Genomic DNA, 57671 nt, shown 5'->3' with positions numbered 1-57671 from the left:
GACGGCGCCTTCCCGGGCGTGGACTACTACGGCACCCAGACGGTGACGATCGAGGCCGGCATCCGCACGCCGGGCGATCCCGGGGCCGCTGCCGATGCCCTGGCTGAGCTGAAGCGTGCCGCGTCGGACCCCACGACGCGCAAGACCGCAGGGGCGTTGCAGACACTGCGCGTGTTCTGGCCGGGCCACGCCGGGCCCAAGCGTGTGCTGGGAAGGATTCGCGACGTCGAGCCGGTGTCCATGGCACAGGCTGTCTTCGGCTGGATCCCGTTGAACCTGGTCTTCGAAGTGACCGACCCGGTGTGGCACGGAGAACCCGAGCAGCAGGTCATCCTGCCGCTCGCGCTCGACGACGACCAAGGAGGATTCACCGTTCCCGTGACCGCACCGGTCACGACCGGCGTCTCCAATCCTGTGGAGCGTCCCGGCTGGATCGCCAACGCCGGTGACCTGGCCGCCTGGCCCTCCTTGAGGATCAAGGGCCCGGTGGTGAACCCGCGTATCTGGATCACCGAGACCGGGCGGGCCCTGGACCTGTCGCTGACGCTCGGCGACAACGACATCCTCCAGATCGACACGCGCCCCGGAACACGCTGGGTCCTGCGCAACGGCGGCAACGCCGCCACCGCCCTGTCCTCCACCTCCCGCCTCGACCTGTTCCAGATCCCGCCAGGCAGGAGCGAACTGCGGTGGACCGGCGCGGACTACACCAACTCCACCCGCCTCACGGTGTCGTGGCGCGACGCCCACACCGCCCTGTGAAGGAGAGCACTCCCAGATGGCCTTGATACAGCCGCCCATGCTGACGCACGGCGGTACCCACCCCGCGCGTGCCTTCCGGATGATGATCCGCGACCTCGCGTCCGGGAACCAGGGCGTGACCGAAGGAAACGACCTGAAGGTCAGCGCGTGGGCGACGCCTGGTGCCGGCGTCCGCGTCGGCGACGGCTCGGCCGTCGTACGAGGGGCCGCCTGGGGCCAAGGCTCGTACACCCAGTACAACGTGGGCGACGCCTCCGTGCCGATTGCCCCCACCGGTGCTTCGGCCCGGTCCGACTTCGTATGCCTGCGCGTGGAGGATCCCGAGTACGAAGGCAACCGGAACCCGGCCGCCGACGACATCGGCTACTTCCACGTCGTGTCCGGCGTCTCCGCCTCGGCCAAGACAGTCCCGGCCGGAATGACGGCCATCCCGCTCGCCCGGCTCGATCTGCCGGCGAACACGGCCACGGTCACCAGCGCCATGATCACCGACCTGCGGCAGATCGCGAACCCGCGCCGTGAACGCACCCTCCACACCGCCTACCCTGGCTCACTCAGCCGCCTCGTCGCGCAGAACGGCCAGTGGTACAACTGGCCGGCGGCAGCCCGCTGGAAGGTCCCCATCCCGAGCTGGGCGACCGGCGCCAAGCTGGTGGTGACCCTCGCGGGCCTGCGCCTGTCGGAGGCCGACGTCTTCGCCAACATGCAGACCGCCCTGGGCACCGACTACGGGCAGAGCACCGCCATCGACGACGACCAGGGCGCCAACATCCGCCGCAACACCGTCGTCCTCGCCGACACCATCACGCTCTCCACCGCCCTGCGCGGCACCACCCAGGACCTGTACGTGCGCACCCAGCCCTCGAAAGCCGAGTGGGGCAACCTCGGCGTCGACGCGGCGACGTCGCTCATCGCCGATGTGGAGTTCACCGAAGGCCTCCTCTGACACGACACCGGCAGCACCAGACCATGGCGCGGGGGAGAACAAGGAACGCGCCCGATGGCGTCGCCGTCGTACCGCTATCTCACCACCGACGCACTCACCAACAAGGTCCTCGCCTGGGACCTGCCGCTGACCGGCGTCGAGTTCGGACCCGCCCTGTCGGCGACCGGAAGCCTCACCGGCGCTGTCGAACCCCGCCTGGCACATCTCGTCCGCTCCCAGCTCGACCCCGGCAACACCAAGATCTACGCCGAGCGTGACGGCAGGCTGCTGTGGGGCGGCCTGATCTGGCGAGCCGACCCCGAAGGCCAGCAGCTGAACATCGAGGCATCCGGCTGGGGTTCCTACCCCTACCGGCGCTACGACGTCCACGGCCAGCTCAACGCACGCGGCCCCTATACCCATGCGGACCCGTGCGACGTCATCCGCGACGTGTGGGCGTACTGCCAGGAGACGCCGGACGGTCGGCTCGGCATCCAGGTCGACGACACCACCTCGAAGGTCACCGTCGGCACCCCGGCGGACCCCTACCGGATCGACTGGTGGGACACCCCTTCACTCGGTGACGTCGTCGCGGACATGGCCGCCGTCGAAGGCGGCCCCGAGTGGACCGAGGAAGCCGCCTGGCACAACGGCACCCCCCAGGGCCGCATCCGCATCGGCTGGCCCCGCCTCGGCCGCCGCCGCACCGACATCCACTTCGAATCCGGCGTCAACATCGTCAAGGCGGTCCCCGTCGAATACGACGCCGACAACCTCGCCCAGGTCGTCATCGCCCTCGGCGCCGGCGAAGGCCGCAACCGGCGCCGCGCCGTCGACGCCGTACGCGACGGACGGCTGCGCCTGGAACACCTCCTCGAGGTACCGGGGGAGAAGGCGAACGACCGGCTGGCCGCCCGCGCCCGCCAGGAACGCGTCTCCCGCCAGGTCATCGGCGAGGTCACCGAGATCACCGTCCGCGACCACCCCGCGGCGCGCTACGGGGCCTGGCAGACCGGTGACGACGTACGGGTCCGCGTCCATGACCAGTGGACCGACGTCGACGCCTGGTGCCGCATCGTCGGCTGGCAGATCCGGCCCGCCTCCGGCGAGGACCCCGAGCAGGCCGTCCTCCAGCTCCAGCGCGCAGACCGCTTCACCTACGGCGGAGGCACCACATGAGCAGTGACATCGCCCGCTTGGCCGCCCGCGTCGCCGTCCTCGAACGGCAGCTGGCGCGCACGACCCGCACCGCACGCCTGGCGTACTCGTCGATCGAGAACGGGGCGGTCGAAGTCTTCGACGAGGACGGCTCACTGCGCGCGATCGTCGGCCAGCAGCCCGACGGGACAAGCGGCGTCATCGCCGTCAACGGCCCGCCGCCACCGACTCCGGTGGCCCCGGCGGTGGCCCCGGTCCTCGGGGGGATCGCCGTGAGCTGGGCCGGCGCGTTCACCGACGCCGCGGCCGTGCCGCTGGATTGGGCACGCCTGGAGATCCATGGTGCCGCCGTGAACGGCTTCGAACCCACCCCGGCGACGCTACGTGCCACCCTGGAATCCCCCCAGGGCGGCACTGTACTCGTCCCGGCCGATCAGCCGCTGTACGTCGGGCTGGTCGCCCGCTCGACCTCTGGCACCGCCTCCGCGCCGTCCGGGCAGACCGGGCCCGTCGGACCTGCGGCGGTCGTGGCCGACGAGGTCTTGGACGGCATCGTGGACGAACTCGCCCTCGCCGAGGCCGCTGTGACCCGCAACAAGATCGCCGTGGGCGCGGTCGACGCCGACCGCATGGCCATCGGGACCGGCAACCTGCTTCCCGACGCCAGCTTTGAAGGCCCGTACACCGACAGCCTGATCGAAGAGAACGACGACTGGTCCACCGACGGCCCCGGCAACGCCTCGGTCCGCTGCCTGCGGGTGAACGCCGCTGCACCGCAGCAGACGACCCGCAGCCTGCTGGTGATGACCCTGCCCGCCCTGCCGGGCGAGCGGTTCTTCCTCGCGGTCGACTACAAGACGTCCGCCGACTGGACCGGCTCGGCCGCCAAGTTCTACCTGCGCTGGCTCGACGGCACCGGGGCCACCCTCGGCTTCGGTGTGATTCAGACACCCTCCACCCCGGCCACCGGATGGACGCGCATCAGCGGCCAGGTCCGGGCCCCCGCGAACACCGTCAACGCCACCGTGTGGCTGGAGACGTATCAATCCTCCGCAGGCCAGGTCTACTTCGACAACGCGGAGATCCGCACCGTCGTCATCGCCGGCGTCATCCTCGCCGGATCGATCGGCACACCCGAACTCGCCGCTGACTCCATAGTCGCCGAAAAAGTCGTCGCCCAGACCCTCACCGGCCGGGAGATCAAGTTCGCCTCCATCACCGGCGACCACCTGGAGGTGAACTCCGCCCGGCTCGCCCTGCTCACCGCCGGAGTGATCAACGCCAGCATGCTGGACGCCGATGCCATCAACGGCAAGACGATCAAGGGCGCCGTCATCACCGGCGGAGTACTGCGAACTGCCGCGACCGGCCAGCGTGTCGTCATCAGCCCCGGAAACACGAACCCGGAGACTGGATCGATCGAGTTCTACTCCGGCAGCGCCAACGAGGCGGCCCCGGCCGAACTCAGCACCGCCATCGCCTACGGCTCAGATGGCCCCGTCACCTACGAAATCCCCAGCGTCGCACTCAGCGCCCCCAGGGTGAACGGCTCGGCGCAGGAGACGGGCCTGTTCCTCCAAGGGCACGTCCCCGGCTATGCGGGTTCAGTCTTCAACCTGTACGCCAACGAGTTGAGCGGCAACGGAGTGGCGTACATCAACGGCTACGGGGCCGACACCGCTGCTGCGGGTTCCTCCATCGAGCTGCACGTCCGGGACGCCCCGCCCGGCTCGGCCCGGTCAACCGCCAAACTCACCTCCAGCGGATTCGCCCTAGACGGTGACCTCAGCGTCTACGGCAAATCCCAGGGGCGTGGATTTGTTGCACAGAAGACACTATCCGTGAACGTTACATTCTCCAGCACGGAGACGTCCCTCATCACCACCGGCAGTATCACGTTCAAGAATGGCCGTGCTTACCGTGTCACCCTCTGGGGGCTGCACGGTGCGGCCAGCGACAGTTATGCGCTGTACCGAATTCGCAAGAACACCGTTTCCGGAACGATCTACAAGGACCAGATCCGCGTCAACAACCTGCAAGCCTCCACAGCGAACGCAGCCCTTTCCGTCCAGACCATCCTGACCAACACCACGGGCAGCGACGTCACAGCCGCACTGTGCTGGACCGGAACTCAAGGCGGAGTCGCACAGACGTGGACGCTCGCCGCCAGCAGCAGCAACGTCGCCTACCTCCTGGTGGAGGACTGCGGCTCCACCGACGACTACACCGGCCAGGCCATCTTGTGATTGGTCCCAGCATCCTGCATCCCATGAGCAGCGCCGCGCTCGGCTGCGAAGAATAGGCACCAGTGGTGCTTGCACTTCGGTGGCGCGGCGCCGAACCCGACTTGTCAGCCCCGCTTAGGGATTGCCAGCCAAGGCTTCTACCACTCGTTGTCGTTGCCTGCTGCGATCCATAGCACCTGAGAGGCGAGGCGGTTTAGATCATCGCTATGTCTTTCACTCGCGAATTCGTCAGCCGGTTCCAGGTGAGGTAGCTGTCGGCGAATCACTGCTGCGACCTGCTCGGTGGGGAACCACTCGGGTAGTTCGTTAATTTGGCAGGAGGCACCAGAGTATTGCCATGTTTCCCGATCCCGTTGCTCGCTCCATTGTGCTATGCCGTCGAGCATAACCGGTAGTAGTCCCGCATCATGGTCAATCGCGGTTACCAACGTATTTCGCACTGCTGCAATGCTACTGAATTCGGCTGTCATAGAAAGGAGTCGCCGCGTGTGAGCCTTGTTGTCCACCCAAACATCAGGAACTTTCCAAGTCTCGGCTAGCAGCAATCGCATTGCCTCCATGCGTGCTTCTTCCTGCAAGCTGTCCCTTTCGGAACTCTTGGCCGTGAGCATGAGATGCCGGAGAAGAGCAACGGCGCAGCAGAGAGGCCGAAGTTCAGCGGCCTGCTGAATCAGAAAGCGATAGGTTTCATCATCGACGTTGCGGGCTACTCGCGAAGCGTGCCGCGCGGTCGATTCGAGCCCAACCCCCAAAAGTGATTGGATTTCAGGCAAGCCCGATACCAAATGCATTCCATCCACCAGCCGGGTGTACAGCTCGGAATTATAGGGGCGGTGAGTCACCCTTACCCATGGCCCCGTCAGATCGAGGAGTTCGCGGTGTTCCCGGGCAGCACGCTGTTGTTCTGTCTCCTCCGGCTCTGTCATGACCTCTCGTTCGGGAGGCATGGGCGCTTCATCGCCGCGCCATGCGGCACTCAATGCTTGCGAAGCCCGTTGCAATTCGGCGACCGCTTCGGGCCAAACTTCGTCATCCTGGATCGGTGGGTGTCCTGGCCAACGTCCAGCAGCGGCGATTAGCTTCCCAGCTTGGGCCTCAACCCAATTGCACCAGGGTGCTAGCTGCTTAGCGGCAGCAGCGACTGCATGAAGCTCCGCCACCAAATTGGCGGCCAGGGGTTCCAAGGCCGCCACGTTCTCGCTCAGGGCTGCCTCTAGCGCCTCTCGGTATGGCTTGGTCTCCATCATGGAGGGCTCTACCTGTAGGCGCTCGCCGTCGGCGTCATAGACAGGCATTGACCTGGTCGTGCGCTCGCGCAGAGCTTGCCAAGCCTGAGCCGCCTCGCGAGGGACACGCCGCTGCTGGCTTCCGGTGGCCACCATCAGCCCGACACAGCGTGCCGCTGCCACAACTGTTGTCGCACCAGCGGTAGCAACGCCCACCTGATGCGGGTCAAAGGACGCGGCAGATGCCTCCGCCGCTTCCGCGTCGTCCAGCGGCCAAGCCCGTTGGATCTCTGCGTACTCGTCAAGCTGAGCCTGTTTCCACTCCCGCAGCGTCTCCGCTGGAAAGTGCTCGGGGGTGACATCGACTTCGGAAGCATGCTCGACACACAGCAACAGCAAGTTGTCCTCGCTGCGGTTCTCCTCCTCAGGCATTTCCGGCGCCCAGCGCGGCCCACCTTCACTACGTGCATGGATGTGCGCAACACGGCTGTTGAGGATGCGCTCGCCAGTCTCGTTGTTCTGCCGGTACAACGGCCGACTGCACGACGGCTCGCCGCAGCGAAACGCGGTGCCGTACAGCTGTTTCACGGTCCCGTCCGTCGGCTTCAGATGCACGATCGAGGGACGACGCTTAGATCCGCTATCTGCCACCCAAGCATTGTCCCCGACCACGGACCAGAGCGGCTCCAGACGGTCTCCCAGCTGATCCGACACAATCCACGGCGACCTCACTGCAATCCCGGGGTATGCCGCGTCTCATAGACTGATCTTCAGCGGCGCGGGGCTGCCGAAGGGAGCGCGGTGACCTCGCCGCCGGGACAGGACCCCACGCCGTGGGAACTGCTGCGGGCCATGCAACAGATGCGCGACGACCTGCGCGCCGACTTCGCTGCCTTCAGCGCGCGGCTCGCCGAGATGGTGACGAAGATCCAGTACGACGCCGACCGGCGGACTGACGAGGTACGGATCAAAGCTGTCGAGGACGACGTCGCTCAGTTGCGGCGCGAGCGTGAGACGGAGCGCCAAGAGGCACGCGGCGTACGGCGGTTGGCTCTTACCGCCCTCGTGGCCCCGGTCGTGGTGGGAGTGATCGTCGCGATCGTGACCGGCAAGCTCGGACTGTAGGCTCGGAACAGCAGGCGCGGGGGAGAACAAGGAACGCGCCATGCCTGATCTCTGGCTGCCTGGAGTTGAGCGGCACCCGCTCAGCGACACCGCACCCACCGACACGCAGTACGACCCACGCGTCATCTGGCACATCACGTGGGACAAGAACGCCACGGCGGCCAAGCCCGCCGATCTCGTGGCATTCGACAGGCTCGTGCAGTACTTCACCGGCGGCGGCAAGGGCGTCGCGCCGCATCTGCTTTGGGATCCCTTCACGGGCAGGACCGCCCAGTTCTACCCGGCGAACAGCCGGTCCAAGTCGGTCGTCGACACGGCCGGCGGCACCCGGACCAACCGCACTGGGAAGGTGTGTCTCCAAGTCGAGACGGTGTTCTTCCCGTACTGCCGCGTGAACGGGACGTCGTACGCGACCGTGCGGGACACCCCGGCCAAGGGACTCGACAAGATCCTGGCCTGGGCGCGGAGTTGGGGGGTGCCGGACGCCTGGCCGATGGGTGCCCCGACCTGGAAGGCGAACCGCAGCGAGCACACCTGGGAGACGGAGGGCGGGCACTACGGCCACGGCCAGACGCCCGAGAACACGCACACGGATCCGGGCCCGATGCCGAAGTGGCCGACCACCATGTCGACGACGCCCAAGCCGGGCCCGCCGGCGTTCCCCGGCCGAAGCGCCTTCGGACCCGGCAAGTCGAACACTTCGATTCTCCTGCTGGGCCAGCAGCTCGTGCGCAAGGGCCACGGCAAGCACTACCGCGTCGGCCCGTCCCGCGGCTGGGGTGAGGCGGACCGCCTCAACGTCGTCGACTTCCAGCACGCCCAGAAGTGGACCGGATCCGACGCCGACGGCTACCCCGGGCCGGAGACCTGGCGCCGACTCTTCGCCTGATCCCGCTGACCAGCCCAAGGAGCACACGTCCCAATGAACCTCTACGCCTCGCTGCTGCGCACGGGAGTTCCGGCTGCGGTCGGCTGGCTCGTCGCGGTGGCCTTCCGCCACGGACTCGATCTCGACGCCACGGCCGTCACGGGAGTCCTGACCCCGGTCGCCACCTTCTCCTACTACGGCGTCTTCCGGCTCGCCGAGGAGCATCTGTCGCCTCGGTTCGGCTGGCTGCTCGGCTACGCCCGTCCGCCGAAGTACGAGAATACGACGCTCACTTTGCCGCGTACCTGACCCACGATCAGATGTGGTGACGTCGAGCGGCCGAGAGTCCAGCATGGAAATGGAAGAAGACCCCCGTCTCTCGACGGGGGTCTTCGACCTCTTGGAGAACTCCACCCTATCGCCTCTTCGGCGAGGTCGGACTCTGCTTCCCCGTTGGTTACAATCTATATGCAGACGTGACGTGAGCTGGAGGCGATGGAGTGGCAGAGGACAAGGCGCCGGCGGGAAGGAAGCCGTATCTGGCCGGCGGAGCTGAGTTCGCCTCGCTGTACGACGTGAAGCGGCTCCAGGTCAGCCAGTGGATCAGCAGGGACCACACCCTCGACTACCGCTACGCCAAGATCATCAGCGGATCGCCGTACTGGCTCCTCCAGTTCGTGAAGGGCTTCGGAGAGACGACCCCGCGCCCGAAGCACCTCAATCAGACGGAGCTTGAGCGGCTGACCAAGGAGCAGGACCCGGGCTACTGGGTGAGGGAGGTTGAGCAACTCCCCCCGCTGGTGGGGCAGGCCGAGTTGGTGACTCTGTTCCGGCTTCCGTCCGGCGCGCTCCTGCGGAAGGCCATCAGTACGGGCCGGTTCCGGCCCGCCGACTACAACCTGTCCGGATCACCGATCTGGCTCCTGGAGCCGGTCGTTGCAGACGCACCCGCGCTACAGGCGGGTGCGCGTGGAGTGGACTGGGTGGCCGATGAGGAAGTCTTGGCGGCTCTGCGTGACGGCAGCTATGACGGGCCCGGATCCAGGATCGTGCCGCGAGGCAAGGCGGCGAACAAGACCGCCGAATAGTCGCAGGTCAGAGGCTTTCGGGCCTTGATCTAACCCCTGTATGCATATAGAATGGAAGCGTGTTCAAAGGGGTGCGTTCCATTCGTTGAAGGGGGGGTTGTGCAGCGATCCAGGGGGCCACCGGAGGGTGGCCGGCGGTGTTGTCGATCGACAATCCTCCCGTCCAGAGATAGATTCCAACACTCCAAAGTGTTTGGTCTATCTCTGAGAGGGGAGCCTTGCTGATCGAACAGCCGCCGTTGTTCGGCACCATCCAGCCCGTTCGCCACCCCGCCGATGTCGGCAGCCTGACCATCCAGCAGCGATTCGAGGCGTTCCACTCGCTCAACCCCTGGGTTCTCAGGGCGCTGATCCGGATGACCGCCGACTGTGCGGAGAAGGGGTTCGGCCGCATCGGCATCGGGATGCTCTTCGAGCTCCTGCGCTACCAGTACGGCGCGGCGACCCGAGGCGACGAGTTCGCGCTGAACAACGACTACCGCTCCCGGTACGTACGGCTCCTGCTGGCCGAACACCCGGAGTGGGCAGCCCTCTTCGAAGTCCGGGCCCTGCGCACGGACTGACCACGACCTCTTGGAGCCAGATCGTGAATGCACCAGCGGGCACCGCAATGCCGCCCGCAGTCCAACTCAAAACACGCAAGCCGACAGGGATCGTCCCATGGCCCCTCCTCCTCATTGAGGGCGAGGAGGGCGCCGGCAAAACCTACTCAGCCGCGCAGTTCTCCAGCAGCGACCGCATCGGCCAGATGTATTGGATCGACCTCGACGAGGGATCGGCCGACGAGTACGCGGCCATCGAGGGCGCCAACTATCTGATCATCGAGCACGACGGCACCTACCGAGACATTCTCGAACAGGTTGAGGCCGTGCATGCCGAGGCAAGGCGCGCGGCGGCAGCCGGAGAGCCCCCGGTCGTCCTGACCATCGACTCGGGATCCGCCCTCTGGCGGATGCTCACCAACTGGACCTACGAACGCGGTCGCCGGACGCGCAAGAACCGCGCCCTGCTCCAGGAGGACCCAGACGCCGCGTTCGACATCGGCCGGAATCTGTGGAACGACGCCACGGAGCGGTGGAACAGGATCATCTACCTGCTGCGCACACTGCCCGGCATCGCCATCGTGCTGGCCCGGGGCAAGCAGGTCAGCGCCACGGACGACAACGGCCAGCCGATCCAGAACAAAAGCGAGTGGAAGGTCTCGGCTCAGAAAGATCTCGGCTTCGACTCGTCGTGCTGGGTGCGCATGAAACGCAACACCGACCCGCAGGTCATCAAGGTCCGATCGCTGCGGATGCGCGTCGAGCGGAACAAACCGCTGCCGCTGCGGGACTTCAGCATCGAGGACCTGGTCTTCAACAAGCTGGGCTGCTCCGTCGAGTCCCAGCCGCGCATCATGCCCGTGCTGGTCGGCGATCTCGTACAGCCCTGGCTCGCCCGTATCGCCGGCCTGACGGACAAGAAGCTCCTTGAGGCGCTGTGGCGGGCCGTCCCAGACCCGGTGAACCGCCTGAGCCACGACGAGATCCTCACCATCCGGGCCGCCGCCGAGCAGCGTGCCGCCGAACTCGACAGCCCTCGGCGGGAGATGGGGGAGGGCCCACTGTCCGACGCCGACAAGCTCCGTGCCGCCGCCCAGCGCAAGGCCGATGAGCAGGACGCGGACGCCGAGCAGTGACCGCCCACGCTGACCTCTTGGAGAACTCCCCTATGTCCGTAGCCACCGTTGACGGCATCGCACCTTCCATCTGGGATGCCGCACACGACGTGGACGCCCGCCGCCCCCGCTCTCGTCAGACCCAGCTCGGCGCGTCCGACACCGTGTGCGGCCGACGCGCCGCCTACATCCTGCACGGCACCACACCGACCGATCACCCCGACAAGCGTGCGGCGATCCTCGGAACGTTCATTCACCACGGGCTGCTTGAGTCCGCGCGCACGGAGTACAGATGGCTGGTGGAACGCAGCGTCCAGGACAACCTGATCCGGGGGCATGTCGACGTTGTACAGCTCGACGCGGCGACTGCCGCTCGCCTGCCCGCTCGTCACAGGCCAGCGATACCCGCCGACGTCCTCACCGTGGAGGACGTGAAGACCAAATCCACGTACCTGTGGGACCGTGTTCTTCGCTACGGCGCTACGGCCGCCGAGCTACGGCAGGTCCAGCTGTACGCAGGTGCGCTGTTCGAGGTCGGGTTCGAGGACGTTCCTGGTCAGCGGTACCTGTCCCGCCTGGGGCCACTGAACATCGGCCGTATTCGGTTCCGGTTCATCAACCGGGACTCCGGCGCGGAGCACGTCCAGGAGATCGACTTCGACCCGCAGCGTGCGGCGGAGGCGCAGTGGTGGGTGGAACGTGTGCGTGAGACCGGCAATCCCGAAGAGATGCCCCGCGACTTCAACGGCCCCGGTCTGGACGCCATCTGCGACTACTGCCCGTTCCGCTCCCTGTGCTGGCCCGGGACAGCTCCGGGCGTGCCCGAGCAGGCCGCGCTCATCCGCAACGACGCCGACCGTGAACAGGCGCTCATCGACTACGTGAAGGGTCACGAACTCGCCAGCGAGGGCGACAGGACCAAGAAGTTCGCCCGCAAGAAGCTCGACCAATCCCCAGAGGGGATCTACGGCCCCAACAAGCTGTCCTGGCGCGGAGGCAACGACGAGGAGAAGGACGACGTGGAGGCGATGGTCGACCTGCATGAGGTCGCCGGAATCCCGGTCCCGATGACGCCGGACGTCAACCGCATGGTCAAGAACCTCAAGGACGCAGGACTGGCGATCCCCCGGCGGAAGACCGGCAAGAAGACGCCCGCGGTCATCAACATCGCGCCGGCCTGACCCGACTCCGATGAGTCTCAGCCCCGCCCGGGAGCGACCGGGCGGGGCACCCCGTCCTGCCGCCGTGCCTGTACCGCCCAAGGGGAACCGTGTCCATCCAACTGATGATCGCTGCGGCCTACTTGCCGCCCGACGTGCTTAGCCAGAGCCAGAAACTCGCCCTCATGAAGATCGCGGACAGCGCCGACGACGAGACGCGACTTGCGCGCCCCGGCCTTACCCGCCTCGCGGCCTGGGTCGGCGTGACCGACAAACGCGCCATCACCATCGTCACGGAGCTGATAGCCAAAGGGCTTGTCGAGCGCGTGGAGGTCGGCAAGGCGGGACGGTCGGCGGTCTACCGGATCTTCCCCCTCGGGGTACCGCCCACGCCGACCACGCCGGAGCTCAAGGAGCGACTGGAGGCGCGCAAGGCTGCTCCGAAGAACCCCAACAAAGCCCGCCCCGGAGTCACGCGGTCGGTCCCCGCAAAGCCTGCGATGACCTATCAGGACGTCGATGACCGCGAGGCCGCTCGCCGAGAGAAGGCCGAATCGTCGCAGGTCGAGGCTGGGTTCCACGCGGGGAACCCAGACGAGGAAGCAGGGTTCCACGGAGGGAACCCAGATGGGGAGGACGGCAGGGTTCCACCGGTGGAACCCGATGAGTTTCACGGGGGGAACCCACTGGGTTCCAGTGGTGGAACCCCTTCCTTTCCTGGTTCTTCCTCTGTCCTTCCTTCCCCCCCTACCCCCACGGCTGACGCCGCAGGGGAGTTCGCATCCGCTCCACCAGACGGCTCCGCCGCCGAGCGCGGGGAGCCGCCGAGGGGCTGCACGAAGCACCGAGGGCGCCCTGCTGCCTCCTGCCGTGGCTGCGGCACGAACCCGCGCGCAGGACGCCGGAGGGAGCAGGAGGAGGCCAAGGAGGAGGAACAGCGGGTACACGGGCGCTTCTGGGACGACTGGTACGAGGAAGCGGCCAGACGCCGACAGCGGGTCGAGGAGCACCCGGAAGCGGCCGATGAGGCGCGCAAGGCCGCGCGTGCGGCCGTACGAGCACAGAAGGAACGCAGCCAGCGGAAAACTTAGACCCCTGAAAGAAAAATTCGCCGGAAATATGGACATCCTCGACAATGCATATAGAATAGAACCAGAAGGAGGGGGAAGCCCCCTCTTGATCGGAAGGACGACATGGACTACCTGCCCACACTTCGCCACTGCCACAAGGGTGCGATCGTGCTCGACGGCGGCGCCGCCGCCCGCGAGCAGATCCACAGCCTCGCCGACCTCTACCGCCAGGACCCCGAGGGTGTCGGCGACCTGCTCATCCGGATCGCCGACCTGAAGGACCTGGTCGACTGCGAGCGGCACCTCGGCGGGCTGGGGTGCGCCAAGCCAGTGCGGGACGAGGTCGTCGGTGAACTCCTCGACGACATTGGCGGCGCCGAGATCCACCTCGACCACCGCGACAACCACAGGGCGCTCATGCAGGCCCGCGAACTCGCCCACCAGGCGCAGGGCATCGCCGACGTCGCCGGTCATCGCGTCGACGAGCTGGAGGCCCTGACTGCGCGAGCGCGACAGGTGCGAGAAGGGCGGCGCGCGGCGCCCCTGCTGGTGTTCGTCACCCGCCCGTGGTGAGTGCGGCCGGCGTCAATTTGCCTTGAGATAGATCCCAACTCTGTACTGTTGGCTGGCACACGACCTCTTGGAGAAGGAACTGTGAGCAACGACCTGGCGCCGCTGGCCCCGATGCCCGTGCACAACAACACCGAAGACCCGCTCTGGCTGGACCTGTGGAGCGCGTACGAGCCGGTCATCACCGCGCTGCGCCGCATCCCGCTCGTGACCAACGTCGAGTCCGGGAACGCGTTCGCCATCACCGCCGAGCTCACCGACGGCTCGCATCTGTGGATCTCCTCGGTCGAGGACCTGCCCATGGACCCGGCCGCGCTGGAGGGCTTCCACGTCAAGCGCCGCCACGATGACAACCCGAACATCGACGAGGTGCTCTACGACTCCACGGAGAGCGGAGAGCAGGCGCAACACGGCAACAACACCGTCCCGCTCATCCAGGCCATCACGGCCTTCGTCACCGAGCGGCGCCTCGCGCCACGCGTCAGCGACCTGATCTCAGTCCGGCTCCGAGGCGTGACGGCGCAGCGCCTGCCGGTGTCAAAGCTCCTCCACGGCCCTCTCACCGACAGTGGCACGGCCCTCATTGAGTACGCCAACGTCGTGCGCGCCATGGCGGCGAAGGGCTGGACGTGCGTCCACGCGCAAGGCGGTACGGACTGGCCGCTCACGGTGTGGGAGCTGAACGACGAGGTCGGCATCCTCTACCTCGCGTCCACCGGGCAGGTGATCGTCTGATGGCGGACACCGAAGCGGTCCCGCCGAATCCGGCGGAGGAGACCAGCAAGCGCCGCTGCGCCTGCGTCATCGCCCACCCGCAGGACGAGGCCGAACGAGCCCGAGCCCAGGCCGCGTTGGACAACGGACTCGCGACCAACCACGCCCACGGGGTCTTCGTCGCGTGCATGCAGCTCCTTCAACCCTGCCCGGCTCGCTACGAGGTGGTGGCGCGGTGACCGAACTGCACGCGCTGTACGCACTGCTCGTGCTCGCCCTCGGTGTCGGTGCCGGCCTCACCGTGATCGTCATCGCAGAGCTCCGCTGGGAGGCCCGCAGCCGGGACCCGCGCCGCACGACCTACGGCGAAGTCCACCGCCGCCACGCCGCCCACCGCTGAACGCGCTGCCCGGCCCGACTCCGGGCCGGGCAGCCGCAGACCTCTTGGAGAACAACCCCGTGGGAAACGACGTCTACATCCAGACCCCTGACGGCACGAGAGCCGAAGGGGACGAGAACTACTTCCGGTTCGCCTTCACCGCACTGCCGCGCACCCTCGACGCGATGAAGAACTTCGGGATGCTCGTCGAGCTGCCCGTCCCGTCATACCCGGCGCTGTCCGCCTACGGGCTGGCGGGCGTGGACCTCCAGCCCGGCACCAAGTACGACGAGAGCACGACGAACCGCGTCGCCGAATTTCGGACCGCCTACAAGGCCGTCAAGGACGCCTCCGAGACAGTGCCGACCGGCATACCCAGGTACAAGATCGACTCGAACGACGGCTTCCTCGTGACGGTCGCCGAGATCACCGCCGCCCTCGCCACCTATGACGCCCACCCGGGCGTGGCCATCGCAGAGATGCCCGTGGGTGACCCGACATGGGGGATCTGGATCGCCTTCCTGCGCCACGCGCAGGCGCACGGCGGTCTCCGCACTCACTGATCTCGGCCGTTGCCCGGCCCCGCCATAGGGGCCGGGCGCGCAGGACCTCTTGGAGAACAACTACCCACATGGCCACCTGGATTGACCTTTTGTGTGGCGCGGGCGGCAGCAGCACTGGACTTGTCGAAGCCGGGCACGAGCTGTTGCTCGGCATCAACCACTGGCGGCTGGCGATCGAGACGCACGCCGCCAACCACCCCAACTGTGAACACGCCGTCATGACGCTCAGCGACGGCTTCCCCATGCGCATGCTGCCCAAGGCCGACGCACTGTGGGCATCCGTCATCTGCACCGAGATCAGCCCCGCGGGTGGCAGGACTCGGGAGACTAACCAACTTGATCTCCTCGACCTGCTCGAAGAGGAACGCGACGAGTGGGAGTCCCTGACCAAGGACGCCTTCGAGGCGACCCGGGTAACCGCCTGGTGCGTGGTACGAGCAGCTGAAGCGAAGCGGTTCAAGGCCATCGTCGTCGAGAACGTCGTCGAATTCGGCCTGGACTGGATCCTGTTCGCGACCTGGCTCCAAGCCATGGAGCTGCTCGGATACCAGTACCAGATCGTGTGCGTCAGCAGCGCCCACGTCGGCGACGACGTCAACCTGCGCGCCCCGCAGTGGCGTGACCGGATGTACGTGGTCTTCACCCTCAAGACCATGCGCAAGCCCGACCTGGAGCCCAGGCCGCTCGCTCCCTGCGTCGACTGCGGTGAGGACGTGCACGCCGTCCAGTCGTGGACCAAGACCGATGGCCTGCGTATCGGGAAGTACCGGCGCGACTACATCTACCGCTGCCCCAACACCCGTTGCCGCCACGCCATGGTCGAGCCGTACGTACGCCCGGCCAGCGACATCATCGACTTCAGCGACCTCGGGAAGCGGATCGGCGACCGCAAGAAGCCGCTCGCCGATACCACCATGGACCGCATCCGCGCAGGCCGCCTCAAGTTCCCCTGGCGCCCGTACTCGATCTCGCTCACCCACGGCAAGGATGGCGGGGACAGGGCGTACGCCGTCGAGGACCGGCCGATGCCTGTCCGGACGGTGAAGCAGGGCGATGCCCTTCTGGTGCCGACCGGCGGCTCGTGGAACACCGATGCCGTCCCTCTGGACGTGCCGATGCGGACTCGCACCACCCGCGAGAGCGAAGCCCTGCTGACGATGGACCCGTTCATCATCGAGTACCGCAACCACGCCACCGCCAGCCCCGCGAGCGACCCGCTCAGCGTCGTCACCGCCCAGGGCAACCACCACGGCCTTGTCACGCACGCCGGCACTGTGCCCGACCGTGCGCGGAACACCCTCGTCGTGCCGTACCGCAAGGCCGCGGTGAAGACGGCCGCCGAACCCGTCCACACCCTCTCCACCCGCGACTCAGCCGCTCTGGTGCAAAACGCCCCGGACATCAACGACTGCTACTTCCGGATGCTCAAGCCCCGCGAACAGCTCGAAGGGCAGCGGTTTCCTAAGAAGTACGTCGTCTACGGCAACCAGGCAGAGCAGACCGCGCAGGCAGGCAACGCGGTCTCGGTGAATGTCGCTCGGTGGATAGGCCAGCGATTGGAGCCCGTCCTGTGACCGGATCACGAACCCTGATCGGCACCCATGTCACCTCCCACGCCCCGTGCTTCGGCGACGAGGACTTCGCCGTTGCCGACGACAGATGGAAGAACGGCATCGAACTGGTCGCCATCTGCGAACCCGTCCTCTACGTCTGCGGAGGCTGCCCCTTCCGGGCCGCCTGCATCCGGCAAGTCGTCCCAGCCAAAAGCCTGTTCACCGGCATCTGCGGCGGCCGGATCTGGCTCAACGGCGTGATCATCCACGAGCTGCCGGACGCCGACCCCAACGAGCTGCCAGTCCCGGTCATCCGCAAATCGTGCGGCACGGCCGCCGGATCGCGTGCTCACCGCCGGGCTGTAGAGCAGCAGTGCCCCCGGTGCCTGCCCTACTACCGCCCCGGACCGAACCCACTGGACGCGGAGGTGCAGGCCGCGCAGCAGCTCGAACTCCCCGACGCACCCTGACCAACCGAGAGGAAACGCAGTGAAGCACCTGACCGCAATATGCACCGGCACGCCGGACGGCTACCGGATTCGAGTTCTGGACGAGGACCACGGCGTCTACTTGGCGCACCTCTTCTTCGACTGGGACAGCTTCCGCCCGGCCAGCGCCGGTCACCGGCTGATTGAGCACGGCTACATGATCCGACCCGACGCCCGAACCCCGGACACGGTGAACGGCTGGAGAGGGGTACCGGGCCAGCCCGCAACCTGGTCTGTGCCGGTCATGCCGACGAACGAGGGCGCCCCGGAGACGCCCCCGACGGTCGCTGAACGACTCGCCGAGGCGGTCTCCCACTGGACGGAGGGGCGCCATGACCAGGCCCAGGAAATCCTGGCGGACCTCGCGCGGAACGGTACGCCCTCGCTGATGTACGGCGTCGCGACTGGACTCGCAGTCATGGCGAAGGCAGCCTTGGCGAAGCTGCAGGGACTCGATGCCGACACGGCGTTCTGGATCATTCTCACTTCCGACGGCAGCCGTCCCGAGGACATCGTCCCGCAGCCACACCTCTTCGCAGCACGCTTCATCACCGCGTTCGCCAACGGGGACACCGCGACCACGCTCGCCCTCTATGGGGCCGCCTTCACCGCGCCAGACCCCGAACTGTTCTCCCACTGCCTGGAGATGCTGCTCGCAGCGACCGGTGAGGCAGTGCGCGCCGCCACTCCGGGGGCCGATCGATGACCAGCTCTGCCAGCTACTCGCCCGACGGACTGCGCCACGACGTTGCCGACCCGGCGACATGGAGCGTCCGGATCTGCGCGGGGCGATGCGGCACGTGCATCTTCCGGCCGGGCAACCTGATGCGCTTGGAAGAGGGGCGCGTGGCAGAGATGGTCGCCAACGCCATCGCCCAGGAGGGACACATCGTCTGCCACGCCACGCTCGGCACCGATGCCCCCGCCATCTGCGCGGGCTTCGCCGCGCACTCGAACGGTCGTACCGCTTCCCTGGCCCTGCGCCTGGCCCGAGCCCGCGTCCTTCACACCGTCTGGGTTCACGTCGACACCAGAAAGGTGGAGTCGTGACCAGCATGCTCGCCCTGCTTGTCCTCCTCGCGTGGGCAGCGGGAGCCGTGATCCTGGCGGACGCCTTCCGGAGACTGCTCGCCCACGACCCGACCCTGCGACTGGTCTGCCAACTCCGGCCGGGCGCCGTCGCCTTGTACCTCGCGTTGGTCATCGTCGCGTGGCCGGCGGCGGTGGCGGCGAAGGCCCTGTCGGATCTCGTCGACCGGGGCCGCACGTGACCCATATCAAGCCCGGACGGATCTTCGTGGCCTGCGACCTGCGGGACAGCATCCGCATACGGATCGAGCAGTACAACCCGGGGGACATGCGCGCCCTGGTCACAGACGCCGCGACTGGCCGCAGGCGCCGCCTCATGCTGATCTCCGCCTTGCACACGTCGGCCTTCACCAACGCCGGCGTGCCGCGTCGGAGCGGATACGCCCCCGCCACAACAGAGTCGGCAACGCCAACAGCAGTTCCCCCGGTCGGCGTTCTGGCCGAGCAGGAACCGGACTGGTTCGAAGGGATGACAGGTCGCCAGTTCAGGGTCGCGCTGCCGCCCCGGCTGACGCTCCTGAACGCCAACCAGCGGCTCCACCACCACAAGCGTGCGGAGATCACCAGGGTGCTGCGGCGCGCGGCCTGGGCCGCCTCGCGCGCAGTGCCACACCTGGAACGGGTCCACATCATCGGCGTCCTACACCCCGAGGACAGACAGAGGAGAGACCCCGCCAACTGGTACCCCAGCTTCAAGGCGTGCATCGACGGGCTTGTGGATCAAGGCGTCCTGGACGACGACGACCACACGCGCGTCGTCGGCCCGGACATGCGCATGGGGCACGTAGTCGAGGGAGCGCGGCTCGTCCTCCACATACGCGACCTCAGCCCTGTGGACATGGCTTCTGACCTGCGGAAATAAAGCCCCTCGGTGATCAAGAAAATTCGCCGAAAATCTTGCCCCCCTCCCGAATGCATATAGAATAGAACTAGAAAGAAGGGGGAGTGGCCCCCTTCTTGAACCGTCAGGAGAGACCGTGACAGACCCCTTCAGCCCCGAGGGCATCCGCCAGCGCCTGAGTGCCGAGCAGATCGGCCCCGCCCAGGCGGACCGGCTGGCCGAGACGATCGCGGGCGCGCTGCGGCGGACCTGCAAGGAGTGGTTCCCCGGCACCGACTACGACGACTGGCGGCAGATGCTCCCCGAACCGCTGCTCGACGTCGTGATCCAACTCCTCACTTGGGATGAGGACGGTCAGATCGTGGCCGCCCACATGCCCACGGCCGCAGCCGCCTGCATCTTCCTGGATCTGCAGAACTCCGCCATCCCTGTCGGCTGACGCCGATTGCGACCCCCGCCCGGCGCCCGGTGACCACTACATCCCGGCCGCCGGGCGGACCTACACCAAGGAGCCACGGTGAGAATTTCAGACCCCTGTCCACCCGCAGATCAGCAAGTGTGCGCGGCTAAACGCCGTTTGGCGCTCGCCCTGCTCCGGCGTATCCGTGTGGAGGCGATCAAGATCGAACCCCGCATCGGGACACTCGTTGCCACCCGCCGAGACCTCGGCTACGACCTGCGGCTCCTGCACGGCACCGGCGGGCGCCTCCTTCTTCGGTATGACCTGCTCCAGCATCCGGACCCCGCCTGGGGCAAGCTCACCGCCGACTTGTCCCTCCTTGCCCAGCTCGCCGATCTAAAGACGCATCCGCCCGGCTACTACTACGTCCACCCGCTGTCCGACCCGCGTGACATCGCCGTTCCCCTTCCTGCCAACCCCCGGGGCCTCCCCCCTCGCACGATTGGACCCCTCAGGTGATCGCCACAACACCCGCCCTGCTGGTCTCCCCGAACGGCGAAGTCGAAGAACTGCTGCTCGACTCGCGGCACGCCGATCAGCTCCACGGGATCGGCTTCTACGTCCAAGCCCCGCATGCGCACCGGCTTGGCCGCCGGGCAGTCGTCCATGCCGGACATGGCGTCGGGTCGGTGAACGACGTTGCCCAGCAGGCGTGGATGAGCATCACCGGAGGAAGCCGACCGCCCCTCCTGCGCGGCCCCGTCGTGATCACCGGTGCGACCAACCACGCCGGCGACCTCACGCCCCTGCCCGAACTCAGCGCCGAGGCGATCCAGCGCGCGGCGGGTCTGCTCTCCGGGGCAACGGCCATCGACTTCAAGGTGAGCGCGGTCCAGCACCGCGGCGGCCGGAAGTATCAGTGCGACGCCTACACGGTCAAGCGGAACAAGAACACCGGCCGATGGGCCTTCGCCGTCCTCGACGGAATCGGCGACAGGCCCCAAGTCCACCGATTCGCCCGACGGTTCGCCTCTCTCATCGCCCGGGAGGCAGCCCGGCACGGCAGCCCGACTCGCGCCCTCGCGGCGGCGCGAGTGCAGGCTCGCAACGAACTGAGGTGGGACTTCGACCCCCGCACAGACCCGAGCGCCGTCGCCGTCATTGCCGTGGCCGATCACCGGTCACCCCTCATCCACGTCGCCTGGTGCGGCGACGCGCGGGCCTACCGACTGGCCCCGATCGGCATATCCCAGCTCGTCACCCACGATCACAACTACGCCCAGGCCCTGCGCAGCCGAGGGCGCACCCCCAGGCCGTACGACCGGAACTTCGTTACCTCCTGCCTGATGAACGGCGACATCGGCACGACCACCATCGAGAGAGATCACACACGCCGACTACTGCTGTGCACCGATGGCGCGTACGCGCCGCTCGAAGAACGAGGTCAAGACGTCGGCGGCATCCTCGACCTAGTCGACGACGCGAAGGACGCGGCCGCCCTGGTCGTCGACGACGCGATAGCCGCCAGTGCGGACGAGTTCGCCGACAACGCCACCGCACTCGTCGTGGACATCGCTCAAGCCTGACCCTCCCCCTTTGTCTGTCCGAGAAGTGGCCGCCCCCAACCAGAATGCATATAGAAAAGAAGCATTCGGGGGCGGCTCGCATACCAACCGGAGGCACCCATGTCCGCCCGCCCCTCAATACCGACGCTCAACACGCCAGAACACCACTTCGGCGCCATGTTCCTGATCCTCATGACCCGCTCGCCGGACGACGAGACGCTGCGCGCTGCCCTGCGACTCGCCGAAAACGCCGCCGTCGCGGCCTGGGCCCTGCGCCCGGAGGAACTGATCACCCTCACCGTCGAGCAGTACCGGCAGCTCCTCGACTACATCGCCGCCTCCGAGGTCTTCGACCTGGCCCTGTTCCTGGGCGGCGACAGGAAGCAGATCCGGACCCTCATGGACTACATCGCCGGAGTGATGGCGGAAGTCCACGCGCGCTACCCCTCCCCGAACCCCCAGCCATGACAAGCCTGTTGGCCCCCGCAATACCCCGAAGGAGAACCGTGACCAGTCCACCCGACCCGCAGTGGTGGGTCATCTACCACGAACCGACCCCCGCCGAGATGGCGATCACCGCTGTCGAGCCCCCTCCCGGCGACGACGCTGCCCACGACAAACGGTGCGCCGAACTGGAGGCATCTGGCCAGTGCGCCTATGTCGTTGCCGCGATTGACCAAGACGCGGCCGCAGAGATCGCCGGCCGGATCTGGGCCGAAGAACTCGTCGCCAACCCGGCACGCCATGCCACCGCAGAGGCGTACCTCGCCGCCAACCGGCGGCCCAACTAACCCCATTGGAGAACGACATGAACCCCGACATGCTGAAAGACCTGTGCGCGAACGTCGTGAGCCGCTTGAGCCTCCGCCCCACCACGGTCGAGGCCGCGCTACTGGTCACCCTTCACCACTTCAGCGGTGAATCCCGCAACCCCGCCGTCGCCCACATCGGACTCACGCCCGATCAGTACGTCCTGCGGTCCCTCTCGACTCCCCGATTCGAGGCCACCCTCGCGAGTGCCGCCCTCAATGCCGAAGGCCGAGAAGCCGACGCCCGCCTGAACTGGGAGGCGTTCGTGCAACGGGAGCAGGAAGCAGCCAGGCTTGCCCACGAGACCATAGCGAACACGGCTCTCCTCGCCGACATCGACGCTATCTACCGCATCGGTCGTCAGCTCGGCCTCTGCGATGAATGCACGGACCAGGTCGTTTCAGGCGTCGTGCTCACCCTGGCTCTCGGATACCCCTACCGCCTCGCTGATCAACAGCACCTCAGCCTCACGGACCTTCTCGCCCAGGTCACCACCGAGGGACTGACCGAGTTGTTGCGGCACGCCGCGCACTCGGCGACGGGGCGCACGGAAGAAGCCGCCGCCACGCTCCGGCGCATGCCGCGCGCAGCGCGCTGACCTCCACCCCGTGGCGGCCCACGGGCCGCCACGATCGAATCGAATCCAGGAGACAGCATGAGCCAACTCGACCTGTTCGCCGACGCTGGCGAGTCCGAAGAACAGCGCGCCCCAGCCGCCCCCGCGGCACCGCCCCGCAGATTCCTCACCGATCTGCCACCAGCGCCCCAACCCGTCACGATCGCCACCCAGTCCCGCCCCGCGCTCGCCGCGGTCAAGCGCACGCTGGGCCACTACCGCCCCTCACAGAGGAACCCGCACGCCCACGCCTTCGACTTGGCGGAAGCCGTCAGCTACGCCTGGCACCAGGCGCACGGGGGGAGCAGCATCGAAATCCCCATCGGTACGGTCGCCGCGCTCGCCCTGTGGCCCCTACGCGGCTTGGACGCATACCTTGCCGCCGACTGGTGGCTCAGTCTCGGCGACACCGAGCTGCTGGCCGCGTTCCGCGAGTGCTGGGCCCGCATGTGGATCATGCGACCCGACCTCATCGACCGGGCTACGCCCCTACACAAGTGGGTCGACGACGAAAAGCCTGCCGCTCGGCGAGCCGCTGCCATACGAGCCGTCGTCGAGGCCGCGCTCACCAACGGGCTCCTGCACCTGACCGCAAGCGATGACCCGGATCTCCGCTCCACCACCGACGTGATCGGAACCCTGCTTGCCGTCATGCGCTCCGAAGGTGCTCACGATGCACTCGCGGAGATCCACACGCCGCCGGAGGTCGCCTACCTGATGGCCAGGATGCTGCTCGACGACATGCCACTTGAGCCGGGCATGAAGTTCGACGAGCCTGCGGGCGGGACCGGTGGCATGTACCGCGCTGCCGTACAGGTCATGCGCGAACGCGGCATCGACCCGCACCAGTTCGGGTGGTCGCTGACGGATATCGACCCCCTTGCGGCGGCGGGCGCGGCCGTCAACGCGATCCTCTGGGACCTCGGCCCGCACGTACTCATCGGGTGCGGCGACACCCTGCACGAAGGCAACGTGCCCGCCAGGGCCGCCCGGGAGGCGCTGGAGTCCCTGGAACGGCGCGATCGACTGCACTCGCAGGCGGTCTTCCTCGCGGCCATCAAGAAGGTCGAAGCTCTGGTACGCGATGTAGCAGCCTGACCTGCGGAAATTATTTTATTCGATCTTGAACTCCCCTCTCGATGCATATAGAATAGAACTAAAAGGAGAGGGGAGTCATGGACGAGCCGCCGTTCACATTCCCGTACTGCCGCAACCACGACGTCCGGTGCCAGGAGCCGGGCTGCGACGCCTGCGCATGCGACCACTGCTTCGACTGCGGGGCCTGCCCCACCGAGGCGTGCGATCACGACGCCTAGCGGTCGGCCGACCACCACGTCCACAACACATCACGACTGGAGCGCAGATGACCTACAAGAAGGGCGACCGTATCGCCCTCGTACACACCACCGACTCGCACACCGGGCTCAAGCCCGGCGACGAAGGCACCGTCCACCGGTTCGACGCCAGCCTCTCCATCCTCTCCGTGGATTGGGACAGCGGCTCTACCCTCTCGATGCTCCTCGACGACGGTGACGAAGTACGCCCCGCATAGCGCCACCGGGCCCGCCCCGGTCGGGGCGGGCCCCGCTTCCCCCCCACAGACCTCTTGGAGAACCACAGATGCTCATCACCGACGCCGCAGTCCGAGAAGCCGCGGCCAACCTCGCTCAACGCCTCGGCGGCGACTGGGCGATCGACACCGCAGCGCCCGCCGACGGCGCAGCCCACCTCGTCTACAGCGACGGACGAGGCGTCAGCTTCCGCCCCATCTTCGGCGGAACCACCGTCCAGCTCTGGATCACCGGCAGCGCCGCACCGCCGCTCCCCGACGGCGTCACCCTGGCCGACCATGCCCTCCGCGAAGCGCAACTCACTGCACGCCTGGCCGAAGGGCACCGCTACAACAAGGCGACCACCCTCGTAACCGAAGCTGACGAAGATCCGGAACTCATCATCCTGCGCACCCTCGAAGACGACCTTCTTCCCGCCTTCGACTACAGACCCCGCTACGTCGGCCACCGGCCCTGGATAGACCTGTTCGACAGCGCACTCTCGCAAGTGATGAATGAAGCCCCGCCGGCCACGGGCACCTCGCTGCGCGACTGCGGCCCCGAAGCCCACATGACGCCGCCCGGCGTCGGCGAAGACGCCGAGCCCACGGCCGACACCGAATCTGACCCTGGCGCCGACAGCGATCCGGCGATCGGGCCCGATCCAACCCCAGCGCCCGACGGTGACCAGCAGACCGACAACCCCGCAGCTGACGAGGTCCAGGAGGAAGACCCGTCACCCGCCGAAGATCCCGCCCCCGAAGTCACACAGCCCCCGAGTTCCGGGCCCGAGACGGATCCCGCCTCGGAGCCGGGGCCCTCCGGCGAGATCAGCGGCGAAGCGGATGCCCAACCGGCAGCCGAGGCCAGCCCCAGCGCAAAACGGCGCCCTCGCAACCGCGCTCCCAAGCGCCGCCCGAAGACCAGCTCAACCTGACCGCGTATGACTCGACGAGGGAGCGCGGCCCGCGCCGCGCTCCCTTTGGAGCGCCATGAGCAAAGACACCTGAGTCATCGTTCGCCAGCGTCACTGACGTCGGCGGGCCGCTCCGCCTGTACGTCGATGAGTAATTATGTTGACGGTTTCCCAATTCGGTTCGGGAGCTGCGGCGCTGTATGTGAATTTTTGCCAGAGCTGGGGGCGTTTTCCCCGCGGATCCGTTCCTGAACCGCAGTGATTGCAGATTTAAATTCGTGGTCGTCGGTTTCCCGTTCCAGTGCCTGGTGCAGGCAAGTAACTAGAATGCTGGACGACTCACTTGGATATCTCACCGGGAGTTCCGCGATCTTGCACAAGAGTGAGGCCAGCATTTTATCCGTCAATGAGGGCATGTCATGGATCAGCTGTCGGAACACATGATTGAGATAAATATCCACGTGACGCGAATCAAGAGCCTCGGTGATGTTCAGACATCTATCATAGAGATCGGGCAGTACTTCGAAATGGTAAACGTCCTGAGTCAGCAGAGCTATGAGCGATTGCGCCGCAGACCGTATCTGCCCTTCGTCGTCGATGTGGTACGCCCGCAGGGAACTGGGCATCTGGCGCAACAATGGATAGGCGACGTGCAACAGCAACTCTGCATCCTGATCGCCGACAAACATGACGCGGCGCACAGTATTCGAGAGCTCGTCGGAGGATCCCTCCTGAAGCCAGTTGTACCCTCCGCCGGACATCCTGCTGTCCTGAAACCCAAGGGCCCAGCTGAGTTCATGATGGATGAAGGGCACTCTGTCAGTGCCGATTCGCAATTCTTCTCGGGGATCTCCCGAGCCGAGCCTGGCAGAGTGCCAGAAACGCTCGATGGAGAGCGTGGACGAGTACAGGTCCCACGAGTTCGCGGAGAGTTGCGACTGCCACATCATCGCTTGCCTGCGCCAGAGGTCGGTAATTCGGTCGCCGGGCAGGAACTCCGACGCGTGTACTTTTTCTGCGGCCAGCACCGCGATCAGCAGAAGGTTGGCGGTGTAAACCGCGTCGCGATATGCCCGGGTCAGCTGAACCGGAGCGTGGTTGAGCGAGGTGCGGTGAGAACTATCCCAGGGCGCCGCCTGGAACAGTGCGGCGAGTTGCTGGGGTAAGGCAGCCGTTGCTGTTGGGGACGTCCAGTGCGACAGCATGCCACGCAGGTTCACCACGATTTGGGTCCGGTCGGTGAGCGGGGCGAACGACAGCGCCGCGTAAAGCTCGCTGTCGTCGGGCAGCTCGCCGCTGCTCCGGCGTGTCAGTGTCAGTCGTCGTAGCGCCCGGTCGACCAGGCGCGCTGCCAGATGCTCGCCGAACGTCGCGTGCATGAACTCATAGCTGCGCAGGCGCTGTTCTGCGACCACGGCTCGCGCTTCGTGCACGAAGAAGAATCGACCGAAGAGCAGCCCGCGGTCTGTGCACGACCCTGGCGTCTCCGTGCCGTTCAGTCCCGCCAGGTCATGGTCTGCTTCCTCACCGGTGACGCTCTGGGCGCCTCGTTGGAAAATCCCCAGGGCGACCACCGACAATCGGTGCAGTTCACGGTCCACGGCGGCACTCTGATCGGCGGCGGGCAGCGAGCCGTCCTTTTCGACCTGGCGCCGGACGAACTCGCGAAGCAGCTGCTCGTACAGCTGGGTGTCCTCGTGGTGATGAACCCCGAGTCGCTGCAGGGCGTTGCCCTCCACGTCGAACAGCGCGAGCATGAGCAGCAACAGCGGTTGTGCCGCGAGTTGCAGCTGCCTGCCCAGCCTCTCGAAGGTGAGCGGGCGCAGAGCATGCCGTTCGAGGTGGATGCGATTCGTCGTGTTCCAGATGGCGAGCCACTGTCGGATCTCGGGCTCGTGGAACGGCTCCAGGCGCAGCACTTGGCTCTCTGGCGGTAGCTCCGCGCGGTCGGCGACCACCGTGCGGCTCGTCACCACCACGATCAACGGGCGGTTCAACTGGGCTTCACGGAGCTGGAATTCCGCCACTGCCCGCAGATAGCCCCACTGCTGGGTGGTGGAAAGTTGTTGCGCTCCCGCTTGGAGCAGTTCATCGAAACCGTCCAACAGGACGACCGGAATCGTGTCGGGTTCGGACTCTGACCAGTCCGGCCAGTTGACCGACCGTCCCGTCATCTGCCGCAACGCATGCTCCAGTTGGGCCTGGACGTCGGCCTCCGCCGGTGTACGCCTCAGCTCGACCCTGAGCGGGCGGAAGTCGCCCGCCAACAGTCGAGCCTCCAGCAACTTAGTGAACAACGACTTTCCGGCGCCGGGGTCACCTAGTACGAGGAGCGGTGTCACGAGAGCCCGAAGGCTGAGTAGGTAAGCGGCGAGGAAACGGTCGATGCCTTCGTGTAACGGCTGCTCGTTCCACCACTTCTCGGAGGCGACATCATGGCTGGCGTCCTGAGCCGGATCTGAGCCTGGGAGCCTGAAGCGCGGGTTCACGTATCCGTCCGCCAGGCTTGGCACTCGTGGTCCGCGTACATCGAGCTGGGCGACCGGGCTGTTCAACAGTCTCCGGCTGGCGGGCGACGGTTCGTGCCGGCCAGAGAATTCGGCCAGTAGCTTTTCCAGGCCTGAGAGCCCTGTACCGCTCCCGGCGGATCCCTCGGGCGCAGACAGTCCGGCCACCAGCGCGAACTCGGGACAGACTGCAGCAAGTGCTGCGGACAACTCGAAGTAGCGCGTCAGGAAATCCTGGTGGCGTGGGGAGAGCGCCGCTTCGGTGGCTGCGAGCAGGGCCGGATCCGCCGGCTGCTGACCCTCGCCTGACCACACGTGGGCCCGTGCCGTGCCCTTCATCAGACTTTCGACCAGCTGACGCGGTGCCGCCCGGTTTCCGAGGTACGCGTGTGATTCGACTAAGGCCGCCGCCGCCAGCACCAGCCGTGCGGCTTGCATCAGCGCGCCGCGCGGAACGCCGTGTTCGACCCGCACCCGCTCCGCGAAGCCTTCCAACAGAGCGTGCAGTACGTTGGGCAGACTCTGCTGACCAGAAACCTCGCCTAGGAGGCCGTGCGCGGTACGCGGCATGCCTGCCCGCCCGGCCGCAAGCAGTTGAACCGCCTCGTCGAGGTTCATGTCGATCGCATGCGACACATCCCTCGCCGCCGTACTGCCAACTGCGGGGGCAAAGGAGGTCAGAGCGGATGACCTGACGACGGCTTCACTCTCGCCGTTCGAGACGGTCGCTTCTCGGCGCGCGGCCGGGCGCCGCGTCTCCACCGTCCGCACCAACTCTGCATGCCGTCCGCGCCACCACTGCACGTCCAGGCGCACGTCCGCTGGTGGCTGGTTGGGACGTCCATGACGCTTCGAGCACAGCTCAACGATCACCTTTACGTCGTCCCAGTCCGGGGCTGTCTTCCGATCGCCGCTGAGCAGCACTGATACGGAGCTCTCGGCCTTGCGGAGCACAGCAGCGATCTCCGTCTGCTGCACCCCACACTCGCGCACCAGAAGCCTGAGCTGGTCACAGAAGTCCGCCACGGGACCTCTTGGTGGTACGGACAACTCGCTCCCCTTCGGGAAAATTCGGCGAACGCCCTCCAAGCGTAGGGGTTGACCTGCGTCTTCCGCCGGGAGTTCGGCTGAGATCGGGAATGGCTCGCAGGCCGTGTCCGGGACCCGAAAGTCATCTCCGGAAGCAGCCGACCGTCGTTCCGGAGGTATTGCCTTGACCATTCAGTCACCCGTTGTGCTGGCTGCCCTCGTCTTCGCCGCGATCTACGCGGGCGTCATCTTGCCCGCCGTGTGGTCACGCAAGCAGACCCGGCGGAGCGCGGCATTGAAGGTACTCGCCCATCTGCTCAGTGCCCTGCGCCGCTGGCGTGGCCGCTAGCTGGATAAACTGAAGAGGAAACGTCTGGCCTGCGAGAACGGTCATTGAGGCTCCGCCCCGAGTTCAGGGGCGGAGCCTCTGCGCGCTGGAAGGGAAATCCGCTGCGGGCGAGTTCGAGGCGCACTCCCGAGCTGGGGCGATCGTCTCGGAAGCTGGTTGGGCTTGTCCTTCCAGGACGCGTTCTGGACGCTGGTTGGACACAAGGATCGGAAAAGACTGACAAGGGCCGGGAAGGACTGAGGTGCCAAACCGCGTCTGACCTGGGAAAACGGCCAAGATGAGCATGGACCGACAAGGGTCGCCATGATCCTCAAAGGACTCATAATCCGTCGGCCGTGGGTTCGAGTCCCACCCGCCCCACCTGCGCAGGCTTCTGACCTGCGGAAACGTTCGTTTTTGGGTGTCGGATCGTCAACTATCGCTCAACGGACTAAATCCGCTGCTCGCGACTTCGCGAGTCGGTGTGGCCTCCTTCTGCTGTTGCTCCCCTGACCTGCATGGATGCACGCCAACGCACCCCGGGCGAACCCGGTTCTGACCGGCTTCGCTGCGACAGTGCGATGGGTTGAGGCCATCTTGAGGCCGCCGGTATCGCGAAAACGTCCGGGAGGGTGTGACCTGTGACCAGCCGTCCGTGTGGGTCTCCGGGTTCGAAGCGGCGATCATCTGGACCTGTGGTCTCGGAAGGAGCGCGTGTGGCGATGGCGGGTAGGTGCGAAGGAACTGCCCCAAGAGGAAACGGCCCCTGGAGTTGTCTCCCGCTCCGTCGCGCGACGCCCCACCAACGGCCCTGGTGCAGGGTCGGCGCCCAAGTGCCCCCGTCACCGTTGAGCATCGCTGCGGAGAACGAGGGCCCCGCCCCGGTGAGTGGTGGTCTGGGGGATCGAGCTGATGTCCAACCCCTGTCGTTGAAGTGAACGATGATCGATTTTGCCCGGATGTGGCTGAATGATCGTGTGGTCTTGGTGATTCCCTGGGACTTCGCTGGAAGCTTCCCTGCCACGCTTCTCGATCATCAAGTGGTCGTGATCGGGCTGGTCAAAAACTCAGGGGTGGGTCGTGGGGGAGTCCGGGGGCAGACGTGTGCGTTCGTCGCGTACGGCATGGATGGCTGCAATCGTTCTGCTGATTCAGTCCATCGCGGCGACCGCCATGTATCCGGCAGCCGCTGACGTTCAGGACGACGGGTCCACCGTTACAACGCCGCTTTCCCCGGAGCAGGCCGCCTCGCAGAAGGCGGCGGCGGAGGGTTCCCCGGTCGAGGTCGTCGACGACCGTACGGAGTACGCGACGACGTATGCCGATCCGGACGGCACCTCGTTCACGCTGGACCAGTCGACTGTGCCGGTACGGGTGCGGCAGGGAGAAGGATCGTGGGTGTCGCCTGATCCGACACTCGAAGTCCGTACGGACGGGACGGTCGGTCCGAAGGCAGCCGTGGTGTCTCTGGCTTTCTCGGACGGAGGCGACGGCTCGGGGCTCGTGGACATCACCAGGGGCGGCAAGTCGTTGCGGTTGGGGTGGCCGGGGCAGTTGCCGAAGCCGACGCTGGACGGAGCGAGCGCGGTCTACGGGGATGTACTTCCCGGCGTGGACCTGCGGATGACGGCGACAACCGAGGGCTTCCGCGAACTGCTGGTTGTGAACACCCCGGAGGCGGCCGGCGACCCGGCGCTGAAAAAGATCGCATTCTCGCTTCAGTCGGACGGGTTGACGGTCGCGCCGACGAGCGGCGGTGGGATGACCGCCGTGGACGACAATGCGCACCCGGTCTTCACGGCTCCACCCGCGCTGATGTGGGACTCCCAGGGCGACGGAACCACCGCGGGTACAACTGCCCAGTTGGAGCGGACGGCTGATGTCGCGCAGGCGGCCGACCCGTCCCCCTCAGCGACCACTGACCCCTCCGCCGGGGCGTCGGCGGACGGTACAACGGGTCCGGGTGACGGCGACGCGTCCGCGGTGCTGCCTGTCCAGGTCGGCACGGATTCGCTGGCGGTGGTACCGGATGCGGGGATGCTGGCGAACAGCGACAGCAGCGCCTACCCCCTCTACATCGACCCCAGCGTCGGCCTGGACCAGACCGCCCACACGTATCTGCGCTCCGACAGCGTCTCCGATTTCAACTGGGGCAACGGCAGTAACAACGAGGGCAAGGGCGTGGGCCACTGCTCCTCGTACGACGGCTACTACTGCGGTCCCGGGTACACGGAGCGGCTGTACTTCCAGTTCTCGCCGAGCGGTCTGGCGGGCAAGAAGGTGCTGTCCGCGACGTTCAGAGCCACCGAGAGTTGGTCGTTCACCTGCGATGCGCGCTGGGTCGACCTGGAGCGCACCAGCAACATCTCGTCGTCCACCACCTGGTCCTCGCGTCCCTCGAACCTGGGGACGATGGCAAGCCGCGACGTCTCGGCCGGCCGCAGCTCCGCCTGCGATCCCTCACAGCCACCGGCTCCGATGGAGTTCAGCGGTTTCAGCCTGACGTCCGCGGTCGGGGATCTCGCGGCGGGGAAGTTCTCCCGGCTGACGCTGTTGCTGAAGGCCAGGGATGAGACGGACACCAGTGCCTGGAAGCGGTTCCGGAACGACGCGGTGTTGTCGGTGACCTATGTCGGGCTGCCTGCGGCACCGACCAAGGCGGGCATCGTCGAGGGCAGCGGGATCAGCTGTGAGACGGATTCCACCGACCCGGACGTCATCGCGGATCCCACGCCGAGCCTGAGTGCGACGGTGTGGACGGCGACAGGCGGCGGCAGCGGGGCGAGTCTGCGGGCGCACTTCTACGTCCAGCAGAGGAGCAGCGACGGCACCTGGTCGGTGGTGACAACCGAGCCGGTACGGCCCACCAGCGGTTACGTCGGCAACGGCGTCGTCCTCACTTACCCCTCGCCGATCACGTTGTCCCAAGTGCCCCTGTACCGGCTTGCGGTGTTCAGCCGCTCGTACTACGACAGCGGCGACAGCTTTCTGGAGTCGCACAGCACGGTGACCACCAAGGGTTGGTGCTACTTCAAGGTGGACACCACCGCCCCGAAGGCACCCACGGTGACGGTCGGGAGCCCGTACTCCGAATGCACGGCCAACGCCTGTGCCGCAGCCGGAGGGCCGGGCGTGGCAGGCCAGTTCGCCTTCTCCCCGGCCTCCGGGGACACCAACACCGCCTACGAGTACAAACTGGCGACCGCGACCGCCTGGTCCCAGCCGATCTCCGGAAACACCGTCACCAAAGGACTCACACCTCAGCTGGCGGGCACCCAGCAGCTTCAGGTGCGGGCGGAGGACAGCGCCGGGCGCTGGGGCGCGAAAACGATCGTGAAGTTCAACGTCGCCGAGGGGAAGACGGCCATCGGCCGCTGGCACTTCGACGACGCGGCACCGGGCTCCGGTGCCACCACGGCCGCGGACACGGCGACGGAGGGCGCCCGCCACTCGGCCACGCTCTACACGACCGGCGCCGGCTGGTCGTCCCTCGCACGCAGGGGTGACGGTGACCGGTCGCTGTGGCTCAACGACACCTCCGACACGACTCGTCAGTCCGGGTACGCGGCCACGGCCGCTCCCGTGATCAACACCCAGTCGTCGTTCACGGTGTCGGCCTGGGCGTATCTCACGGACAGCTCCGACTACCGCGCGGTGCTGTCGGAGACGGGCAGCGACGGCTCCGGGTTCGCGCTGTACTACTCGCCGGGCATCCAACGCTGGGTGTTCCTGTGGAGCTGGTACGAGAACGGCGTACGCAAGTACCTGGGCGCGAACGCCGACGTGGCCGGTGTGCCGCTGAAGGTCTGGACGCATCTGACCGGTGTGTACGACTCCGTACATCACACCATCTCCCTCTACGTCAACGGACGTCTGCAGGGATCACCGGTGGCACTGCCCCTCACCTCGGACGCCACGACGAGCGACGGCACCCTGCAATTCGGCCGGGCCAGTTTCACGCCGGGCAGTTACGTCGACTACTGGCGGGGCCGGGTCGACGAAATGGCCGTCTGGCAGCGGGCCCTGACGGACGACGAGATCGCCACCGAGGACGGTCTGCTCGACTCCAGCGGCGCGGCGAGCGTAGAACTGATGGGCGCCTGGAACCCGGACGGTGCGAGCGGCACCACGCTCGCGGACTCCACATCCGGATACGGCCGCACACTCACGCTGTCCGGCGGGGCCTCGCTCGACGGCGAGGGCATCGTCCTGGACGGCAATGACGGCAGAGCCAGTGCCCCCGGTCCCGTACTGGACGACACGGCCTCGTTCACCGCCACCACCCTGGTCGACGTGGACAGCGATGCCCTGCTGAGCAAGCCCGTCGGCTACACGGCCCAAGTCGTCGGCCAGCGCAGCGCGGACGGCTCCGCCTGGGGCTTCTGGTACCAGCTGACCGGGACCGACCTCGACCCGGACACCGACACGACCGTCCCGGTCGGCAAGTGGTACTTCGGTCGGCTGAACACCGACGGCGGTTTCACCGGCGTGGTCTCCGACGAAGCCGCGGAACTGGGCAGCCCGGTACGGATGACCGGCACGTACGACGCCCCTTCCGGCACGGTCCACTTCTACCTCGGCCCCGACGAGAACGACGCCGACGTCACCCATCCCTACACGGCTGTGACTGGGTCCGGCGACTTCGCGGCCGGTGAGGGATACGTCGGCGGGGCGTGGGGCCACTACCTGCCCGGAAAGATCACCGACATCAGGCTGTGGGCCGGTGCCATGGCCGACCAACAGCAGATCATCGACACCGTCAGCGACTGAGCCCCGGGCGGACGTCTGATAGGGCGACAGGCAGTCCGCGCTACCGGATTTCGCGCCCAATCCCCTTTGCTTCTTCACCTTTTGGCGTCTCCGGGCGGTCCCGGGACGTGTACGCGGCAGAGTCCCACAGCGTGATCGCATGGAGGTCCAGTCATGAGTTCCGGTATGAAAGCCCACTGGATCCGCAGTGCCCTGACCCGTGGTGTGCTCCTGCCCAGGCGGGCACCGGTTGTGGAGCGGGACGTACGTCGTCGGCGGGCACCGGTCGTCGCGGTGGTGTGCATGGCCCTGGCCGCCTCCGCGGGGCTGGCAGTGCCGGCTGCTCATGCCGCTGGTGGCGGCCTGGGCAAGCCGGCCGTACCCAAGCAGCGAGTCGACAAGGTACAGACGAACACGGGCCCTGGCGCGAAGAAGGCCCGAGCGCAGGTCGCGAGAACCAAGGCCGCCAACGCGGCCCAGGCCGAACGAGCACGTGCCCAGCAACACAGCGCCTGGCCCACCGCCGCCACGGCGACCGGGCAGATACCCGGGCAAGGCGCGGCGAAGCTGACGGCGGGAGGATTGCCGGTCACGGTCACACCCGCCCCGGGGACCAACCCCATCGCAGGCCAGGTGCAGGTGCGGGTTCTCGGACAGCAGCAGGCCCGGGCAGCGGGCATCAGGGGTGTGCTGCTGACGGCATCCGCCACGGAGCCCGGCTCCGCCCAAGTGAGCGTTGATTACTCGGCGTTCGCCTCCGCCTACGGCGGCGACTGGTCGGGCCGCCTGCGCCTGGTCCAGCTGCCGGCTTGCGTCCTGACCACTCCGCAGAAGACCTCATGCCGGACAGAGACGCTGCTCGTCTCGCACAACAACTTCGGCGAACAGACGCTCACGGCCAAGGTCGGCCTGGGGGAAGCCGACCGCGATGCCGATACGGAGCGCGCCTCACGCTCGGCGCCGCGCACCTCCCTGATGGCCGCCGACACGGCCGCCTCGGCCACGGTGCTGGCCGCCACTGCCGCAGCCGGAAAGTCGGCGTCCGGCGCCGGCGACTACGCGGCCAGCAAGCTCTCGGCCTCCTCCAGTTGGGAGGCCGGACGTTCCTCGGGCGCGTTCACCTGGTCCTACCCCTTGGCCACCCCGCCGGCTGCCGCCGGCCCGTCGCCCGACCTGTCGCTGTCGTACGACTCCGGAAGTGTGGACGGCAGGACCGCGTCGACGAACAACCAGGGAAGCGTTGTCGGCGAGGGCTTTGACGACGTGGCGTCCTCCTACGTCGAGCGGTCCTACGCCTCCTGTGACGACGACGGCCAGGACGGCAAGTACGACCAGTGCTGGAAGTACGACAACGCCTCCCTGGTGCTGAACGGCAAGTCCACCGAGTTGGTCAAGGACGACACCACCGGTGTCTGGCACCTGAAGGACGACGACGCGTCCACCGTCACCCACTCCACCGGTGCCGACAACGGTGACAACGACGGCGAATACTGGACGGTCATCACCGGCGACGGCACCAAGTACGTCTTCGGTCTCGACAAACTGCCCGGTGCCGACACCCAACGCACCAACTCCGTATGGACGGAACCGGTGTTCGGCGACGACTCCGGCGAACCCGGCTACGACCAGGGATCCACCTTCGCCGGCCGTTCCCTGACCCAGGCGTGGCGCTGGAACCTGGACTACGTGGTGGACCTGCACGGCAACGCGATGTCGTACTGGTACACCGCCGAGACCAACTACTACGCCAAGAACGGCGCCTCCACCGGCACCGCCCAGTACACGAGGGGCGGCTACCTCACCAAGATCCTTTACGGTCAGAACAAGGACACCCTGTTCACCGGCACCGCCTCGGACGAGGTCACCTTCGGCTACGACGAGCGGTGCACCGCGTCCGACTGCTCCTCGCTGACCTCCTCCACCTCCTCCAACTGGCCGGACGTTCCGTTCGACTCCATCTGCGCCTCCGGTGCGGACTGCAACGCCAGTGGCCCGGATTTCTTCACCCGTAAGCGCCTGACCAGCGTCGACACCTACGCCTGGTCGGCCACCTCCAGCACCTATACGGCCGTCGACTCCTGGGCGCTGACCCAGCAGTTCCTGGACCCCGGCGACATAGGCAACAGCACAGACCAGAGCCTCGTTCTCAAGAGCGTCCAGCACGCCGGCAAGAACGGCACCGCCATCTCCCTGGATCCGGTGACGTTCACCTACCAGATGCGAGAAAACCGGGTCGACTCCTCCACCGACAACATCCTGCCGCTGAACCGGCCCCGCATCGCGAGCGTCACCTCCGAGACCGGCGCGATCACCAGCGTGACGCTGTCGGACCCGGAGTGCGTACGAAGCTCGAACATGCCGTCGTCCGAGGATAACGACACGAAGAGCTGTTACCCGGTCTACTGGCACATCAACGGCGCCACGGAAGCGTCCCTCGACTGGTTCAACAAGTACCGGGTCCTGGACGTCATCACCTCCGACCCCACAGGTCTCGGCGAGACGACGGAGAACCACTACAGCTACTCCGGCCCGGCCTGGCACCACGACAACGACCCGCTGACCCCGGCCAACGAACGCACCTGGTCCGACTGGCGCGGCTACCGCACCGTCACGGCCCTCAAGGGCGCATCCACCGAAACCCAGTCCAAGACCGTATCCGTGTACCTGCAAGGCATGGACGGCGACAAGCAGAAGGACGGCACGACCCGCTCGGTCTCCGTCCCAGGCGTCGGCTTCGCCGGCCTGAGCGTGCCCGATCAGACCGACAGCGACCGCTTCTCCGGCTTCACCCGTGAGCAGATCACCTACAACGGTTCCACTCCGGTCACGGTCACGGTCAACGACCCGTGGTCCAGCCGCACCGCGAGTCAGCAGAAGTCGTACGCCAATATCGAGGCCTACTTCATCCGCACCTACAAGACGCAGACCTCGACTTACCTGTCGACCGCCGCTGCCTGGCGCACCCGCAGCATCACCAACAGCTTCGACAGCTACGGCATGCCGACCAGCGTGTACGACGCCGGTGACACGGCTGTCACCGGTGACGAGACCTGCGCTCGCACCTGGTACGCCCGCAATGCCACCCTGGGCATCAACTCCCTGGTATCGCGTACCCGTGCCGTGGGCCGGGCCTGCTCGACCGCCGAGACCGACCTGAGCCTGCCGACCTCGGCCGGCACCCGCCAAGACGTGCTGTCCGACACGGCCACCGTCTACGACGACACCACCGCCACCGCCTGGACCGCCACGCAGACCCCCACCCTGGGCGACGCCAGCTGGACCGGCCGCGCCTCCGCCTACCCGGCCACGGCCACCAGCGGCGAGCGGTACCCCACTTCCTGGCTGACCGTCGCGAAGACCACCTACGACACTCTGGGCCGGCCCCTGACCGTGACCGACGCGGCCGGAAACGTGACTAGTTCCCTCTACACCCCGACCACCACCGGGCCCCTGACCAAGGTCACGATCACCGACCCCAAGAGCCAGAAGAGCTACACCTACCTCGACTACGCCCGCGGCACGACCGTCAAGTCCTATGACGTCAACACCAAGCTGACCGAATCCACGTACGACGCGCTGGGGAGGGCGACGGCCGTCTGGCTGCCCAACCGCTCCCGCTCCGGCGGATACGGCGCCAACTACACCTATGCCTACTCGGTCAGCAACAAGACCCCGTCCTGGTCGTCCACCTCGACGATCCGTGGTGAAGGGGTCTACAACACCACCTACACGATCTACGACTCGCTGCTGCGGCCGCTGCAGACCCAGTCCCCGACCGCGAACGGCGGACGGCTGCTGACCGACACCCGCTACGACAGCCGCGGCCTGGCCTACGAAACGTACGCCGACGTCTTCGACTCCACCGCCACTCCCTCCGGCACCTACGCCCGGGCCGAATACGGCGGCGCACCGAAACAGACCGACACCGTCTTCGACGGCGCCGAACGTCCGACCACCAGCACCCTGTACGTCTACGGCGTCAAAAAATGGTCCACCGCCACCGGCTACACCGGTGACTCCACCGCCACCAGCGCCGTGACCGGCGGATCCGCGGTCCGCACCATCACCGACGTGTTCGGTCGCACCACCGAACGCCGCGAGTACTCCGGCACAGACCCCGCCGACACCGCCTACGGCGCGGGCGTCGGCAGCGCCTACACCTCGACGAAGTACACCTACACCCGCGACAGCAAGCCGGACACCATCACTGGGACCGACGGGGCCCAGTGGTCCTACACCTACGACCTGTTCGCCCGCCAGACCACGGCGACAGACCCGGACGAGGGGAAGACCACCACCTCGTACACCGACCTGGACCAGATCGCCGCCACGACCGACTCCCGCAACACCACCCTGCTCTACGGGTACGACGTACTCGGCCGCACGACGGACGAGTGGCAGACCTCCAAGACCGACGCCGACAAACTCGCCCACTGGGCCTACGACAATCTGGTCAAGGGGCAGTTGGACTCCGCCACCGGCTACGTCGGCGGAGTGGCCGGCACGGCATACACCAGGAAGGTCACCGCCTACGACAGCCTCTACCGGCCGACCACCACCCAGCTCGTCCTGCCGTCCACCGATGCCCTAGTCACGTCGGGTGCCGTCGCGGCCACGCTGACGTCCTCGACGTACTACAACCTCGACGGCACCCAGCAGTACGTCTCCGAACCCGCAGCCGGGGGCATGGCCGCGGAAACCGTCGACACCGGCTACGACGCCGTCGGCTTGCCCACCACCGTCAGCGGCGCCAGCGACTACCTCCTGGGGGCCGGCTACTCGGCCATCGGGCAGACCGACCAGCTCACCCTTGGCACCTCCTCGGCCGACGGCACCAAAAAGGCCTACATCACCAACACCTGGGAGGAAGGCACCGACCGGCTCAAGCAGTCGGCCGTCACGGACCAGACCCACAACTACGAACTGCAGGAGCTGAACTACAGCTACGACGACGCGGGCAACGTCACTTCCATCACCGATCCCACTACCCTCGGCGGCGCAGGCAAGGCCGACGACCAGTGCTTCACCTATGACGGCCACCAACGCCTGACCCAGGCCTGGACCCCGTCCACCGCCGACTGCTCGGCGTCGGGCCGCAGTACCGCGAACCTCGGCGGCGCCGCCCCCTACTGGACCTCGTACACGTACACCGACAGTGGCCTGCGCACCACCGACACCACCCACACGTCAGCAGGTGACACCGCCAGGACCTACTGCTACAGCGCGACCCGGCCTCACGCACTGACCGTCACCACCACGGCCTCCTCGTGCACGGGAGTCACCGCCGCCTACTCCTACGACACGACCGGCAACACGACCGGCCGACCCAACGGCACTGATACGCAGACCCTCACCTGGAATCCCGAGGGCCAGCTAGACACCCTCACGGAGAAGACAGGCTCCGGCATCGCCAAGGGCACCACCAGCCATGTCTATGACGCGGATGGTGGCCTCCTGATCCGCCGCAACGTCGGCGGAGAGACCGTCCTCTACCTGGACGGCGGCACCGAGATCCACCTCGACACCTCGACATCGACCCCCAAGTACTGGGCTCAGCGGTATTACACCGTCGGCGGTTCACCCATAGCTCTGCGCAGCAACAAGTCAGGCACTTCGACACTCACCTGGCTCGCGACTGACCAGCACGGAACCAGCAGTCTCGCCATCGATGCCGCGACGCAGGCCGTCACCAAGCGGTACACCACTGCGTTCGGTGGCCCGCGTGCCGGTGGCACCGGCACCTGGCCCGACGACAAGGCATTCCTCGGTGCCTCCGCAGACTCCGGTACCGGCCTCACCCACCTCGGCGCCCGCGAATATGATCCGTCCACCGGGCGGTTCATCAGCGTCGATCCACTCCTCAACCTGGCCGAGCAGCAGTCCCTCAACGGCTACACCTACAGCAACAACAACCCCGCCACCCTCGCCGATCCGGCCGGTACCGATCCGTGCGGCGGCCTCAAGTGCGGCCACGAAGGGGACAAGTGCAGCGACGCCGCCATCTACTGCTATGCCGCGAAAGCGGACGGCACAGCTGACACCACCGGCGCGGTCCCCTCCGGAGGCGGTACGGCCAGCACGACCAGCACCGGTACCGTCAAGAAGCTGAACAGTCCGAAGCTGCCAACTGCATCCCTCTCTACGGTCGGAGCAGCCGCAGCTGGGGCCTCGCTCTACCGAGAGGCGATGAAGGCAGTCGCGGCCTATCTTGGGAAAAACTCGTGGGCGTACAGCAGATTTACACTTGTTCTCTCACGCGTCTACGTGGATACCGTGGATGGGATAGTGCCGCGTATCATCGGATTCGTCAGCAAGGGAGGCATTGACCAGAAACTTCTGGATATTCTGACGGAGATGGAGGTTACGGTCTATAGGGCCGAATCCGACTCGGGGAAGGGGCACGCTGAAGACTCGGCGCGTGACTTCAAGAATGACACCGTCAGGCAGGTGGAGGACCTCGGTGGCGAGATAACGGAGGTCGACAATGCTTATGTGACTAACCGGGTCTGCTCGGAACACTGTGGGAGAAGTCTTACCGAGTTCATCGGAAAGCCCGGTGTTGAGGTCACTGAGGGAAGCCATGGGTATCTTGAGGGAAGGGTCGTTAACGAGGGAACACTCGAGGAGTTCAGGGACGTCTATGGCGCAGGTCGGGCCATAGATGTTATGACAAAGGCGATGGAAGCAGGATTCATTTCCGAGGGGGTTGGGATGGAAGACGAAGAGAAGTGAAGGAAATGTGCGGACTTGGCATCGAAAGAGGAGGGTTGGATCGTGAATGCTGTTACTGACGACGAGATCATTGCTGCCGTGCGTGCGCAACTTGCCTCAAAGGAGCCGACTGCGCCTGCGTCGCAAGATGCAGTGGACGACGCGGAACGCGTAATCGGGCACCCCCTGCCCTCTCTGCTGCGGCGTCTGTACTTGGAGGTAGCCAATGGCGGGTTCGGCCCACGATCGGGTGTATTGGGAGTGTCTGGGGGGAAGTGGCGTGGAGACTGGGCAGATATCGTGGACGTCTATCAGGCATTCTCCGCCGCTCCTGATAGCGAAGTTCCGGAAGGATTGGTTTGGCTGTTCGACTGGGGAGATGCCATCTGGTCTCTCGTCGATTGTCGCGATTCAGCAGGGCTAATGTTTGGTTGGGACCCCAACGATGGTCTCGAGGGTGCTCTTTTTCCGACTGGGCAGAATCTTGCCGGATGGTTGTCTGATGCACTCGCAGGCAGAGAGAAAGTTCCCACGAGATAGAAGTTCGGTGTGCTCCGTGTGTGAAGGGGAACCGCGATGATGGTGTCACCGGTTGCAGCAGGTTTTTATCTTTGGGGAAGTTGAAGGCACGTAGATGGGTTGGCATCTCGGGCTGGTACCTATCGCTGATCGCGGCGTTCAGGGCCGGTATCCGGTGGATTCCGCCGCGCCGGCACCAGTCCAGCCAGCCTCGCTGAAGTGTCGGCCTTCGCCACCGATGAGCCCCTGCAGCCCGGTCCGCTGTGGTAAACCTTCCGACAGTCGGGAGGCTGGGCCGGACGAGGGCAGCGGGTCGCCCGGAGAAAGGGTGAAGGCCTGTTCCAGCCGTGTTGGGTGCTCGGCGAGCGGGCCGACCGGGAGCAGTACGCGCTGTTGTCGGCGCATCGTGCGCCAGGCCATACAGATCGACGACCTGGTCTCGGTCGCCGGTGGCCGCCGCGCGATCGAAGGCCGCTTCCTGGAGGCGGGCCACCCCGTCCATGACGCCTATGTGGGCAAGCCTCAGCCGGTCGCCGCAGCCCGCAATCCGGTGACCTACTTCGACTCCTCCCACGCGGCCCGGCCCTGCGGCTGCGGGGCGCCGGTTTACGCTCGGCTAGTTCCTTACCGGCCACGACCAGAAAGCCCTGCACGGCCGGGTGGCCAAGACGACGCGCACGCCTGGCTGCAGCGGCATCCTGTCGAAGCGGCCAAACTGGACTCGGTCTGATATCGGTCCTGTTCGCAGCCTGTGAATGCGCGTGGCCGGTGCAAACATTCCCAGAGGCTCCACCGCGGCACTCTGGGGGAGGGCCTCTGCGCGTTGGAAGGGGAATCCGCTGCGCGCCGGTTCGACTCCCGTCCTTCAGCTGGCACGATCGTCCTATACGTCCTCAGCCCGATCCTATCGGGCCTCATTGAGGCCGAGTTGAGGCCGCAAGGACAGGAACAGACTGACAAGGGCTGACTAGCCCCAACATGAATAACTGCGTCTGACCTGCGAAAACATCAAGGATGAGCGTAGATCGGCAAGGACCGCCAAGATCCTCAAAGGACTCATAATCCGTCGGCCGTGGGTTCGAGTCCCACCCGCCCCACCACGTGCTACGCGGGAAGAATCGATCTGACCTGCGGGAGCCGGTGGGCCTCTCCACAGGAGCGGGCCCTTTTTTGGTCTCTGGAGATCGTTCGCCCAGTGGGCGCTCAACCGGAGTGCAGGGCGATCATGGCATCCGAGGCTTCTCGCGCCACCCGGCCAGGAACTCCACCGACTCGCTCGGCTGGATCCACGCCCAGGCCCCTCCCTCGACCCAGGGCTGCGACATGCTGACGCCGTCTGGTCGCACGGAGAGTGCCAGGTGCTCGGGCAGACAGGCATGTTGGTCGAGCCTCAGCAGGTGCGCCCAGCTCTCGCGTCCTTGCTTCCCCCACCCTCACCGGGTGGTCACGGGGTACTGGCCGGGCGGTGCGATGGCACATACGTACATGGAATACGTACTCCTACCGAGGTGTCCCTGACACGCGTGCCGTTTTCTTGCATTCATGACGACACCGAGTGTGAAAGCACAGATGCCGAAGAGTGTCAGGCTGGCGTTGGTGGGGGTGTGGCTCCAGGCCGTGCTGAACCTGGCGGCCGGCTTCCTGTTGGTGGCCGTGGTGAACGACGCGGTGGACCACGGCCGGGATGAAGGGGCCGGGCTGCTCCGGTTCGTGGCGGTGCTGTCGCTGCTGATCGCGGGGGCGCTCCTGCTGTGCGGCGTATTCGCGGGCAAGCGGGTGAACGGGATACGCGTCACGGTCATCGTCGTCGAGGCGCTGGGCGTGCTGATCGGTGTGGTGAGCCTGTTCCAGGGAGGCGGCGTCTCGGTTCTCCCGGGCATCGTCTTCGCCGTCGCCGTGCTGCGGGTCTTCAGCTCCGCGGAGGCCAGGAACTGGTTCGACCGGTGAGGTACGTATCGAGGCGCGTACCCGGGCCCAAACACTCCGTCGTGCCGGTCGTCGCGGCCATCGCCGTGGCCGTTCTGTTCACCGGGGGGTGTTCGAGCGCCCAGGGCACCCCTCTCGCCGGAGATCCGTCCGAGAGCGCCACCGGCGTGTCCGAGTCGCCGAGCCCTTCGCCCACGCCGTCGATCACGCCTCCGTATCCGACCGAGGCCTCCGGCTGCCACGACAACAAGGGGTGGACGACCGAGGAATCCGTGGACTGGGCTGGGCGCTTCATCGACACGCCCAAGGAGAACTACGGGGGCGACAGCCTGAGCGTCGTCAGTCTGCCGGGGTACAACGGCCCGCTCTGCCGGAAGATCACCGTGCAGGTCGAGTTCTGGAAGCTGGTGTACGGAGTCGCGGACGACGCCGACCGCGATCGGCTCGAGGACGGGACACAACCCGCCTACTACTTCGACATCCGCCGGGTGAAACGCGTCGAACTCCATGTGGACGCACGCGTCGAGCAGGAGATCGCCCTGCCCGCGTCCCTCTACGCGACGGACCGCAGTCCCTGCGTGGGCGCCCTCCTCTCGGTCACCGTGGGCAAGCCGCTGACGAGCAGGGAACTGCCCAAGGAGGTCCGCGTCGGCGGCGAACAGGACTTCTCGGGTCGCGCCGTCGTGGACTTCCGGTCGAAGCGGGTCGCCGACTACGAACTGTCCCAGCCCTCGGCACCGCAGGTGTGCAGCCCGGACGGCAAGCCCACCGCCGACCCGGCCGACGTACCCGCACCGGGCTCCCAGCCGACGGACCTCCACCCGCCGGACCTCTGGCCGAGCCCCACCCACTCCTTCGACCTCGACGACATCTTCGCCTCTCCCACGCCCTGATCCCGTTCCGCTTCCGCGGGATCCGGGCGTGCACCGGCCTCTTCACCACATCAACGGGCCCTGCCATCACGTCAGTTCGGCAGGACCGTCCGACCTCACCCTGGGGGAATCACATGCGTACAAACACTGCGGCCACCGGCATCTCCGGCGCCGTCCTCCTCTCGACGCTCGTTCTCCCGGGTGCCGCCCAGGCAGCGGAGCATCCTGGGGCGGAGACCGATCTCAGAGCCCTCGCCTCGCGGAGCGTCCAGCCGAGAGACGCGATAGGCGACACCACGTTCAAGGACGCAGTCGTCAACAACGGCAAGGACATCGTTCTCGGCGTGACGGGCAAGAAGGCCGTTCCCATCACATTCACCGCCTTCGACGAGGAGGGCCTGGCCCTCACTCAGGCGTTCCTGTGGCAGGGCACCGACAGTTCGAGTACGGACACCATCACCGGCGCCCTGGGGACGGACGCCGACCCCGTCTGCACGGAGACGACGGTCCAGGGTGGCTACAGCTACAAATGCAAGGCGGTCTTCACCATCGACCCCGCGGTCGACTTCAAGGACGGCAACGGCACCGCGGGGGCCTGGAAAATCTTCCTGGGTGCCTTCGACCTCTACCTGAACATCAGCATTGACGACGACGTCGCCAGGACCAGCATCAAGCGGGCCGCCGCACTGACCGTCAACGCCTCCCCGGAGCCGGTGAAGAAGGGCAAGAACATCACGGTCACCGGCAAGCTGAATCGAGCCGACTGGACCACGGGGAAGAACTCGGGGTACGCGACCCAGCCGGTGAAGTTGCAGTTCCGCAAGAAGGGCAGCACCACCTACACCACCCTCAAGACGGTCAAGACCAGCAGGACCGGCACCTTGAGCACCACCACCAAGGCCGGCGTCGACGGCTACTACCGCTACGTCTTCGCCGGCACCTTCACCACCGGCTCCGCGACGTCGGCCGCCGACTTCATCGACGTCAAGTAGGCGGATTCCCGGCCGAGACGGCGGTGGCCGGTCAGCAGAAGCTCACCGATCACCGCCGAGGCCGAGGGCATCTGGACCTGGACCTGGAGTCGGCTCAGTCCTGCTCCGCTCGGGTGTCCCCGAAACGGCTTGCGGTGCGGCGGCGGGCCATCAGTGTGGCCAGGGCGGTACGTGAGGAGACCCCGGTCTTGCGGAAGGCGCGGGAGACATGGGTCTCGACGGTACGCCGGCTGACGTAGAGCCGGTCCGCGATGGCCTGGCTGGTGAGCCCCTGCGCCACCAGTTCGGCTATCTCCAGCTCCCGGGCGGTCAGCGTGGCCAGCCGCTGGGCCAGTTCGGTGCGGTCCTGGGAACCGTACGGAGCCTCGGAGTCGGCACCGGGCGGACGGGTGGCGTCGGCGAGGCCGACCAGCATGCCGCTGCCGCCCGCCTCGGCGAGCCGGCGCCCCTTGAGCCAGGCGCGCGTGCCGCCCCGGCCATGGCCCGCCGCCGCTTCCAGCGGGGCGCCGAGCAGCAGGGAGTGGGCCTCCCAGAAGACCGCGCCGCAGCGGGCGCTCTCCGCCGCCGCCTCCGCGAACAGGTCCGCCGCCGCTGCCGTGTCCCCCTGCTCCAGCGGCAGATGAGCGGTGCTGCGCAGCGCGGACGCCCGCTGCATCGGCAGCCCCAGTTGTTCCGCCTCCTTGCGCGCCCGCTCGGCCCAGCCGCGAGCCTCCTCGGGCCTGCCCGTCACCAGTGCGGACGTGACCAGGATCTCCAGGTAGAGCGGCCGCATCGAGGGCTGGATCCGCCGCAGTTCGGGGCCGCCGCCCGCCTGGAGCATCGCGTCCCGGGCGCGGACCGGATCGCCGGCCATGAGCGCGGCCCAGCCGAAGATGCACCAGGCCGTGGAGGCCCACCAGTCGACCCCCGTACCGGCGGCGGCCACCGCCTCCTCGGCGACGGCGAGCGGGCGCGGATCGCCCGGCGGGCAGGCGGCGACGAGCGCCGCGGCCTTGCTCGCCAGTACGAACGCGAGCAACTGGTCGCTGCCGATCCCGCGGGCGATGTCCTCGGCCTGGTCGGCGAGTTCCAGTGCCGAGGAGATCCGGCAGGTCTGGACCCGGACATGGGACAGGCAGAGCAGCAGATGGGGCACGACATAGAGCTGGCCGCTGCGGCGGGCGATGTCGAGGCCGCGCTCCGCGTGCCGTTCCGCGTCCGGGTAGTGCTCCAGGAAAGCCTCCGCCCAGCCGAGCCGGGCCAGGGGTTCGCACAGCGCGGTGAGGTCGTTGTCGGGCAGGGAGTCGACCAGGGCGGCGGCCTGCCGGGCGAAGCCGTGCGCGGTGGTCATGTTGCCCTCGTACGCCTCTCCCAGGGCGGCGACGGCGAGGACGCCCGCCTCCCCGATCTCGTCCCCCGTGGACCGGGCCGCCGCGAGCGCCATGTCGACCTCGGTGCGCACCTGGGCGTACGAGGTGTCGCTGTCCTGGGGCGCGGCCGAGCCCAGCTCCAGGCCGAGCCGGACGATGTCGGCCGGGGTGTGGCCGCGGGCCAGCTCGCGGCGCAACAGGGCGACCGCCTCGGTGCAGCGCCCCAGATGACGCTCCACCAGCGCGCACAGGACGACCGCGCGCACTCTGAGGCGGCCTTGGCGGCCCTGGTTCTCGTCGGCGGTCGGGCCACCGGGTGACCGGCGCGGGGTGGCGATCAGCTCCTGGAGCAGGTCGCGGCTCTCGCGCAGGCCACCGCACGCGGCCAGCGCGCGGGCCCGCCGCAGGACCAACTCGCGCCGCCTGGAAGCGTGTTCGGGAGTGTGCGGAAGGTGGCGGAGCGCCACGTCGAGCCAGTGGGCGCAACTCGCCGGGGCCGTTCGCGCGGTCCGTGCGGCGGCCTCCTCGAGCACGGCCACCGCTGCCGGGTCCCAGGAGGTCAGCGACTGTTCCACATGGTGGGCCCGCTCGGCGGCGGAGGCACCGGCGCGGGCCAGTTCCTGAGCGGCGAGCCGGTGCATCTCGACGCGCCTCAGGACGGGTGTGCTTTCGTGGACGAGGGTTCGCACGACCGGATGCCGCAGGGTCAGCAGGCCCTGCGGGGCGGAGCGCAGCAGATCGCGTCGGGTGAGAGCGTGCACGTCGGCGGTGAACTCGGTGCCGGAGCGGCCGGTCACCCGGCTCACCATCGCCGGGGTGGCGTGCTCGCCCAGCACCGCCACGGCGTCGACGATGCCGCGCCGGGAGGGGGCGAGCACGGTCAGTTCGTCCAGCAGCAGGGTGCCGAGCCCGGGAGGCGCCGAGGACTCGGGCGTCGTACCCCCGCGGTGGGCCTGAAGGAGGGTCAGGAAGTAGAACGGGTTGCCCTCGCTCGCGGCGTACAGTGCGGCGGACTCGGCGTGCGGCAGGCCGGGGCCGGCCAGTTCGGTGCAGTCGCGTGCGCTCAGCGGTCTCAGCCCGAGTCTGACGACCGTGCCGGTGTCGAGTTCTCGGGTGAGCCGGGCGGCGAGGGACTCGGGACTCTGCCGGTCACGGCGTGTCACGGCCAGGACGACGGGGGCGCGCACGGGATGGCGTACGAGATGGTCGAGCAACTCCAGTGACGCCGGGTCCGCCCAGTGCAGGTCGTCGAGGGCCAGCAGCAGTCCGGAGGGGGCGGCGAGCCGGGTGAGCAGGGCGGCCGTGGACCGGTGCAGTCCGAAACGGTCGACCGCTCCGCTCCGCTGGAGCAGGGGCGCCACCGCGTCGGCCTCCTGGAAGCCGTCCAGGGCGTGCGGGTCGAGGTGGGCGAGCGCGTCGGTGAACACCTGGAACGGCACCTGCCGTTCGTACTCCGTGGCCCTGCCGCGCAGTACGGTCATTCCGCGTCGGCGCGCCCGCGCGCAGACCTCGCCGAGCAGCCGGCTCTTGCCGATGCCGGCCTCGCCGGTGATGTCGACGAGCCGGGAACGGCCGCTGTCACGGAGTTCCCCGCCCCGTGCCGTGCCGCGCGCGCCGTCTGCCGCACGGTCGAGCAGTGCGTCGAACCGGGCCAGCTCGACGGAGCGTCCCAGCAACGGAACCCCGTTCTCGCCGTCCCCAACTACCCAGTCCCCGCCCACAGTTGCCCCCTTGTCTTTACATTCCCCTCACACATCATTCTCTCCTGCTGATCGCCGTAACCGCCGCGTCGGTGAACCGGGACGGACGGATCTCACAGGGTGGACGGCTACGACGCCCAGCCCAGGCGCAACCGTTGGGTTGCACTTGGATGGTGGACGTGCAACCCTGGGGTTGCATCCAATAGCGGCGGCGAAGGAGTCACCTCATGAGCGAGGACCGGATCGAACGCGAAACCCTGATCGAGGCACCCCTGGAACGGGTCTGGTCGCTGGTGGCCCAGCCCGGGTTCTGGGTGGCCGACAAGGCGAGCCTGCCCGGCACCGTGGCCAAGGAGGGCGAGTCGATGGTGGCGAAGAACGCGGAGCACGGTGACTTCCCGGTGCGGGTGGAGAAGGTCGAGCCGCCGACGTATCTGGCGTACCGCTGGACCAGCGCCTTCCCCGGGCAGGAGTTGCGCGAGGACAACAGCACCCTCGTGGAGTTCACCCTGACCCAGGAGGGCGACCGGACGCGGCTGCGCGTCGTCGAGAGCGGGTTCGCCGCGCTGGCCGGGTCCGAGGAGCTGCGCGGTCAGAACCACAAGGACCACACCGCCGGCTGGCCCCTGGAACTTGACGCGCTCAGGAAGCGCGCCGAACAGTCGTCCGTGTGACGAACGAAGACCGCAGTGCCGTCGAGCCGGTCGACAGCGTCCTCGGCGCCCTGGCCGACCCGACGCGACGGCAGCTGCTCGAACTGCTCGCCGCACAGGGCGATGCCACCGCGACGACACTCGCCGAACGGCTTCCCGTCTCGCGCCAGGCGGTGGTCAAACACCTCGCCGTTCTCGACGCCGCCGGGCTGGTCTCCGGCAGCCGGGTCGGACGCGAGGTGCGGTACGTGGTGCGGCCCGCGGCGCTGGACACGACGGCGCGGTGGATGGCCACGCTCGCGGCGGACTGGGATCGGCGGCTGGCGCACATCAAGCGCGTCGCTGAGGAGGCGGAGCGCGACGAGGGAGACGGCGACCGATCACAGGGCCGGGCCGTGTGAGGAATGGGGTGCGGCCCGGCTGCTCGGTCGAGGCCGGGAGGGGGCTGACGCGGCGAGGCGACGAACTCGCGCGCCGGTGGTAGGAGTTGCCCCGGGTTCTGATCGACAAGGACTACCGCTTCGAGACCGGCGAGGACATGGCACCCCTCGCCGGTCTCTTCGCGGGACGCTCGTCTCTGTCGCGGCCGTGCGGGGCCACGTGGCACGGATCGAACGGCTGCAGGCCTCGGCGGCGTACGACGCGCAGAAGCGTGCCCGGCGCACGGCCTTCGAGTGATCACACACCTGCTCGACACCTCCGCGCTGTGGAGGAGGGAGTGAGGAGGGAGTGGAGGGCAGGTCAGGAGGTGATGATCTGCCACTGCTGTCGCGTCAGTGACGCGTACGGCTGCTGCTCGATGTTGGCTCCGTCGGCGGTGCTTCCCTCGTCGACGCCGAGGCAGAGCCCGCTGAAGCGGTTGACGAGGACGAAGTACCCGTCACCGGTGGGGGTGACGGCCCAGTGCTGCTGCGGGACATCGGAGTCCGCGTAGATGGCCACGTTGCCGCCGTCGTCGCGGGACAGCCCGGCCACTTCCATGAGCCTGCCACTGCTGACGCCCTTGATCTCGTAGTAACCGTCGCCGGTGGAGGCGAAGGTCCACTTCTGGTTGTTCCGGTTCAGCCAGGGCCACTGCAGGATGTTGGTGCCGTTGGCCGTTCCGTTCCCGCTCACGTCGGCGGCCTTGCCGCTGTTGCGGTTGACCAGCCGATACACGGTGCCGTCGCCCGGCAGAACCCTCGAGACAAGGGATGGTGCGGCCGTCCGGCCTCCGATCCTGACGCCGCTGATGTTGGCGTAGCCGCCGGTGGCCGCGTTCACCTGTATCCGTACGAAGCCCGCGTTCCGGGCGGACCACTCGACCAGCTTGGTCTTCTTGTTGCCGGCCCAGGTGCCGGTGGCGACCTGGGTGAAGTTCGCGCCGTCGGTGCTGGTGGAGATGGCGTACGAGGTGATGTCGCCGTCGGTGGAGTCGTCGCGGTTCCACTGCTTGGGCAGGTACTCCAGGGTGGAGACGTTGCTCCACACGCCGCCCAGGTCGATCGTGAGCGAGTTGGGCAGGGGCGAGGAGAGCCCCCAGGTCGACCAGCAGGTCTCGTAGCGCACGTCGCTCAGTCCGTCGATGGCGTTGAGTGGTCCCTCGCCGGTGCGGAAGGCGGTCGCATACGCGTTGACCGGTGTGACCGGGTACTCGGCGCGCAGCGGCTGGGTGGGCAGTGGCGGCCTGGAGGCGTTGGGGCTCCACGCCGCACCCACCTCGGCGAGCCGGTTGACGATGTTGGTGTCCAGCAACCCGTTGCGGTTGGGCGGGCAGTTGAGGATGAACGAGGTGTACTTCGGCTCCAGGTCGGCCAGGTGCGACAGGACCGCGGCCTTGCTCATGAGGCTCTCGGTCGGGGTGGAGGGGTGCCAGAACCAGCCGTTGCTTATGGTCTGACCCTGCATTCCGGCGTAGGTGTTGCCCGTCGGCGCCGTGACACCGAGCGGCTCCTCGAAGAAGATCGCGTCGCTGAGGAAGGGCTCCGACAGTCCGCCGATGTCGATCATGACGCAGTCCGGCTGCAGCTGCTTCACCAGGGAACGGATCCGTTGGTGGGAGACCGCCTGCTGTCCCATCTGCCATGCGTAACCATCGGTCATGAACATGTCGATGGTGCCGTAGTTGGTGAGCAGCTCGGTGATCTGGCCGAGGATGAACGTCATGTCGCCGGGCTGGATGGCGTCGGTGATGTCGAGCCCGGTCACCTTGTGCCGGCTCTCCCACGCCTCGACGCCGAAGGTGCGGTCCCAGATCGAGTAGTAGAAGCCGACCTTCAGCCCCTTCGCCCGGAACGCGTCGCAGTACGCCTGTACGACGTCGTGCTTGTAGGAGCTGTTCGCGACGTTCTGGGTGCCATGAGCACTGGGCCAGAGGGCGAAGCCGTCATGGTGCTTGGTGGTCAGGATGCCGTAACTCATCTTCGCGGCGACCGCCGCGTCGGCCCACTGCGCGCAGTTGACGCTCGGAGGAGCGAAAAGGGTGGGGCTCTGGTTGGGCTCGGCCCACTCCTGGTTCGTGAACGTGCCCAGGCTGAAGTGGTTGAACATGCCGAACCGCATGTCGACCATCCTGCTCAGGTTGGTCTGTGTGTCAGCGGCGGACGCCTGCGACAGAAGACCGGCGAAGCCGGGGACGATCGGCAGGGCGGTCGCGGCGCTCGCCACCCCGGCCGCCCCGAGAAACATACGGCGAGTCATTCGTGATGAGGACATGGCCCACTCCTGTGGATCGATGGCACAACTGGGGGGACGGCGCCCAGGTAGCGGTCGACGGCCTGGGGCGCCGGAGTATGACGAAGGCGGGCCGGGAGCCGCACGGCCGGTGCGGTCGCCGTCAGCGGGGTCGGCGGAACCGGGATGCGTCGGTCACCCCGGGGTGCGTCGGGCACGGTGACGGAGTGGTCTGGGCATGCGGTCCGTCGACGAGCAGGGGGACCGTGTTCAGAGAGGCGGCCGGCACGGACGAAGGGGGGAGCTCGCCCTCGGCGGACCGCCCAGTCGGCGAGTGGCCCTACTGCGGTTGATCGGCTCTGACAACGGGCTCTCCAAACTCTTCCGGGCCACATGCCGGGCAGCCAACCCACGGTGTGTGGTTCGCCGGGAGCAACATCGGACCTATTAAGGAGCTTCAGTGCGGAGCCTGTCTAGAGGATCGACAGAAACTCCTTCTCAGAGCTGCGGGATTGAGCGAATTCTCGGGAGGAGCCGCAATGACCCACTGGCCTGAGAGGGGAAAAAGATCGGGTGAATCGGATGGTCGATGCCCTCGCCTGGCGGTGGCGGCTCAGTGGCTTTCGCGGGTAACCCCCTCGCAGTACCTCCGGCTGCATGTGACGTGCGTCACGAAATTCCATTGGTTACGTTGAGGTGACTGGTTACTGATGGTGAGCATGTGGGTGAGAAGCCCTACCGCCTTCATGTCCGAGGCTTGAGGAGTGTTGCCATGACCAGCAAGAACGTCGACATTGCACGTGAGTACTTCCAGGCGATCCAGAAGGGCGACCTGGCCAAGGTGGGCGAGCTTCTGGACGAGGGGATCGTCTGGCATCAGCCGGGCGCCAACCGGTTCTCCGGTGAGCGCGAGGGGCGCGACGCCGTCTTCGCGATGCTCGGCGGGATGATAGAGGCCAGCCAGGGCTCCTTCGCCATCGAAACGGTCCACGCTCTCATGGGCAACGGCGACACCGTGGCCGCCTCGATCCACTTCGCCGGACGGCGCGAGGGCGCGTCCATGAGCATGGACGGCGTGGATGTCCTGCGCCTCGAGGACGGCAGGATCGTCGAGATGTGGCTGTTCTCCGAGGACCAGGTGGCCGAGGACGCCTTCTGGGGGAAGTAGGCCGCCCGTATTTGCCCCAGGGAAAGCCTTCGGTCGAACTCCGGGCACGCGGGCCGTTGCGCCGAATGTCTACCGCCAGTGACCGGTCACGGTCACTGGCGGGCGTCGTAGCGCTCGCGTGCCGCGAGTACCTCCGTGAAGTGTTCCTCGGCCCAGAGGCCCAGTGCCTGGAGCGGGGCGTACAGAGTGCGCCCCAGCGCGGTCAGCTCGTACTCGACCCGGGGCGGGACCTCGCCGTACACCTGGCGGGTGACGATGCCGTCGCGCTCCAGATCCCGGAGTGTCTCGGTGAGGACCTTGCCGCTGATGCCGTCGACGCTGGTGCGCAGGTCGCGGAAGCGCATGGGGCCCGTGCTGAGCGCGATGACCACCATGGCCGTCCACTTGTTGGCGATGCGGGCGAGCGAGGTGCGGGACGGGCAGGTCGCCGTCATGACGTCGAAGGCCGGAAATTGCGGAGGCGTCACAGGCCCTCATCGGTTGCGTCGAGTCGGCTGTTACTGGCGGTAAGTGCAGAGCGGGGCAGGTGACATATTTACCGAGAACTCCGCCTTGCGCCAGCCTGGTGCTCCGTGTGCCGGTGCGAAGGTCGCACCGGCACGCGGAGCTCGTTTCGGAGATCGTGGCCCGAACCGCTTCGTCAGCTGACGGAGAACTGGCTGAAGGTCGCGGTGCCGATGCTTCCGGCGTGGGCCGTGGAGAACATGCCCGCGTCCAGGGTGCTGTTCGCCCCGGTCAGGGTCGCGGTGCCGACCGTGGTCCAGGTGGTGCCGTCGGCGGAGTAGGAGCCGGTGACCGACGTACCGCTCCTGACCAGGCGGAGCCAGACCGGGGCGACGGTGCCACTTCCGGTCTTGACGGCGTTGGCGTCGAGGTAGCCGTCACCGTTGGAGTCCGACGACAGGGCGATTCCGCTGCCGGGGGTGGTGGCGAGGACGAGGTACCCGGTGGACGAGCCGGCGGAGGCGATGTCGTTTCGCAGCATCAGGCCGGCTTTGGCCCAGCTGTTGGTCCTGTCCTGACCGGTGACGCGGACGGTGACGGTGGAGGACGTTCCAGCGGCCCCCGTCCGGTAGGCCGCGGAGTACTCGTCGTCGTACGCCGTGCCGGAGCGCCATACGTCGATGCCCGCGCTGGTCAGGGAGGTCGCTCCGCCGCTCTGGGTGACGGCGGCCGGGATCGAACTGGATGCTTTGTAGGGAGAGGTGACGATTCGCAGGTTGCTGAATGTCGCGCTGCCGGCGGTGGTGCTGTGGGCGGTGTGGATGACGCCGGCGTCCTGGGTGGCCGCCATGGACGGCAGGGTCACCGTGGAGCCGACCTGGGTGAAGGTGGATCCGTCGGTGGAGTAGTAGGCGGACACCTGGGCGGCCGTGCGGGTGAGTCGCAGCCAGACCGGTGCCTTGACGGTGGCAGTGGTGGACGTGAGCTGGTCGAGGTAACCGTCGGCGTTGGAGTCCCGCTGGAAGCTGACGCCGTTGCCCGGGGTCACCACCACCGCCGCGTATCCGGCGGAGGAGCCGTTGCCGGTGAGGTCGTTGCGCAGGACGACGCCGGCCTTGGCCCAGCTGCTGGTGTTGTCCAGACTGTCGACCCGGGCTGTCACCGAGGTGCCGTTGACAGCCGCATCGGCCTGGTAGACGGTGCCGTAGGCGTCGTCGTGCTGTCCGCCGGCACCCCAGATGTCCGCCCCCGCGTCGGTGACGGTGAAGTGGCCGCCGCTCTGGCCGGTGCCGGCGGGGGTGGAGGAGTAGGCGCTGTAGGGCGAGTTGACGGGGTCGGTGGTCAGCGGACGGTAGAGGGGCTGGATACCGGCGTTGTTCATGACCGTCTTGGCGGCTGACGGCCAGTTGCCGTCGCTGACGACGACGGTGCCGCTGACCACGTCACCGCGGCCGTTGGTGTTGGTGATGTTCGCGGAGCTGTTGTTCGTCCAGTTGTCGGTCAGGGTCAGGGCGCCGGTGTTGTTGGTCGCGCTGCTGTTCTCATGGCCCCATTCGCCGGTGTTGCGGAAGACGTTGTTGGTGTCCGTGAAGTTCCGGGAGCCCTCGTCGTGGTAGAAGCCGAACCAACCGCCGTTGCTGTGGCAGTAGTTGCGTTCGAAGGTGCTGCCGGGTGACGCCGACAGGGTGTACATGCAGCCGCCGTCGGTCATCTGCTGCATGAGGTCGTGGATGTAGTTGTCGGTGACGTGGTTGTTCGCGGCGGTGGTCGCGGTCGTGTAGGTGGGCTGGTAGCTGTACAGGCCCCGGTTGACGTAGTCCTGGCTGCCACCGATGTCGTTGGCGCCCCAGCCGTAGCCGATGGTGATGCCGGAGTAGGGCAGGTTGTACACCTCGTTGTGCGAGACGGTCGCGCCGTTGACGTAGGTGACGAGGATGGCCGACATGTCGCGGTACTCCAACGCCACGTCGTGGATGAGGTTGTTGCTCAGTGTGATGTTCCGGTTGGTCATCCGGCTGTCACTGGGGTGGTGTGCGTTCGCCTGAAGACCGCCGACGACGATGCCGCCGCCCGCGTCCTGGGTGAAGACGTTGCCGGTCGCGGTGACGGTGTCGGCGCCGAGCCCCACGCCGGTGGTGTGGGCGTTGGCGTCGTTCCCGATGCCGAGTCCGCTCTGTCCGAGCTGCGTGAAGCGGTTGCCGGTGAACGTGATGTGGTCGGCGGCCGAGACCTGTACGGCGGAGGGCATCTGGTCCCAGTGGGGGCGTGTCGCCTCGAAGAGGGGGCAGCCGCTCTGGCACGAGGTCAGCGCGTCCGACGGGCGGCCCCACGCGCCGGAGATGTACGCGCCGGTCTGCTGGCTGGCGTAGCCGTGGGCGGTGGGGTCCAGCCAGCTGGTGCCCGAGAACTGCAGCCCCGAGAAGGCGATGTGGGTGGCGGGGGAGGAGTACGTCCCTCCGACGTCGATGAGGGACTCCAGCTTCGGCACCTCGACGTCGGCCGTGCTCATGTCCTGCCCGGAGAGCGGCTTGTAGTAAAGGGTGCCGGTAGTGGTCGCGAGGTACCACTCGCCTGCGGTGTCGAGCAGTTCGTAGGCGTTCTCGATGTAGAGGGGGCCGGCCCGGAAGGGGCTCGTCAGGGTGTCGTAGCCGAACGTGTTGTTGTTCCACGAGGGCTGGGCCATGGTGATGGTGCCGCCGCTGATGCCGGTCACCGGGGCGTAGCGGTCGGTGAAGGAGCCGATGCCGTGGATCTCGGTCCGGCTGGGCTGCGCGAGGCTGTTGAGGTAGCTCAGCGAACTGTTCGTGAAGGTGTAGCCGCTGGTGGTAGCGGTCAGGTCGGAGCGGTTGATCGAGGAGCGGGCCCTGGTGGCCAGGACGCCGTCGACGGTCAGATGGCGCGTGTCGAAGCCGGTGCCGACGTTGCTCTTCCAGATGTTCCTGGCCGAGTCCTGCACGGTCCAGCCGGTGGCCTTCTGTGCGCCGGTGATCACGGGACGGGCGCCCGGCGCGGCCTTCCAGTTCACCGTGTGGCCGCCTGTGCCGGAGTCCGCCGAGGTGAAGGCGAGCGGCGCCGAGAGCCGGTAGGTGCCGTCGGCGAGCTGGACGGTGATGTCGGCCGTCATGGAGCTGTTGATCGCCCGCACATTGGTCTTGGCCTGGGTGACGGAGCACGGCAGGCTCGCGGAGCAGGTGGTGCCGGAGCCGCTCGGCGACGCGTAGAGCGTCGCGCCCGCCGCGAGGGCGGGGCCGGCCTGGACGAGGACCCCGGCCGTCGAGGCGGTGAGGACGGCTGCTGTGGCCAGCCATGATCTGAGCCGGTGGGGAACCGAGGGACGAATGCGGGTTGTTCGCACGTGACACCTTCCGGGTGGTTCAGGAAGCCTGCGGCGCCCGTCGCGGGCAGGGGACAGCCCAGAGGCACAGGAGGGGAAGGGAAATAGGGCTGTAACATTAGACGTCATATGAATTTCGTCAATAGATCGCGCACGCGGATCCGGTCGGAGTTGGCCCGAAGTCGGCCCGGGCATGCGGACGCCCCCGGCCTGTCGGGCTCGGGGGCGAGGTCGCTGCGGGTGTTCTCAGGAGGCCGGGGGTGCCGGGGGCTCAGGGGGTGGCGGAGAGCTCAGGAGGCGGGCGAGCTCACGTTCGGCAGACGGCGGCGACTCCACGCGGTGTCGATGTGTGCCGCCATGGCCCGCGCGGCCCCGTCGGCGTCCCGGGCCAGCAGTCGCTCGGCGACTTCGCGATGCTCCGCGTTGGCCCGCTCGCACGCGGTCGCGTCCGGAGTGCCGTTGTACAGGAACGTCGTGCGCGCCTGGGCATGAAGGATCCGGATGATGGAACGCCCGAGCCTGTTGTGGGACGCCTGCAGGATCCGGTCGTGGAAGGCCACGTCGGTCTCGATGAAGCGTGCCGGGACGGCGGTCTCCTCGTCGAGCTGGGCGAGCAGCCGCTCGATGGCTCGCAGGTCGTCGTCGGTGGCCAGCTCCGCGGCCTGGGCCGTCATCTGGGCCTCCAGCGTCGACCGGATGCCGACCAGTTGGTCCAGCACGACGAGCTGGTCGTCGTGCTGGACGGTGGCGGCGAGGACGACCGGATCGAGGAGGTTCCACTCCTCGGGCGGGGTGACGGTGGTGCCGTAGCCCTGCCGGGCGAGGACCAGCCCCTTGGCCTCCAGGGACTTGACCGCCTCGCGGATGGTGATCCGGCTGACGCCGAACGTCTCGCAGAGCTCGGGTTCCACCGGCAGGGTCGATCCCGGAGGAATGACACCCGACACGATCGTGTCGGTCAGACTCTCCATGACCGCCTGCGCCAGCCGGGCCGGACGCTTGGGCCAGGGCTTGAGAACGGGCGCCTCTCCGGCTCTGTCGGCGATCTCCTTGGCCATGCGTGGCCCCCTAACTGATGCGGATGACGGCGAGTCTACTGGTCAGGGCTTCTTGACAGCATTCGTATGACGACTTACGTTACACGCAAATTTCGCAGTAGTACTTCCCGCTCCAAGGGGTGCAAGCCGTGCGCATTACCGAAGTCGAGTGCCATCCGGTCCGGGTGCCGGGAGCCAGTCCACCCTTCGTCTGGCGGGACGGACTCCTGGGCAGCCCGGCCGAGGGCGAGGCCGCGGTGCTGCGCATCTGCACGGACGAAGGGGTCGAGGGAGTGGCGATGTCCCCCCGACGGGGCAGCGGGGTCATCCTGACCGACCTGCTCGACCGCGTGCTGCGCAAG

51 protein-coding genes (2 of these 51 running past the window's edge) are annotated in these 57671 nt (G+C 67.2%); 44 read left to right on the top strand and 7 right to left on the bottom strand.

What is annotated here, in order from left to right:
- The 4 genes in view from STRTUCAR8_RS13765 to STRTUCAR8_RS48720 are tightly spaced (at most 54 nt apart) and all read left to right on the top strand, a layout consistent with a single transcriptional unit that may run on beyond the window.
- Positions 1 to 762: the 3' portion of a phage distal tail protein gene (locus STRTUCAR8_RS13765; RefSeq protein WP_006376325.1), read on the top strand. It extends 138 nt beyond the left edge of the window; 762 of the gene's 900 nt are visible here — the last part of the coding sequence; the start codon falls outside the window, past its left edge; the stop codon is at positions 760 to 762.
- Positions 763 to 778: 16 nt separating this feature from the next.
- Complete coding sequence (locus STRTUCAR8_RS13760) at positions 779 to 1708, top strand: hypothetical protein (RefSeq protein WP_006376269.1); 930 nt, start codon at positions 779 to 781, stop codon at positions 1706 to 1708.
- Positions 1709 to 1762: 54 nt separating this feature from the next.
- Positions 1763 to 2866, top strand: coding sequence for a hypothetical protein (locus STRTUCAR8_RS13755; protein ID WP_006376206.1), 1104 nt, complete (start codon positions 1763 to 1765; stop codon positions 2864 to 2866).
- Positions 2863 to 5091, top strand: a complete 2229-nt coding sequence (locus STRTUCAR8_RS48720) for a hypothetical protein (RefSeq protein ID WP_006376263.1) — start codon at positions 2863 to 2865, stop codon at positions 5089 to 5091. The genes STRTUCAR8_RS13755 and STRTUCAR8_RS48720 overlap by 4 nt, the downstream gene beginning before the upstream one ends.
- Before the next feature lie 137 nt (positions 5092 to 5228).
- Here STRTUCAR8_RS48720 and STRTUCAR8_RS52485 read toward each other — a convergent pair whose 3' ends face one another.
- The gene (locus STRTUCAR8_RS52485; protein WP_143666482.1) at positions 5229 to 6905 is read right to left on the bottom strand and encodes a hypothetical protein; all 1677 of its coding nucleotides are present in this window, start codon (positions 6903 to 6905) and stop codon (positions 5229 to 5231) included.
- A gap of 213 nt (positions 6906 to 7118) precedes the next feature.
- On the opposite strand from STRTUCAR8_RS52485, the gene STRTUCAR8_RS13745 reads away from it, so the two are divergent.
- The 29 genes from STRTUCAR8_RS13745 (at position 7119) to STRTUCAR8_RS13620 (ending at position 25360) form a co-directional block, all read left to right on the top strand.
- Positions 7119 to 7442 carry a hypothetical protein gene (locus tag STRTUCAR8_RS13745; RefSeq protein WP_006376211.1) on the top strand — a complete coding sequence of 108 codons (324 nt, stop codon included), beginning with the start codon at positions 7119 to 7121 and terminating at the stop codon, positions 7440 to 7442.
- Positions 7443 to 7482: 40 nt separating this feature from the next.
- A complete protein-coding gene (locus tag STRTUCAR8_RS54115; RefSeq protein ID WP_006376261.1) occupies positions 7483 to 8331 on the top strand; it encodes a peptidoglycan-binding protein in 849 nt (282 codons plus the stop codon).
- Between the two features lie 33 nt (positions 8332 to 8364).
- A complete protein-coding gene (locus tag STRTUCAR8_RS13735; protein ID WP_006376334.1) occupies positions 8365 to 8619 on the top strand; it encodes a hypothetical protein in 255 nt (84 codons plus the stop codon).
- Between the two features lie 191 nt (positions 8620 to 8810).
- A complete protein-coding gene (locus tag STRTUCAR8_RS13730; protein WP_006376190.1) occupies positions 8811 to 9398 on the top strand; it encodes a hypothetical protein in 588 nt (195 codons plus the stop codon).
- Between the two features lie 218 nt (positions 9399 to 9616).
- Positions 9617 to 9961, top strand: coding sequence for a hypothetical protein (locus tag STRTUCAR8_RS13725; RefSeq protein WP_006376253.1), 345 nt, complete (start codon positions 9617 to 9619; stop codon positions 9959 to 9961).
- Between the two features lie 23 nt (positions 9962 to 9984).
- Complete coding sequence (locus tag STRTUCAR8_RS13720) at positions 9985 to 11076, top strand: AAA family ATPase (protein ID WP_143666481.1); 1092 nt, start codon at positions 9985 to 9987, stop codon at positions 11074 to 11076.
- A 32-nt stretch (positions 11077 to 11108) separates the two neighbouring features.
- Positions 11109 to 12236, top strand: a complete 1128-nt coding sequence (locus STRTUCAR8_RS13715; RefSeq protein ID WP_100247544.1) for a PD-(D/E)XK nuclease family protein — start codon at positions 11109 to 11111, stop codon at positions 12234 to 12236.
- 89 nt (positions 12237 to 12325) lie between these two features.
- Positions 12326 to 13306, top strand: a complete 981-nt coding sequence (locus STRTUCAR8_RS52480; RefSeq protein ID WP_006376235.1) for a helix-turn-helix domain-containing protein — start codon at positions 12326 to 12328, stop codon at positions 13304 to 13306.
- Positions 13307 to 13408: 102 nt separating this feature from the next.
- Positions 13409 to 13858, top strand: coding sequence for a hypothetical protein (locus STRTUCAR8_RS13710; protein ID WP_006376205.1), 450 nt, complete (start codon positions 13409 to 13411; stop codon positions 13856 to 13858).
- 81 nt (positions 13859 to 13939) lie between these two features.
- Positions 13940 to 14590: a hypothetical protein gene (locus STRTUCAR8_RS48240; protein ID WP_006376218.1), complete on the top strand. Its 651-nt coding sequence runs from the start codon at positions 13940 to 13942 to the stop codon at positions 14588 to 14590.
- Positions 14590 to 14808: a hypothetical protein gene (locus STRTUCAR8_RS13700; protein WP_006376322.1), complete on the top strand. Its 219-nt coding sequence runs from the start codon at positions 14590 to 14592 to the stop codon at positions 14806 to 14808. The genes STRTUCAR8_RS48240 and STRTUCAR8_RS13700 overlap by 1 nt, the downstream gene beginning before the upstream one ends.
- Complete coding sequence (locus STRTUCAR8_RS52475) at positions 14805 to 14969, top strand: hypothetical protein (RefSeq protein WP_158697398.1); 165 nt, start codon at positions 14805 to 14807, stop codon at positions 14967 to 14969. Before STRTUCAR8_RS13700 ends, STRTUCAR8_RS52475 begins: the two co-directional genes overlap by 4 nt.
- 59 nt (positions 14970 to 15028) lie before the next feature.
- Positions 15029 to 15511 carry a hypothetical protein gene (locus STRTUCAR8_RS13695; RefSeq protein WP_006376258.1) on the top strand — a complete coding sequence of 161 codons (483 nt, stop codon included), beginning with the start codon at positions 15029 to 15031 and terminating at the stop codon, positions 15509 to 15511.
- 68 nt (positions 15512 to 15579) lie between these two features.
- Positions 15580 to 17085 (top strand): DNA cytosine methyltransferase, encoded by a 1506-nt coding sequence (locus tag STRTUCAR8_RS13690; RefSeq protein WP_006376254.1) that lies wholly within the window; start codon positions 15580 to 15582, stop codon positions 17083 to 17085.
- Positions 17082 to 17534 (top strand): hypothetical protein, encoded by a 453-nt coding sequence (locus STRTUCAR8_RS13685; RefSeq protein WP_006376331.1) that lies wholly within the window; start codon positions 17082 to 17084, stop codon positions 17532 to 17534. The genes STRTUCAR8_RS13690 and STRTUCAR8_RS13685 overlap by 4 nt, the downstream gene beginning before the upstream one ends.
- Before the next feature lie 19 nt (positions 17535 to 17553).
- Entirely contained in the window at positions 17554 to 18258 is a 705-nt protein-coding gene (locus tag STRTUCAR8_RS48235; protein WP_006376200.1) for a hypothetical protein, read from the top strand.
- On the top strand, positions 18255 to 18602 hold the full coding sequence (locus tag STRTUCAR8_RS48715; RefSeq protein WP_052350884.1) for a hypothetical protein: 348 nt from the start codon (positions 18255 to 18257) through the stop codon (positions 18600 to 18602). The genes STRTUCAR8_RS48235 and STRTUCAR8_RS48715 overlap by 4 nt, the downstream gene beginning before the upstream one ends.
- The gene (locus STRTUCAR8_RS13670) at positions 18599 to 18823 is read left to right on the top strand and encodes a hypothetical protein (protein WP_044472135.1); all 225 of its coding nucleotides are present in this window, start codon (positions 18599 to 18601) and stop codon (positions 18821 to 18823) included. Before STRTUCAR8_RS48715 ends, STRTUCAR8_RS13670 begins: the two co-directional genes overlap by 4 nt.
- The gene (locus tag STRTUCAR8_RS48230) at positions 18820 to 19503 is read left to right on the top strand and encodes a hypothetical protein (protein ID WP_048818755.1); all 684 of its coding nucleotides are present in this window, start codon (positions 18820 to 18822) and stop codon (positions 19501 to 19503) included. The genes STRTUCAR8_RS13670 and STRTUCAR8_RS48230 overlap by 4 nt, the downstream gene beginning before the upstream one ends.
- 115 nt (positions 19504 to 19618) lie before the next feature.
- A complete protein-coding gene (locus tag STRTUCAR8_RS13660) occupies positions 19619 to 19921 on the top strand; it encodes a hypothetical protein (protein ID WP_006376338.1) in 303 nt (100 codons plus the stop codon).
- Positions 19922 to 20059: 138 nt separating this feature from the next.
- Entirely contained in the window at positions 20060 to 20401 is a 342-nt protein-coding gene (locus STRTUCAR8_RS13655; RefSeq protein WP_006376256.1) for a hypothetical protein, read from the top strand.
- The gene (locus tag STRTUCAR8_RS48225) at positions 20398 to 21468 is read left to right on the top strand and encodes a PP2C family protein-serine/threonine phosphatase (protein ID WP_006376287.1); all 1071 of its coding nucleotides are present in this window, start codon (positions 20398 to 20400) and stop codon (positions 21466 to 21468) included. Before STRTUCAR8_RS13655 ends, STRTUCAR8_RS48225 begins: the two co-directional genes overlap by 4 nt.
- A gap of 99 nt (positions 21469 to 21567) precedes the next feature.
- The gene (locus tag STRTUCAR8_RS13645) at positions 21568 to 21915 is read left to right on the top strand and encodes a hypothetical protein (protein ID WP_006376214.1); all 348 of its coding nucleotides are present in this window, start codon (positions 21568 to 21570) and stop codon (positions 21913 to 21915) included.
- Positions 21916 to 21953: 38 nt separating this feature from the next.
- The gene (locus STRTUCAR8_RS13640; RefSeq protein ID WP_006376229.1) at positions 21954 to 22238 is read left to right on the top strand and encodes a hypothetical protein; all 285 of its coding nucleotides are present in this window, start codon (positions 21954 to 21956) and stop codon (positions 22236 to 22238) included.
- 17 nt (positions 22239 to 22255) lie between these two features.
- Positions 22256 to 22855: a hypothetical protein gene (locus STRTUCAR8_RS13635; RefSeq protein WP_059072845.1), complete on the top strand. Its 600-nt coding sequence runs from the start codon at positions 22256 to 22258 to the stop codon at positions 22853 to 22855.
- 57 nt (positions 22856 to 22912) lie between these two features.
- Positions 22913 to 23971, top strand: coding sequence for an N-6 DNA methylase (locus STRTUCAR8_RS13630; protein WP_006376336.1), 1059 nt, complete (start codon positions 22913 to 22915; stop codon positions 23969 to 23971).
- A 77-nt stretch (positions 23972 to 24048) separates the two neighbouring features.
- The gene (locus STRTUCAR8_RS52470; RefSeq protein WP_006376282.1) at positions 24049 to 24189 is read left to right on the top strand and encodes a hypothetical protein; all 141 of its coding nucleotides are present in this window, start codon (positions 24049 to 24051) and stop codon (positions 24187 to 24189) included.
- A gap of 47 nt (positions 24190 to 24236) precedes the next feature.
- A complete protein-coding gene (locus STRTUCAR8_RS13625; protein ID WP_006376278.1) occupies positions 24237 to 24425 on the top strand; it encodes a DUF4314 domain-containing protein in 189 nt (62 codons plus the stop codon).
- 68 nt (positions 24426 to 24493) lie between these two features.
- Positions 24494 to 25360: a hypothetical protein gene (locus STRTUCAR8_RS13620; RefSeq protein ID WP_006376248.1), complete on the top strand. Its 867-nt coding sequence runs from the start codon at positions 24494 to 24496 to the stop codon at positions 25358 to 25360.
- Between the two features lie 134 nt (positions 25361 to 25494).
- Here the strand turns inward: STRTUCAR8_RS13620 and STRTUCAR8_RS48220 are convergent, their stop codons facing one another.
- Positions 25495 to 28872, bottom strand: a complete 3378-nt coding sequence (locus STRTUCAR8_RS48220; protein ID WP_006376330.1) for an NACHT domain-containing protein — start codon at positions 28870 to 28872, stop codon at positions 25495 to 25497.
- A gap of 187 nt (positions 28873 to 29059) precedes the next feature.
- On the opposite strand from STRTUCAR8_RS48220, the gene STRTUCAR8_RS51665 reads away from it, so the two are divergent.
- From STRTUCAR8_RS51665 to STRTUCAR8_RS13590, 7 genes are all read left to right on the top strand, one after another.
- Positions 29060 to 29224 carry a hypothetical protein gene (locus STRTUCAR8_RS51665; RefSeq protein ID WP_006376242.1) on the top strand — a complete coding sequence of 55 codons (165 nt, stop codon included), beginning with the start codon at positions 29060 to 29062 and terminating at the stop codon, positions 29222 to 29224.
- Between the two features lie 1107 nt (positions 29225 to 30331).
- Positions 30332 to 33973 (top strand): LamG-like jellyroll fold domain-containing protein, encoded by a 3642-nt coding sequence (locus tag STRTUCAR8_RS13610; RefSeq protein WP_044472134.1) that lies wholly within the window; start codon positions 30332 to 30334, stop codon positions 33971 to 33973.
- A 153-nt stretch (positions 33974 to 34126) separates the two neighbouring features.
- Positions 34127 to 40684: an RHS repeat-associated core domain-containing protein gene (locus tag STRTUCAR8_RS13605; protein ID WP_078507187.1), complete on the top strand. Its 6558-nt coding sequence runs from the start codon at positions 34127 to 34129 to the stop codon at positions 40682 to 40684.
- Between the two features lie 904 nt (positions 40685 to 41588).
- The gene (locus tag STRTUCAR8_RS52465) at positions 41589 to 41912 is read left to right on the top strand and encodes a hypothetical protein (RefSeq protein ID WP_006376285.1); all 324 of its coding nucleotides are present in this window, start codon (positions 41589 to 41591) and stop codon (positions 41910 to 41912) included.
- Positions 41913 to 42751: 839 nt separating this feature from the next.
- Positions 42752 to 43129 (top strand): hypothetical protein, encoded by a 378-nt coding sequence (locus STRTUCAR8_RS13600; RefSeq protein ID WP_044472133.1) that lies wholly within the window; start codon positions 42752 to 42754, stop codon positions 43127 to 43129.
- 41 nt (positions 43130 to 43170) lie between these two features.
- Positions 43171 to 44001: a hypothetical protein gene (locus tag STRTUCAR8_RS13595; RefSeq protein WP_006376222.1), complete on the top strand. Its 831-nt coding sequence runs from the start codon at positions 43171 to 43173 to the stop codon at positions 43999 to 44001.
- Between the two features lie 113 nt (positions 44002 to 44114).
- Positions 44115 to 44972 carry a hypothetical protein gene (locus STRTUCAR8_RS13590; protein ID WP_006376306.1) on the top strand — a complete coding sequence of 286 codons (858 nt, stop codon included), beginning with the start codon at positions 44115 to 44117 and terminating at the stop codon, positions 44970 to 44972.
- A gap of 94 nt (positions 44973 to 45066) precedes the next feature.
- Here the strand turns inward: STRTUCAR8_RS13590 and STRTUCAR8_RS13585 are convergent, their stop codons facing one another.
- Complete coding sequence (locus STRTUCAR8_RS13585) at positions 45067 to 47997, bottom strand: helix-turn-helix transcriptional regulator (RefSeq protein ID WP_044472132.1); 2931 nt, start codon at positions 47995 to 47997, stop codon at positions 45067 to 45069.
- Between the two features lie 251 nt (positions 47998 to 48248).
- Between STRTUCAR8_RS13585 and STRTUCAR8_RS13580 the strand changes: the two genes are divergently transcribed.
- Both STRTUCAR8_RS13580 and STRTUCAR8_RS13575 read left to right on the top strand, forming a co-directional pair.
- Positions 48249 to 48695, top strand: a complete 447-nt coding sequence (locus STRTUCAR8_RS13580) for an SRPBCC domain-containing protein (RefSeq protein WP_006376230.1) — start codon at positions 48249 to 48251, stop codon at positions 48693 to 48695.
- Entirely contained in the window at positions 48692 to 49075 is a 384-nt protein-coding gene (locus tag STRTUCAR8_RS13575; RefSeq protein WP_006376203.1) for an ArsR/SmtB family transcription factor, read from the top strand. The genes STRTUCAR8_RS13580 and STRTUCAR8_RS13575 overlap by 4 nt, the downstream gene beginning before the upstream one ends.
- Positions 49076 to 49415: 340 nt before the next feature.
- On the opposite strand, the gene STRTUCAR8_RS13570 is transcribed toward STRTUCAR8_RS13575, so the two are convergent.
- The gene (locus tag STRTUCAR8_RS13570) at positions 49416 to 51341 is read right to left on the bottom strand and encodes an alpha-L-fucosidase (protein ID WP_006376308.1); all 1926 of its coding nucleotides are present in this window, start codon (positions 51339 to 51341) and stop codon (positions 49416 to 49418) included.
- 757 nt (positions 51342 to 52098) lie between these two features.
- On the opposite strand from STRTUCAR8_RS13570, the gene STRTUCAR8_RS13565 reads away from it, so the two are divergent.
- Positions 52099 to 52494, top strand: a complete 396-nt coding sequence (locus STRTUCAR8_RS13565) for a nuclear transport factor 2 family protein (RefSeq protein ID WP_006376276.1) — start codon at positions 52099 to 52101, stop codon at positions 52492 to 52494.
- A 92-nt stretch (positions 52495 to 52586) separates the two neighbouring features.
- On the opposite strand, the gene STRTUCAR8_RS13560 is transcribed toward STRTUCAR8_RS13565, so the two are convergent.
- From STRTUCAR8_RS13560 to STRTUCAR8_RS13550, 3 genes are all read right to left on the bottom strand, one after another.
- On the bottom strand, positions 52587 to 52928 hold the full coding sequence (locus STRTUCAR8_RS13560; RefSeq protein WP_044472154.1) for a winged helix-turn-helix transcriptional regulator: 342 nt from the start codon (positions 52926 to 52928) through the stop codon (positions 52587 to 52589).
- 206 nt (positions 52929 to 53134) lie between these two features.
- Positions 53135 to 56293, bottom strand: coding sequence for a DUF1349 domain-containing protein (locus STRTUCAR8_RS52460; protein WP_006376273.1), 3159 nt, complete (start codon positions 56291 to 56293; stop codon positions 53135 to 53137).
- A gap of 269 nt (positions 56294 to 56562) precedes the next feature.
- Entirely contained in the window at positions 56563 to 57330 is a 768-nt protein-coding gene (locus STRTUCAR8_RS13550) for a FadR/GntR family transcriptional regulator (RefSeq protein ID WP_006376329.1), read from the bottom strand.
- A 128-nt stretch (positions 57331 to 57458) separates the two neighbouring features.
- Here STRTUCAR8_RS13550 and STRTUCAR8_RS13545 point away from each other — a divergent pair, with 128 nt between their 5' ends.
- Positions 57459 to 57671 carry the 5' end (the start) of an enolase C-terminal domain-like protein gene (locus STRTUCAR8_RS13545; protein ID WP_006376266.1) on the top strand. Its footprint extends 903 nt past the window's final position, so the window shows 213 of its 1116 coding nt (coding positions 1–213); it begins with the start codon at positions 57459 to 57461; the stop codon falls past the right edge of the window.

This window comes from Streptomyces turgidiscabies Car8 (genome assembly GCF_000331005.1).
Classification (GTDB): domain Bacteria; phylum Actinomycetota; class Actinomycetes; order Streptomycetales; family Streptomycetaceae; genus Streptomyces; species Streptomyces turgidiscabies.
This window is presented reverse-complemented; position numbering and strand designations above follow the sequence as displayed.

Coding starts and splice junctions, on each gene's coding strand:
- STRTUCAR8_RS13620 (WP_006376248.1), top strand. CDS start 24,494: ATGCTCATCACCGACGCCGCAGTCCGAGAAGCCGCGGCCAACCTCGCT.
- STRTUCAR8_RS13610 (WP_044472134.1), top strand. CDS start 30,332: ATGGCTGCAATCGTTCTGCTGATTCAGTCCATCGCGGCGACCGCCATG.
- STRTUCAR8_RS13600 (WP_044472133.1), top strand. CDS start 42,752: ATGCCGAAGAGTGTCAGGCTGGCGTTGGTGGGGGTGTGGCTCCAGGCC.
- STRTUCAR8_RS13635 (WP_059072845.1), top strand. CDS start 22,256: ATGAACCCCGACATGCTGAAAGACCTGTGCGCGAACGTCGTGAGCCGC.
- STRTUCAR8_RS13760 (WP_006376269.1), top strand. CDS start 779: ATGGCCTTGATACAGCCGCCCATGCTGACGCACGGCGGTACCCACCCC.
- STRTUCAR8_RS13710 (WP_006376205.1), top strand. CDS start 13,409: ATGGACTACCTGCCCACACTTCGCCACTGCCACAAGGGTGCGATCGTG.
- STRTUCAR8_RS13630 (WP_006376336.1), top strand. CDS start 22,913: ATGAGCCAACTCGACCTGTTCGCCGACGCTGGCGAGTCCGAAGAACAG.
- STRTUCAR8_RS52470 (WP_006376282.1), top strand. CDS start 24,049: ATGGACGAGCCGCCGTTCACATTCCCGTACTGCCGCAACCACGACGTC.
- STRTUCAR8_RS13550 (WP_006376329.1), bottom strand. CDS start 57,330: ATGGCCAAGGAGATCGCCGACAGAGCCGGAGAGGCGCCCGTTCTCAAG.
- STRTUCAR8_RS13755 (WP_006376206.1), top strand. CDS start 1,763: ATGGCGTCGCCGTCGTACCGCTATCTCACCACCGACGCACTCACCAAC.
- STRTUCAR8_RS13690 (WP_006376254.1), top strand. CDS start 15,580: ATGGCCACCTGGATTGACCTTTTGTGTGGCGCGGGCGGCAGCAGCACT.
- STRTUCAR8_RS13560 (WP_044472154.1), bottom strand. CDS start 52,928: ATGACGGCGACCTGCCCGTCCCGCACCTCGCTCGCCCGCATCGCCAAC.
- STRTUCAR8_RS13580 (WP_006376230.1), top strand. CDS start 48,249: ATGAGCGAGGACCGGATCGAACGCGAAACCCTGATCGAGGCACCCCTG.
- STRTUCAR8_RS13625 (WP_006376278.1), top strand. CDS start 24,237: ATGACCTACAAGAAGGGCGACCGTATCGCCCTCGTACACACCACCGAC.
- STRTUCAR8_RS13590 (WP_006376306.1), top strand. CDS start 44,115: ATGCGTACAAACACTGCGGCCACCGGCATCTCCGGCGCCGTCCTCCTC.
- STRTUCAR8_RS48715 (WP_052350884.1), top strand. CDS start 18,255: ATGACCAGCTCTGCCAGCTACTCGCCCGACGGACTGCGCCACGACGTT.
- STRTUCAR8_RS13700 (WP_006376322.1), top strand. CDS start 14,590: ATGGCGGACACCGAAGCGGTCCCGCCGAATCCGGCGGAGGAGACCAGC.
- STRTUCAR8_RS13605 (WP_078507187.1), top strand. CDS start 34,127: ATGAGTTCCGGTATGAAAGCCCACTGGATCCGCAGTGCCCTGACCCGT.
- STRTUCAR8_RS54115 (WP_006376261.1), top strand. CDS start 7,483: ATGCCTGATCTCTGGCTGCCTGGAGTTGAGCGGCACCCGCTCAGCGAC.
- STRTUCAR8_RS13715 (WP_100247544.1), top strand. CDS start 11,109: ATGTCCGTAGCCACCGTTGACGGCATCGCACCTTCCATCTGGGATGCC.
- STRTUCAR8_RS13570 (WP_006376308.1), bottom strand. CDS start 51,341: ATGTTTCTCGGGGCGGCCGGGGTGGCGAGCGCCGCGACCGCCCTGCCG.
- STRTUCAR8_RS13565 (WP_006376276.1), top strand. CDS start 52,099: ATGACCAGCAAGAACGTCGACATTGCACGTGAGTACTTCCAGGCGATC.
- STRTUCAR8_RS13735 (WP_006376334.1), top strand. CDS start 8,365: ATGAACCTCTACGCCTCGCTGCTGCGCACGGGAGTTCCGGCTGCGGTC.
- STRTUCAR8_RS48720 (WP_006376263.1), top strand. CDS start 2,863: ATGAGCAGTGACATCGCCCGCTTGGCCGCCCGCGTCGCCGTCCTCGAA.
- STRTUCAR8_RS13645 (WP_006376214.1), top strand. CDS start 21,568: ATGTCCGCCCGCCCCTCAATACCGACGCTCAACACGCCAGAACACCAC.